40 protein-coding genes and 1 riboswitch are annotated in these 53689 nt (G+C 73.9%); of the genes, 17 read left to right on the forward strand and 23 right to left on the reverse strand.

Going from position 1 to position 53689, the window contains the following annotated elements:
• Positions 1-95: 95 nt before the first annotated feature.
• On the reverse strand, positions 96-884 hold the full coding sequence (locus I6A81_RS03880) for a mycothiol-dependent nitroreductase Rv2466c family protein (protein ID WP_203008054.1): 789 nt from the start codon (positions 882-884) through the stop codon (positions 96-98).
• A gap of 37 nt (positions 885-921) precedes the next feature.
• Positions 922-2424 (reverse strand): AI-2E family transporter, encoded by a 1503-nt coding sequence (locus I6A81_RS03885; RefSeq protein ID WP_307874453.1) that lies wholly within the window; start codon positions 2422-2424, stop codon positions 922-924.
• A gap of 348 nt (positions 2425-2772) precedes the next feature.
• Between I6A81_RS03885 and I6A81_RS03890 the strand changes: the two genes are divergently transcribed.
• Positions 2773-3087: a hypothetical protein gene (locus I6A81_RS03890; protein WP_238431126.1), complete on the forward strand. Its 315-nt coding sequence runs from the start codon at positions 2773-2775 to the stop codon at positions 3085-3087.
• A 59-nt stretch (positions 3088-3146) separates the two neighbouring features.
• On the opposite strand, the gene pepN is transcribed toward I6A81_RS03890, so the two are convergent.
• From pepN to I6A81_RS03915, 5 genes are all read right to left on the reverse strand, one after another.
• The gene (gene pepN / locus I6A81_RS03895) at positions 3147-5699 is read right to left on the reverse strand and encodes an aminopeptidase N (protein ID WP_203007175.1); all 2553 of its coding nucleotides are present in this window, start codon (positions 5697-5699) and stop codon (positions 3147-3149) included.
• 213 nt (positions 5700-5912) lie between these two features.
• A complete protein-coding gene (locus I6A81_RS03900) occupies positions 5913-8309 on the reverse strand; it encodes a 4-alpha-glucanotransferase (protein WP_407661245.1) in 2397 nt (798 codons plus the stop codon).
• Between the two features lie 34 nt (positions 8310-8343).
• Complete coding sequence (locus tag I6A81_RS03905) at positions 8344-10074, reverse strand: ATP-binding protein (RefSeq protein WP_407661246.1); 1731 nt, start codon at positions 10072-10074, stop codon at positions 8344-8346.
• The gene (locus I6A81_RS03910; protein WP_203007179.1) at positions 10071-10808 is read right to left on the reverse strand and encodes a response regulator transcription factor; all 738 of its coding nucleotides are present in this window, start codon (positions 10806-10808) and stop codon (positions 10071-10073) included. Before I6A81_RS03910 ends, I6A81_RS03905 begins: the two co-directional genes overlap by 4 nt.
• 96 nt (positions 10809-10904) lie before the next feature.
• Positions 10905-12182, reverse strand: coding sequence for a mechanosensitive ion channel family protein (locus I6A81_RS03915; protein ID WP_307874454.1), 1278 nt, complete (start codon positions 12180-12182; stop codon positions 10905-10907).
• 648 nt (positions 12183-12830) lie between these two features.
• On the opposite strand from I6A81_RS03915, the gene I6A81_RS03920 reads away from it, so the two are divergent.
• Entirely contained in the window at positions 12831-13346 is a 516-nt protein-coding gene (locus I6A81_RS03920; RefSeq protein WP_203007176.1) for an HNH endonuclease, read from the forward strand.
• A gap of 163 nt (positions 13347-13509) precedes the next feature.
• Here the strand turns inward: I6A81_RS03920 and I6A81_RS03925 are convergent, their stop codons facing one another.
• The gene (locus I6A81_RS03925) at positions 13510-15834 is read right to left on the reverse strand and encodes an ATP-binding SpoIIE family protein phosphatase (protein ID WP_203010100.1); all 2325 of its coding nucleotides are present in this window, start codon (positions 15832-15834) and stop codon (positions 13510-13512) included.
• Between the two features lie 398 nt (positions 15835-16232).
• Here I6A81_RS03925 and I6A81_RS03930 point away from each other — a divergent pair, with 398 nt between their 5' ends.
• Both I6A81_RS03930 and I6A81_RS03935 read left to right on the forward strand, forming a co-directional pair.
• On the forward strand, positions 16233-18188 hold the full coding sequence (locus tag I6A81_RS03930; protein ID WP_203002347.1) for an alpha-amylase family glycosyl hydrolase: 1956 nt from the start codon (positions 16233-16235) through the stop codon (positions 18186-18188).
• 61 nt (positions 18189-18249) lie between these two features.
• On the forward strand, positions 18250-18675 hold the full coding sequence (locus tag I6A81_RS03935) for a globin (RefSeq protein ID WP_203002346.1): 426 nt from the start codon (positions 18250-18252) through the stop codon (positions 18673-18675).
• A 106-nt stretch (positions 18676-18781) separates the two neighbouring features.
• Here the strand turns inward: I6A81_RS03935 and I6A81_RS03940 are convergent, their stop codons facing one another.
• The gene (locus I6A81_RS03940; protein WP_203002345.1) at positions 18782-20413 is read right to left on the reverse strand and encodes an MFS transporter; all 1632 of its coding nucleotides are present in this window, start codon (positions 20411-20413) and stop codon (positions 18782-18784) included.
• Between the two features lie 158 nt (positions 20414-20571).
• Between I6A81_RS03940 and I6A81_RS03945 the strand changes: the two genes are divergently transcribed.
• Positions 20572-20958, forward strand: coding sequence for an ArsR/SmtB family transcription factor (locus tag I6A81_RS03945; protein WP_307874456.1), 387 nt, complete (start codon positions 20572-20574; stop codon positions 20956-20958).
• A gap of 123 nt (positions 20959-21081) precedes the next feature.
• On the opposite strand, the gene I6A81_RS03950 is transcribed toward I6A81_RS03945, so the two are convergent.
• Complete coding sequence (locus I6A81_RS03950) at positions 21082-21765, reverse strand: TetR family transcriptional regulator (RefSeq protein WP_203002344.1); 684 nt, start codon at positions 21763-21765, stop codon at positions 21082-21084.
• Between the two features lie 163 nt (positions 21766-21928).
• Here I6A81_RS03950 and I6A81_RS03955 point away from each other — a divergent pair, with 163 nt between their 5' ends.
• Positions 21929-23245, forward strand: coding sequence for a glycosyltransferase (locus I6A81_RS03955; protein ID WP_203002343.1), 1317 nt, complete (start codon positions 21929-21931; stop codon positions 23243-23245).
• On the opposite strand, the gene I6A81_RS03960 is transcribed toward I6A81_RS03955, so the two are convergent.
• Positions 23242-23904, reverse strand: coding sequence for a DUF402 domain-containing protein (locus tag I6A81_RS03960; RefSeq protein ID WP_203002354.1), 663 nt, complete (start codon positions 23902-23904; stop codon positions 23242-23244). The genes I6A81_RS03955 and I6A81_RS03960 overlap by 4 nt on opposite strands.
• 188 nt (positions 23905-24092) lie before the next feature.
• Between I6A81_RS03960 and ettA the strand changes: the two genes are divergently transcribed.
• Positions 24093-25775, forward strand: coding sequence for an energy-dependent translational throttle protein EttA (gene ettA / locus I6A81_RS03965; RefSeq protein ID WP_203002342.1), 1683 nt, complete (start codon positions 24093-24095; stop codon positions 25773-25775).
• A 143-nt stretch (positions 25776-25918) separates the two neighbouring features.
• Here ettA and I6A81_RS03970 read toward each other — a convergent pair whose 3' ends face one another.
• Positions 25919-27181, reverse strand: coding sequence for a serine hydroxymethyltransferase (locus I6A81_RS03970; RefSeq protein WP_203002341.1), 1263 nt, complete (start codon positions 27179-27181; stop codon positions 25919-25921).
• 139 nt (positions 27182-27320) lie between these two features.
• Positions 27321-27407, reverse strand: a riboswitch (ZMP/ZTP riboswitch).
• A 3-nt stretch (positions 27408-27410) separates the two neighbouring features.
• A complete protein-coding gene (locus I6A81_RS03975; protein WP_307874458.1) occupies positions 27411-28859 on the reverse strand; it encodes an MFS transporter in 1449 nt (482 codons plus the stop codon).
• A 403-nt stretch (positions 28860-29262) separates the two neighbouring features.
• On the opposite strand from I6A81_RS03975, the gene I6A81_RS03980 reads away from it, so the two are divergent.
• Positions 29263-30252: a DUF5996 family protein gene (locus I6A81_RS03980; protein ID WP_203002340.1), complete on the forward strand. Its 990-nt coding sequence runs from the start codon at positions 29263-29265 to the stop codon at positions 30250-30252.
• Between the two features lie 34 nt (positions 30253-30286).
• Here I6A81_RS03980 and I6A81_RS03985 read toward each other — a convergent pair whose 3' ends face one another.
• Positions 30287-31903: an alpha/beta hydrolase gene (locus I6A81_RS03985; protein ID WP_307874459.1), complete on the reverse strand. Its 1617-nt coding sequence runs from the start codon at positions 31901-31903 to the stop codon at positions 30287-30289.
• A gap of 202 nt (positions 31904-32105) precedes the next feature.
• Positions 32106-33020 (reverse strand): LysR family transcriptional regulator ArgP, encoded by a 915-nt coding sequence (locus I6A81_RS03990; RefSeq protein WP_203002338.1) that lies wholly within the window; start codon positions 33018-33020, stop codon positions 32106-32108.
• Between the two features lie 71 nt (positions 33021-33091).
• On the opposite strand from I6A81_RS03990, the gene I6A81_RS03995 reads away from it, so the two are divergent.
• Positions 33092-33811, forward strand: coding sequence for a LysE/ArgO family amino acid transporter (locus tag I6A81_RS03995; RefSeq protein ID WP_307874460.1), 720 nt, complete (start codon positions 33092-33094; stop codon positions 33809-33811).
• A gap of 204 nt (positions 33812-34015) precedes the next feature.
• Positions 34016-36367, forward strand: a complete 2352-nt coding sequence (locus I6A81_RS44685; RefSeq protein WP_203002336.1) for an ABC transporter ATP-binding protein — start codon at positions 34016-34018, stop codon at positions 36365-36367.
• Between the two features lie 40 nt (positions 36368-36407).
• Here the strand turns inward: I6A81_RS44685 and I6A81_RS04005 are convergent, their stop codons facing one another.
• The 6 genes from I6A81_RS04005 to I6A81_RS04035 form a co-directional block, all read right to left on the reverse strand.
• The gene (locus I6A81_RS04005; RefSeq protein ID WP_203002335.1) at positions 36408-37913 is read right to left on the reverse strand and encodes an aldehyde dehydrogenase family protein; all 1506 of its coding nucleotides are present in this window, start codon (positions 37911-37913) and stop codon (positions 36408-36410) included.
• Complete coding sequence (locus tag I6A81_RS04010) at positions 37913-39040, reverse strand: phenylacetate--CoA ligase family protein (protein WP_203002334.1); 1128 nt, start codon at positions 39038-39040, stop codon at positions 37913-37915. Before I6A81_RS04010 ends, I6A81_RS04005 begins: the two co-directional genes overlap by 1 nt.
• 45 nt (positions 39041-39085) lie before the next feature.
• Positions 39086-40453 carry a PP2C family protein-serine/threonine phosphatase gene (locus I6A81_RS04015; protein ID WP_203010101.1) on the reverse strand — a complete coding sequence of 456 codons (1368 nt, stop codon included), beginning with the start codon at positions 40451-40453 and terminating at the stop codon, positions 39086-39088.
• 179 nt (positions 40454-40632) lie between these two features.
• Complete coding sequence (locus I6A81_RS04020) at positions 40633-41622, reverse strand: 2-oxoglutarate and iron-dependent oxygenase domain-containing protein (RefSeq protein WP_203002332.1); 990 nt, start codon at positions 41620-41622, stop codon at positions 40633-40635.
• Between the two features lie 174 nt (positions 41623-41796).
• A complete protein-coding gene (gene nudC, locus I6A81_RS42970) occupies positions 41797-43293 on the reverse strand; it encodes an NAD(+) diphosphatase (RefSeq protein ID WP_307874461.1) in 1497 nt (498 codons plus the stop codon).
• A 91-nt stretch (positions 43294-43384) separates the two neighbouring features.
• Positions 43385-44233, reverse strand: a complete 849-nt coding sequence (locus I6A81_RS04035; RefSeq protein WP_203002331.1) for an alpha/beta fold hydrolase — start codon at positions 44231-44233, stop codon at positions 43385-43387.
• A gap of 317 nt (positions 44234-44550) precedes the next feature.
• Between I6A81_RS04035 and glnT the strand changes: the two genes are divergently transcribed.
• The 5 genes from glnT (at position 44551) to I6A81_RS04060 (ending at position 49909) form a co-directional block, all read left to right on the forward strand.
• Entirely contained in the window at positions 44551-45921 is a 1371-nt protein-coding gene (glnT, locus tag I6A81_RS04040) for a type III glutamate--ammonia ligase (RefSeq protein ID WP_203002330.1), read from the forward strand.
• A 93-nt stretch (positions 45922-46014) separates the two neighbouring features.
• Entirely contained in the window at positions 46015-46953 is a 939-nt protein-coding gene (locus I6A81_RS04045; protein WP_203002329.1) for a class II glutamine amidotransferase domain-containing protein, read from the forward strand.
• Positions 46941-47792 (forward strand): glutamate synthase, encoded by an 852-nt coding sequence (locus I6A81_RS04050; protein ID WP_238428826.1) that lies wholly within the window; start codon positions 46941-46943, stop codon positions 47790-47792. Before I6A81_RS04045 ends, I6A81_RS04050 begins: the two co-directional genes overlap by 13 nt.
• 80 nt (positions 47793-47872) lie before the next feature.
• A complete protein-coding gene (locus tag I6A81_RS04055) occupies positions 47873-49219 on the forward strand; it encodes an FMN-binding glutamate synthase family protein (protein ID WP_203002350.1) in 1347 nt (448 codons plus the stop codon).
• Between the two features lie 15 nt (positions 49220-49234).
• Positions 49235-49909 carry a helix-turn-helix domain-containing protein gene (locus I6A81_RS04060; protein ID WP_238428824.1) on the forward strand — a complete coding sequence of 225 codons (675 nt, stop codon included), beginning with the start codon at positions 49235-49237 and terminating at the stop codon, positions 49907-49909.
• A 172-nt stretch (positions 49910-50081) separates the two neighbouring features.
• Here the strand turns inward: I6A81_RS04060 and I6A81_RS04065 are convergent, their stop codons facing one another.
• Complete coding sequence (locus I6A81_RS04065) at positions 50082-50693, reverse strand: Maf family protein (RefSeq protein ID WP_203002328.1); 612 nt, start codon at positions 50691-50693, stop codon at positions 50082-50084.
• 176 nt (positions 50694-50869) lie between these two features.
• Between I6A81_RS04065 and I6A81_RS04070 the strand changes: the two genes are divergently transcribed.
• On the forward strand, positions 50870-51541 hold the full coding sequence (locus I6A81_RS04070; protein WP_203002327.1) for a nitroreductase family protein: 672 nt from the start codon (positions 50870-50872) through the stop codon (positions 51539-51541).
• On the opposite strand, the gene I6A81_RS04075 is transcribed toward I6A81_RS04070, so the two are convergent.
• The gene (locus I6A81_RS04075) at positions 51492-53171 is read right to left on the reverse strand and encodes a hypothetical protein (RefSeq protein WP_238428823.1); all 1680 of its coding nucleotides are present in this window, start codon (positions 53169-53171) and stop codon (positions 51492-51494) included. The genes I6A81_RS04070 and I6A81_RS04075 overlap by 50 nt on opposite strands.
• A gap of 240 nt (positions 53172-53411) precedes the next feature.
• Here I6A81_RS04075 and I6A81_RS42975 point away from each other — a divergent pair.
• Positions 53412-53689 (forward strand): hypothetical protein (locus I6A81_RS42975; protein ID WP_238438132.1); only part of this gene is annotated, 278 nt, incomplete at its 3' end.

Genomic DNA, 53689 nt, shown 5'->3' on the forward strand with positions numbered 1-53689 from the left:
GGGGGGGGGGCCTGGGGCGCGGCACCCCGGCGCGCGCGGGGGGCGCTCGGCTCCGCCGCGCCGGGCGCGGCGGAGTCGACCAGGCACGAGCGGAGTCAGGATTCCTGCTCGGCCAGCGGCCGGTCCACCGGTTCGGCGGTGGTGCCCGGGTGCAGGCGGACCAGCCCGCCAAAGGTCGGGTCGGCCCGCGCCGCCGGGGTCTCCAAGGTCAGGTTGTCGAAGGTCGGGCCCACGTCCCGGCTGCGCTTGAGCTCGTAGAAGCCCGGGGTCTGGACCACCAGCAGGAACCCGTCCCAGAGCCGGCCGGCCGCCTCACCGAGCGGCGTGGGTGTGATCACCGGGCCGAACAGCGCGACGTCGCCGACGGCGATCACCGGTGTGCCGACATCCATCCCGACCCGGCCGATCCCCTCGGCGTGGCTCGCGCGCACCGCCTCGTCGTACTCGGTGGACTCGGCCGCGGCCGCGAGCGTGCCGGGCAGGCCGACCTCGGCCAGCGCCTCCTCGAAAACCTCCCGGCTCCACTCCGCCTTCTCGATGTGCCGGCGCCGGCCGAGCGCGGTGTAGAGCGGGCCGAGCACCTCGTCGCCGTGCGCGGCCGCCGCGGCGGCCACCACCCGAACCGGGCCCCACATCGCCGGGATCATCGCCTTGTACTGCTCCGGGATGTCCTCGCGGCCGCTGTTGAGGACCGCCAGGCTCATCACATGCCAGCGAATCTCGACCGGCCGCACCTTGACGACCTCGAGCATCCACCGGGATGTCAGGAACGCCCATGGGCAGCTCGGGTCGAACCAGAAGTCGGCTACCACGCGGTCTTCGCCGCCTGTCCGCTCGGTCACTCGCCTCTCCAATCCGCGAGTCGGGTCAAACCCGCCCGCCATCGGGCGAGTGGGCAGCGCGCGGGACCCCCCGAACCCGTCAGCCGACCCCGCCCGGATCAACCTTCTCGTCTGGTGGAGGCTTCCCGGTGGCGGCGAGATATTTTGCCACCCGGTTGATAATCGCCACGGTGGGCACGGCGGCGATGGCGCCGGGGATGCCGGCGAGCACGCCCCCCGCGGACAGCGCGATCACGATCGCCAGCGGGTGGAGGTTCACGGCGCGGCGCATCACCAACGGCTGCAGCAGGTGGCCCTCGATCTGCTGGACGGCGAGAACGACCCCCAGCACGATGACCGCGGGCACCACGCCCTTGGCCACCAGGGTTACCAGCACCGCCGCCGCGCCGGCCAGGGTCGCGCCGACGATCGGGATGAACCCGCCGAAGAACGTCAGCAGCGCCAGCGGCGCGACCAGCGGCGTGCCGACCGCGATCAGGCCGATCGAGATGCCCAGCGCGTCGACGATCGCTACGAACACCGTGCCCCGGATGTAGCCGGTGAGCGTCGCCCATGCCTCCCGCCCGGCGCCGCGCACCCGCTCCTCGGCGCCGGGCGGGAACCTGGTCACGATCCAGTTCCAGATCCCGGCGCCGTCGTAGATGAAGAAGAAGGTGGCGAACAGCGTCACCAGGATGCCGGCGATCACCTCGAACAGCACCGAGGCGGTCGTGATCACTCCCGAGAGCACCCGGCCACGGTTCTCGGTGAGGGAGTGCTGCACGCTGTCGACCAGGTCGTCGATCTGGCGGTCCGACAGATGCAGCGGGCCGGTGGCCAGGTAGTCGCGCACCTTGTCGATGCCCTGGCTCACCTGTTCGGTGACCTTCGGCAGCTCGTTGGCGGCGTTGAAGCCGACGCCTACCGCCGCGCCCCCCACGAAAATGAAGAAGGCCAGCAGCGCGATGAACGCGGACGCGAGCCGCGGCACCCCCATCCGCTGCAGGCGCTGCGCGATCGGCACGATCAAAGCGCTGATCAGCAGGCCCGCGAGGACCGGGATGACGACGGACCGGATCCGGCCGATCGCCACCACCACCACGTAGACCGCCGCCGCGGTGACGAGCAGCCGCCACGACCAGCCCGCGCTGATCCGTAACGCCAGCGGGACCGACCGTTCGGCGCGCTCGCGGGCCGACCCGCCATCGGCCTTCGCGGCCGCCCGGCGCGCGGCGGCGGCGTCACCGCCGGCCGCCGCGCCGTCACCGCCCGCGCCGTCACCGCCCGCGCCACCGGCCACCGTGCCGCCGCCGCCGTCACCGCCGCCGCCGTCACCGCCCGCGCCGCCACCCGCGCCACCGGCCGCCACGTCCTCACCGCCCGCGCCGCGAGCACTCGGGTCGCCGACCACCGTGTCGCCATCCTTCGCGCCACCGGCCGCCGCGTCGCCGTCGCCGATGTCGCCGTCGCCGAGATCGTCGCCGCGCACCTTGTCTTCGCCCGCGTCGCCGGAGCCCGTGTCTCCAGCCTCCGCGTCCGCGTCCGCGTCGCCCGTTGGCGGCGAGGCCGGGCCGGTGGGCCCCCCACGCGCGTGCCGTCTCACCAGGGGTCCTCCCTCGTGGACCTGTCCGTCACGTCGGGCACCGTCGGCGCCACCGCCGCTTTCCCCCGGCTGGCCGTCCCCGAAACTACGCCGGAATCGTCCCACACCGTCATCCCGGCGCCACGGCAACGGGGCGCCCAGGGGCGCCGGCCACGGCCCAGGTCATCGAGGTGTCCAGATCCACCGGACATGGGCCAGGCCCAACGGTCCACGTCCGGTAGAACACAGGCCGACGAGGCGACTCTCGCCGCGCGGACAAGGCCGGTAGTCTTCGGAACCGTGAATCGCCGACCTGTGTGCACCGAGGCCGAGAACGGGCCCGTGTCGATGAGGGCCAAGAACGGGCCCATGCGCCGTGGCCGACGTCGCGCCCTGACGCTGGCCGCGCTGACCACACTGACCTTGCCGCTGTTCTCAGCGGCGGCCTTCGCGGACGGGGGGAGAATCGGTACCCAGTACGACCCCGATCCGCTCTCCGCCCTCGATGCCTGGCTGATCTACGGCGGCACGATCGTCGGCGGCTTCCTGCTCGCCCTGATCCTGACCGCGGCTTCCACCCGCAAGGGCGACTCCCGCAACCGTCCGGCCCAGCCCTGGCAGCACGGCGAGGTCCGCGTCGGGAGCGAGCCCGCGGCCAGGAACGCCGAGCCCGCCTCGAAGTAGTCCGCGGTGAAGGGCCTGGCGCCGGGTGGCGCCAGGCCCTTCACCGATCCGGCCCCGAGTCAGGACGCCGCGGCGGCGGTGTCCCTGGCGCGCGCGGCCAGGGCGCGGACGAGGCCGTCGCGGCCCTCGGTCAGGGCGCGGCGCAGCGGCGGCGTCGGGTCCTGCGTCGCCAGGTAGCTGTCGACCTTGTCCAGCGTCGACTGCTCGATGACGCCGGAGGGGAAGAGCATCTGGGTGATCGTCCCGGCGGTGTCGAAGCTGCGCGTCTTCCAGATCTCGGCGATCTCGGCGAAGTAGCGGTCAACGTATGGCCGCGTCAGCTCCTGCTGGCTGGAAATCCAGAAGCCGGACATCGTGGCCGACGCGAGGTGGTTGGACAGCTTGTCGGACTCCATCACCGCCGCCCAGGCCTCCGCCTTCGCCTGCGCGGTCGGCCGGGCGCTGCGCGCCGTCGCGGCCCGCTTCTCGCCCGTGGCCGTGGCGTCCCGGGCCAGCTCCGCGTCGATCTCGGCGTCGCCAAGGACACCCCGGGCCACGAGCTGGGTGAGCAACGTCCAGCGCAGCTCGGTGTCGAGCGCGAGCCCCTCGATGACGTCCCGGCCCTCGAAGATCGCCCGGATCTTCTCGACCTGGTCAGGGTCCTCAGCCTGGGCGAAGGTGGTGGTGAACACCAGCTGCAGGTCGCTGCCCGGCGCCGCGGCCCGCATGAGCTGCTCGGCGCGCTCGCCCAGCGCGCGCAGCGCCGCCGACCGGTTCGCCGGGTCGCCGTAGCTGTCCAGCGTGAGGACCGCCCGCGCCAGCAGCGTCTGCACCACGCCGATGTCGTCCTCGGCGTCGGCCCCGGACAGCACCAGCCGGACGTAGTCGCGGGCCGCGAGCTCCGCGTCCCGCGTCATGTCCCAGGCGGCCGACCAGCACAGCGTGCGCGGCAGCGAGGCACGCACCTTCCCGATGTCGGCGACCAGCGTGGCCAGCGAGGTGTCGTCGAGGCGGATCTTGGCGAACGTCAGGTCGTCGTCGTTGAGCAGCAGCAGCTCCGGCCGGCGCGCGCCGACCAGCTTGGTCACCTCGGTGACCTCGCCGATCACGTCCAGCTCGACCCGCTCCCGGCGGACCAGGTCACCGCTCGCGTCGCGGTCGTAGAGGCCGATGGCCACCCGGTGCGGACGCAGCGTCTTCGACGCGGTGGCCGGGTGGGCCGCCGGCTCCTGGACGACGTCGAACGAGGTGAACTGGCCGGAGGAGTCGGTCTCGAACCGCGGCCGCAGCGTGTTGACTCCGGTCGTCTCCAGCCAGTCCGCCGACCAGACCGACAGGTCGCGGCCGCTCGCGTTCTCCAGCTCGTCGAGCAGGTCGCGCAGGGTGGTGTTGCCGTACTCGTAGGCGCGGAAGTAGCTGCGCAGGCCGGCGAGGAACTCCTCCTGCCCGACCCAGGAGACCAACTGCTTGAGGACCGACGCGCCCTTCGCGTAGGTGATGCCGTCGAAGTTGGTGCGCACCGCGTCCATGTCGACGGCGTCCGCGACGATCGGGTGCGTCGAGGACAGCTGGTCCTGCCGGTAGGCCCAGGCCTTCTCCGCGTTCGCGAACGTCGTCCAGCCGTTCGTGAACCTGGTCGAGGCGACCTGCGCGAGCACGGACATGTAGGTCGCGAACGACTCGTTGAGCCACAGGTCGTCCCACCAGCGCATGGTGACCAGGTCGCCGAACCACATGTGCGCCATCTCGTGCAGGATCGTCTCGGCGCGCCGCTCCCGGCGGGCCTCGGTCACCTTGGCGCGAAAGACGTAGTCCTCCAGGAAGGTGACGCACCCGGCGTTCTCCATGGCGCCCGCGTTGAACTCCGGCACGAACAGCTGGTCGTACTTGCCGAACGGGTACCGGTAGTCGAACACCCGGTGGTAGAAGTCGAAGCCCTGCTTGGTGATCTCGAACAGCTCGTCCGGGTCGAGGAACTCGGCCAGCGACGCGCGGCAGTACAGCCCGAGGTCGATGCCGTCGTGGTGGTCGCGGACCTCGTGGTACGGGCCGGCGACCAGCGCCGTGATGTAGGTCGACATCACCGGCGTCGGCAGGAATCGGGTGACCCGCACCCCGATCGCCGCCTCGGCGACCGCCGCGACGGCACCGTTCGAGATGATCTTCCAGTCGGCCGGGGCGGTCACGGAAAGCGTGAACGTCGCCTTCAGGTCGGGCTGGTCGAAGCAGGCGTACATCCGGTGCGCGTCGTACGTCTCGAACTGGGTGTACAGGTACACCCCGTCGTCGACCGGGTCGACGAACCGGTGCAGGCCCTCGCCGGTGCGCGAGTAGGCGCAGTCGGCGACGACGGTGAGCCGGTTCGACTCGGCGAGGGAGGGCAGGGTGATCCGCTCGCCGTCGAACACCTCCGCCGGGTCGAGGGCAACCCCGTTGAGCGCCACCTCGCGTACCTTCGGCCCGGCCAGCTCGATGAAGGTCGACGCGCCCGGCTCGGTGGCGGTGAACGTGACGGTGGTCGTCGAGACGAAGGTCTCGTGCCCGGTCGTCAGGTCAAGCTCGACGTCGTAGGAGGCGACGTTCAGCAGACGGGCGCGCTCGCGCGCCTCGTCGCGGGTGAGGTTGTTCGGCACTCGGATCCTCTCTTGCCTCAGTAGGCCTCCGGCAGGCCTCCAGCGACGCGCAGGAGAAGCGTGCCCGCGCCTACTCCCGCCAGTGGACTCAGCGACCTCACGGCCGCGACCGCGACGGAAGCACCACCTTCACCAGTCTTTCACGCTGCGTGGGTGGTCGGGTCGTGCCCGCGCCATCCACTCAGGTCAGCGTCGTCTCAGGTCCGCGGCGTCTCAGGTCCGCGGCGCCGCGTCGTCCGGGTGGGCGCGGACCTGGCCGAGAACCTCGACGAGGCGGGCGACCCGCTCGTCGGTCATCAGGTCCTCGACGGTGACCGGGACACCCTGTTCGTCGCGCACGGGCAGCCGCCAGTTGGGGTAGCTGTCGACGGTGCCGGGCAGGTTCGGCTGGTGGCGGTCACCGACGGCGTCGCCCGGCGCCGCGAGGACGATCCGCGCCGGGGTGGCGACCAGCAGCCGGTGCATCCCGAGGGCCGCGGCGCGCACCAGGGCCGGGTCCAGGTCCTCCCCCGCCTCCCCCACTGGCCCCGCCTCCGCCGCCGGGCCGGCGGGCTCGGCGAGCAGGCCGTGAGCCCGCAGGTGGGTCAGCAGCCGGCCCCGCGCCGCGCGCCACTCGGCCGCCTCGTCGGCGACCGGGCGGGTGAGCAGGCCGCGCTCGGCCCGGGCGCGGACGTGCTCGCCGAGCAGGAAACCGGCCGCGGTCGGCAGGTCGTGGGTGGTGACGCTGGCCATCGTGCGTGCCCGCCACGCGTCCGGGGGCAGCGGCGCTCCGTCGGCGTCGTTCTCGAACCACAGCACCGACGAGCCGAGCACGCCGACGTCGGTGAGGGTCGTCGCGACCGTCGGCTCGACGGTGCCGAGGTCCTCGCCGACGATCACCGCGCCGGCCCGGGCGGCCTCCAGCGCGATCACGCCGAGCATCGCCTCGGCGTCGTAGCGGACGTAGGTGCCGTTCGCCGCGCCGGCGCCGGCCGGGATGTACCACAGCCGGAACAGCCCGAGGATGTGATCGACCCGCAGGCCTCCGCCGCGGGCGAGCACGGCGGCCACCATCTGGCGCAGCGGGGCGTAGCCGGTCTCGGCGAGCCGGTCCGGCCGCCATGGCGGCAGCCCCCAGTCCTGGCCCTGCTGGTTGAACGTGTCCGGCGGAGCGCCGATGCTCGCGCCGGTGGTGTAGGCGTCCCTGCCGGCCCAGGTGTCGGCGCCGCCCGGGTCGACCCCGACGGCCAGGTCGTGCACGACCCCGACGCGCATCCCGGCGGCGCGCGCGGCGTCCTGCGCCGCGCCGACCTGCGCCTCGGCGCGCTCCTGCAGCCAGCGGTGGAAGGCGACCCGGCCGGCGAGCTCGGCCCGCGCCGCCGCGAGGGCGGCCGGGTCGCGGTCGCGCAGCGGCGCCGGCCAGGCCCGCCAGTCCGGCCCGTGACGCTCGGCGAGCGCGCACCAGGTCGCGAACTCGGTCAGCTCGTCGTCGGCCGCCGCGACGGACTCGGCTGAAGGCTCGCCGTCGGCCCGCCCGCCGGCCGACACCGCGAACAGCAGCTCCAGGGCGGCCTGCTTGGCCTCCCAGACGGCGTCCCGGTCGATCAGCGGGCCGAACTCGCCGTCCGCGGAGGAAGGCGCGCGGGCAACGGAGGCGACGGAGGCGGTCGTCCCGCGCGCCCGCTGGCTCCTCGGCGGCCTCGCGCCGTCGTCCCCCGGCCGTGCCTTGCGGGCGGCGGCGGCGTGGCCGTCGACGGCGGCGCGGGTCGCCGCGTCGGCGGCGGCGTACTCGGGGGTGTGCTCCGGGCGCAGGTAGAGCGGCGAGAGGAACCGCCGGCTCGTCGGGTAATAGGGCGACGGCTGCACGGGCAGCGTGGGCGCGGCGGCGTGCAGCGGGTTGACGAGCAGGACGTCGGCGTGCCCGCCGGCGGCCGACCCGGACCAGGCGGACAGCGTGGCGAGGTCCGCGAAGTCGCCGATCCCCCAGGACCCGGCGGAGCGCAGGGCGTAGAGCTGAACCATCCAGCCCCACATGCGCCCCTGGGCGCTCCCGGGGACCCGGTCGGGGACGGCGACGACCTGGGTGGTGGCCTCGCGTCCGCCCGCGCGCACCCGAAGGACGTGGTCGCCCAGCCCGAGCCCGGCGGGCAGGAGCGCCGGCACGGCGACGAGCCGCTCGCCGTCGAGCACGTGGCGCTCCCCCGCCGGTCCCAGCTCGACGGGCACCGGCGTGCCCCCGCCGGCCGGCTCCAGCAGGCAGTCGACCACGGCACCGGGCTCCCGTTCGACGAGCCGGGCCGGCAGGCGCAGGACGACGGGCCGGGGCGCCGACGCCCGCACGACGACGCTCGGCGGCGCGAGCCGCCGCCAGGGCGCGTCCTGGGCAGCGGCCAGCGCCGCCGCCGGGTCGGCGGGGTCGACCCCCAGCAGCTCCAGCACGCGGCGGACCGCCACCGCCGGCACGGCGACCGGCGTCTCGCGAGCGTCCAGGTACCCGGTCGCGACGCCGTGCGCCGCGGCCAGCTCGGCGAGCGCCGGCTCGAGGCCGTCGGTCGCCTCCGCTGACGGGGCGGGAGCCGGGTCGGGATCAGGGCCGGCGGGGTCGTGGGGATCGCGGTGGGGAGACGTCACCCCCGCGATCCTGCCCCCCGACGGGGCGCCCGGGTCACGTGGGGCTCGCCCACCGGGACGGCTCGGGCGCGCTGACCGGCGCCGGGTGGCCCGCCTCCCCGCCCGGCGCGCCGCTCGGGCCCGGGCCGAGCGGGCCGTCCTCGGGACGCGGGCCGGCGAGCTCCCCCGGCCGGACGGCGAACTCCGACGACGCGGCGGCGAACTCCGTCAGCGGGGCCGCGGCCACCGGCAGCCACAGGCGCAGCCGGGCACCGCCGCCCGGGTCCTGCCCGGCTGTCACCGTGCCGCCGTGGGTGTGCGCCGCGTCGGCGACGATCGCGAGCCCCAGGCCCGAGCCGGGCAGGCTCCGGGCGTCGGTCGAGCGGTAGAACCGTTCGAAGACGTGGGGGCGGTCAGCCGGGGCGATGCCCGGCCCCTCGTCGCTGACGACCACCTCGCCCGCCGCGGTGTGCACCCGCACCGTCGAGTCGGCCGGGGAGAACTTCACCGCGTTGTCGAGCAGGTTGGTGACCGCCCGCTCCAGCATGTTCGGCCGCCCGTCGACCCAGGACGGCTCGGCCGTCAGCTCGATCACGATGCCCTTGACGGTCGCCCGCCGCCGCGCTCGGGTGACCGCCGCCTCGACCACCCCGGCGAGGTCGAACCGCTCGATCTCCTCCACGGGCGCCTCGTCGCGGGCCAGCTCGACGAGCTCGCTGACCAGCCCGGTCAGCTCGCGCATCTGGGCGTCGACGTCGTGCAGCAGCGCGGTCCGGTCGGCCGCGGGCAGCGCGCGGGTCGGGTTCGCCTCCGAGCGGATCAGCAGCTCGACGTTGGTACGCAGGCTGGTCAGCGGGGTGCGCAGCTCGTGGCTGGCGTCGTCGATCAGCTGGCGCTGACGGGCCTTGGAGGCCTCCAGGGCGCGCAGCATGCTGTTCAGGCTCACCGCGAACCGGGCGATCTCGTCGGTGCCGGTCACCGGGATGAGCGCGGACAGGTCCTGCGTGCGGGCCACGTGCTCGGCCGCGTCCGCCGCCGCGTCGACCGGCTTGAGCGCGGCGCGGGCGACCAGCAGGCCGGCCAGCATCGACCCGAGCACGCCGATGACGCCGACGACCAGCATGATCAGCCCGAGGTCACGCAGCGTCTGGGTGACGTCGTCCATCGGCCGGGCCAGCTGCAGGGCGAGCCGCAGGGGCCTGTCGCTGTCGATGTCCTGCTCGCGCAGGTCCATCGGCGAGTAGTACGCGGCGACGGTGGCGACCCGGTACTCCTCGCCGTTGACCTTGACCGTGCGCAGCCGCTGCCCGGACTGGGACGCGGCGATCAGCGCGTCCTGGCTGTCGACCGGCAGCCGGACATAGCTGTGGGTCATCGCCGCCGGCTGGACGACGGCGCCGTCGGGCCGGATCAGCTGCACGTGCTGGCCGCCGATCCCGGTGACCCCCAGCACGATCTCGTCGTCGTAGGGGTTGTACGGGTCCTTGCGCTGGACGATGAACTGCGCGTTCTTCACCGCCGCCTGTGCCTGCACCAGGAGCTGGTCGTCGATGGCGTTGCGCAGCACCACGTCGGTCGCGGTGAGCGCTACACCCGCGACGACGGCTATGCCGGCGGTGACGGCGATCCCGACGAGCATCGCCATCCGGTTGCGCAGGGCCAGCCGGGAGAACCAGCTCCGCCTGCGCCGCCGCGGGCCCGCGGTCTGGTCGCCGGCCGGGCCGGCCGGTGCCGGGGCGGCTCCCGGCCCGCGCCGGCCGTCGATCAGGTCGTACGGGTCGGTCACGAGGAGGGCTCGCGGGCCGGGCCGGGCTGCTCGCGCAGCACGTAGCCGACGCCGCGGACGGTGTGCAGCAGCCGGGGCTCGCCGCCCGCCTCCAGCTTGCGCCGCAGGTAGCTCACGAACACCTCCAGCGAGTTCGAGGACGGCCCGAAGTCGTAGCCCCACACCCGCTCCATGATCATGGAACGGGACAGCACCTGCCGCGGGTGGGTGAGGAACAGTTCGAGCAGCTCGAACTCGGTCTTGGTCAGGGTCAGCTCGCGGCCGTCCCTGGTGACCTGCCGGCTGCTCGGGTCGAGCATGACCCCGCCGTAGCACAGCGGGGCCGGGCCGCCGGCCGGCATCGCCGCGCGCGGGCCCCCGGTGCGCGCGGCGAGCGCGGAGCGGCGGGCGAGCGCCCGCAGCCGGGCGAACAGCTCCTCCAGCGCGAACGGCTTGACCAGGTAGTCGTCGGCCCCGACGTCCAGGCCACTCACCCGGTCCGCCAGCCCGTCGCGGGCGGTGAGCATGAGCACGGGCAGGTCGTCGCCCCGGGCACGCAGCTGCCGGCAGGCCTCCAGCCCGTCCATCCGGGGCATCATCACGTCGAGCACGGCGATGTCCGGCCGATCGCGCGCGATCAGCTCCAGCGCCGCGACGCCGTCGCCGGCGGTCGCCACCTCGTACCCCTCGAACCGCAGCGACCGTTCCAGCGACTGCCGCACAGCCGGGTCGTCGTCAACAATCAGTACCCGCACGTGCCCAGTCTGCTCCGGCCGACGGCTCACCGGGGGCGTCTCCCCCAACGCTCAGCGACATCTGTCGGGCCGTTCAGGAACCCTTCAGCAGCCGCGTCAGCTGCCGGCCCTGGCGGGCGGGCCCGGCCGGGCCGGCGGACCCGGCTGGGCCGGCGGGTCGATGCGCGGCGGGTCGGGCTCGCCGGCGCCGCGGCCGGCGGAGCTGTCCGCTTCCTCCTCCTCGCCACCAGCGGCAGGCGCCTCGTCGTCGTCGTCATCGACGACCACGACGCTGCGCTGCACCGTGCCCAGGCTGATCCCCGCCTCGGCCAGCTTGCGCCGCACCCGCTCACGCAGCTCGCGGGCGACCTCCCACTGCTTGAGCGGCAGGGTCTTGATGACGACCCGCACGGAGTAGCCGTCCGCGGAGAGCGCCTCCATGCCCCAGACCTCGGGCTCCTCGAGGATCAGGGCAGCCCAGCGGTCGTCGCGCCACATGCCCTGGGCGGTCGCCAGCAGGAGCTCCTTGGCCCGGCCGACGTCGACCTCGTAGTCCAACGGCACGTCCAGCACGGTTCGAGCCCACTGCTGGCTCTTGTTGCCGACCCGGGTGATCTCGCCGTTACGGACATACCAGACGGTGCCCTCGACGTCCCGAAGCCGCGTCATCCGGAAACTGACCGCCTCCACGGTGCCCGAGATGGGGCCGACGTCGATGACGTCGCCCACCCCGTACTGGTCCTCCAACAGCATGAAGATTCCGGAGAGGAAGTCCCTGACCAGGTTCTGCGCGCCGAAACCGATCGCGATTCCGATTACTCCGGCGCTGGCGACGATCGGCGCCAGGTTGATGCCCAGCTCGCCGAGAATCAGGACAAAGGCGATCCCAAACACGACGATCGACACCACGCTGCGCAGCAGCGAGCCGACCGTCTCGGCACGTTGCCGACGCCGCTCCAGCAGGATCGCGCTGTCACCGAACGCGCCGAGCAGGCTGCCGCGCAGCAGGCCGCCGGTCGCCGACGCCATGCGCCGGGTGGTCCGCCGGATCAGCCGGTGCAGCAGCGAGCGGATGATGGCCGCCACCAGCAGGATCAGAATGATCGTTACCGGCGTGCCGAGCAGGACCTGTGCGCCCGAGGCGAGATACTCACTGTGGGTGACGTTGTAGACCGTCCGGCAGAGGAAGCCCGGAGGATTACCGCAGGAGTCCATGAGCGCGGCCTTCATCCCCTCCAGGCTCACGTCCGGCAGCTGACCGCCCTGCGAGGGCGAAGGGGTGCCGGAGACTCCTGGCAGCGTCGCCGGCACGGTGGTGGCCGCGGGCGCGGTCGGCGGCGGCGTTCGAGTCGCCAGCGTCTGGCCAAGCAGGGGCAGAGCCTGGAGCAGGGACACTACCGTGGTTCTCCTCGTCGGGCGGGTCGGACGGGGACAAGCCAGCCCCCGGACCTCCCAGCAGACGTTCCAGATCGGCTTGCGGACCTGTCCGATCGACTTCACCGATCGGACAGGAACCCCAGATCCGGTAGGGATCCCGGTCTCCGGCTGGGGATCTCGGGCTCCGCCGAGCTGCGAGGAACTCGGGCCAGCGCCGCGCCGACAGCCCAGCGCCCACGTCGGCTCGCGAGCCGGGGCGACCTGGGTGGCGACGCGTGTGGGCGCGACCGCGACGAAGCGGGGGTCGACGCCCGCGGGCGGCCCACGGGCAGAAACCTTACGGCTTCGCCCATGAGTCCGACTGGTCGGGACCTGTCCCTTTGCGGCCGCCAGAGGTAGCCTGGCCAGGCCCGACGCGGGCCGGGCACGCAGCCGGTCGACCTCGTGACCGCGACCACAGAGCGTGGCACGGTCGTCATCCGACCGACATCGGGGCGTGACAAAGGCGACCAGATATGTCCATCGCCACTTTCACCGGCCAGTTGACCTTGCAAACACGCTCGCGTTCCGCGCCGGAACACGCTTGACTATCCATTGTCACCGGAGACGCTGGTTAGAACGGGCTCCCGGGAGGGCGCCCGCCTCGACTCGGCAGGAGGTCGGCGCGTGGCTGAGGCGCTGGTGCTCAATGCCACGTACGAACCCCTGTGCGTGGTGTCCCAACGTCGGGCCCTCATCTTGGTGCTCACCGACAAGGCGGTGATGGTCGAGGCCGGCGGGCAGGTTCTGCACTCCGTGTCGGCGTCCGTCGACGTTCCCGTCGTCGTCCGGTTAGCGCGATTCGTGCGGGTTCCCTACCGTTCACAGGTACCGCTGACCCGCAAGGGCGTCCTGGCTCGCGACCATCACCGGTGCGTGTACTGCGGCGCGCCGGCGACGTCGCTGGACCACGTGATCCCTCGCTCCCGCGGGGGCCCGCACGTCTGGGAGAACGTGGTGGCGGCCTGCGGCCGCTGCAATCATCTGAAAGCGGACCGCGCCGTCGCTGACCTCGGCTGGCGGCTCCGCACGGCGCCCCGCGCGCCGAGCGGAGCCGCTTGGCGCATTCTGGGCAGCCGTCGCATGGACCCCCGCTGGTCCCAGTACCTCAACACCGACCTCGGCGAGGCGGCGAGCGCTTAGGGCGCGTCCCGCGGATCTTCGGCCGCGCGGATCGGCCCGCATCGACCAAGATCCACGGGACGCGCCCTGGCTCGCGCGGTTCCCGCCGGCCGCGGGCGCGGCTCGGCGGGACCCCGCCGCGGCCGGTGGCCCCTTACCGGTGGCCCCTTGGCCGTCGGCGCCCTCAGGCGTCGTTCCGGCGGGCGTCATCGCCGGCCGGAGCGCAACGCAGCAGGTCGAGGTCGAACCACACCCGTTTGCCGTCCGGGGTCGTCTGGATGCCCCAGGCGTCGGAGAGCGCCTCCACGAGCAGCAGTCCCCAGCCCGACTCGGCCTCCGGGTCGCCGCGCGCGGCCCGGCCGGGCTGGGGCAGCGCGCCGCCCTCCCGGTCCTCGACGCTGATCCGCAGCCTGGACGGCTCGGCCCAGACCCGCACGGTCAGCTCGCTGCGGGCGTGCTTGATCGCGTTCGTGCAGATCTCGCTGACCAGCAGCGCGGCGTCATCGGCCCGGCCGAGGGCCCGCTCGCCCACCGCCGCCCGGACCGCGGTCCTGGCCTGCCCGGCCGAGGCCCCGACCGGCGGCAGCGACAGCTCCAGAAGCGGCGGCTCGGCCGCCTGGGTCGTCAGCACGAGCAGGGCCGTGTCGTCGTCGGTGTCCATCGGCAGGTCGGCCGCGAGCAGGCTGAGCTCCAACAGAGCGCGGGCGGCGTTGTCCGGCCAGCGCCCGTCGTCGAGGTCGACGGTGTCCGGGCCCGACCAGCTGCGGACGGAGAACCCGCCGCGGGAGCGCCGCCGCCGGTCGCCGCCGCGGCGGCGCTCGATCCCGCCAGGCGGGCGTCCAGGGCCGGGCGCCCGCCGGTCCCGCTGGGCGCGCCGGTCCCCGCCGGTCCGTCGCTCCGGGCCGGCCCACTGGCCCTCGTTCGGCACCCTGCGGTCCACCAGGGCGTCGTCGGCCGGGTCGGCGGACTGCCCAGCCGGGGCTACTGCCCCGCCCCTCCCGGCCGGGCCGGTGCCCGTCGGGGCCGCCGACCCGGCCGGGTGCCGCCGCCGGGCCGCGGCGAGATCGGCGCGGCGCGAGTCGGTCCGCCGCCGCGCGAGCTGCCCGGCCACGCCGAGGCGCAGCAGGTCGAGGCCGTCGACGAGCGGGCGGCGGCGCGACTCGACCAGGCCATCCGTGAAGAACACCAGGCTGGAGCCCGGCGGCAGCTCGACGGTCGTCTCCACGTACTGGGTGCCGGCGGCGACGCCGAGCGGCAACCCCGGGTCGAGCTCGACATAGTTCGGGTCGCTGTCCGGAGGCACCCACAGCGGCGCCGGATGGCCGGCGCCGGCCAGCACGATCCGGGCGGCCCGCCCGTCGCGCGCCGCCGCGCCGGGCTGCTCGTCGCGCGAACCGGCAAGGGGCGTCCCCGGACGTGCCGGCTCGTAGATCCCGTACAGGCAGGTGGCCAGCGGCAGGCCGGGCAGCGAGCAGACCATCGTGTCCAGGCGCGCCAGCAGGTCGGCCGGCGGCCACTCCTCCAGGGCGTAGGCCCGCAGCGCGGCGCGCAGCTGGCCCATCACCGCCGCGGCGTGCAGCCCGCGCCCCATCACGTCGCCGATCGCCAGCCCGACCCGGCCGTCGGCGAGCGGGATGACGTCGTAGAAGTCGCCGCCGACCTCGGTGCCGGCGGTGCCCGGCCGGTACTCCATCGCCACCTCGGCGCCCTCGAGCGCCGGCGGGTGGGCTGGCAGCAGCGAGCGCTGCAGCGCCCGGCCGGCCTCCTGGGACTCGAGGAACATCCGGGCGTTCGCGAGCGCGAGCGCCGCCCGGCGGGCCAGGTCCTCGGCGAGGGTCTGGTCGACCTGTGTGTAGGCCTGCCCGCCGGGCACCCGGCTGACGGTCAGCGCGCCGATGACCCGGTCGCCGTAGGGCATCGGCACCGTGATCGACGGGCCCCAGCGCAGCTTGTGGAATTTCGAGTACTGGTCGTCGTCCGGGAACAGCCCGCGGCGCAGCTCGCCGGTGACGTCCTGGATCCAGTACGGCTGGCCCGTGCGCAGCACGACCCCCGGCGGGATGTCGGCGGAGAGCCGGGCGGGGTGGGTGGCGATGACGGCACGGATGAAGGCGGCGGCCTCCGGGTCGACGTGGTCGACCGCGGCGAGGTCGACCACGTCGCCCTCGGGCGCGCGCAGCCAGAGCATGACGCCGTCCCCCAGCCGTCTCCTGGCCAGCGCCACGATCAAGTTTATGATCTTGTAAGGCTCCAGCGAGCCGCCGAGCTCCAGGCTCGCGTCGGACAGGAACGACAGGCCCTCCATCGCCGCCCGGGCCTCGGCGTGCCAGCGCGGCCGCCGGCGCGCCGACTGGACCACGTCCCACAGCGCGCCCAGGCCGCCCCGCCGCGTACCCGGGGCGCCCCGGGGGCCGTCGCCACGCGGGCGGGTGGAGCGGCGCGCCGGCCGCTGGTTCCCGGGCGCCGCCTGCCAGGGCGCCGGGTAGCCGGTCCCCCGCGCCTGGCTCACCGGAGCGGGCTCGTCCGCCGCCCACCACGGACGCCTCGACAGGCCGGTCGCCCCGGACAGGGCCGCCGAGGGGGCAAACGCCTCCGATGTCCACGCCAGGGGTCGCGTCCCGCCACCAGCAGCCTCCATCTGCGGACTCTCCGGATGCGACTGATAGCGAGCAGTCACGTCATCCACTCGCGAAGTGTAGTTCAGCCACTCCAAAGCACGCTTGGCGAGTGCATCCACACCAGGTGCCCCAGCGGTACGCCAGAACCCCGGAGCCACCGGGACGGCGGGGAGTCCGGCGCGCCAGGACATCGGTCGACCTGAGCGGTCCCGGCGACGACCAGAGTGGGTCCGGCGACGACCTCCGGGTCCCGGCGACAGGCCCCGCGCCAACGGCTTGAATGACCAGAATGAGGCCTGTGTCATGGGCGCCAGGGGCGGGCCCTCCCGACGGCTGGTGGCGTGACGCCGTGTTCTACGAGGTGTACGTCCGCGCGTTCGCGGACGCGGACGGCGACGGGGTCGGCGATCTCGACGGCGTCCGCGCCCGGCTGCCGGCGCTCGCGGATCTCGGCGTCGACGGCCTGTGGCTCACGCCGTTCTACCGGTCGCCGATGGCCGACCACGGCTACGACGTCGCCGACCACCGCGACGTCGACCCGTTGTTCGGCGACCTCCCCGCGTTCGACGCGCTGCTCGCCGAGGCGCACCGGCTGGGGCTGGCGGTGCTCGTCGACCTGGTCCCGAACCACTCCAGCGACGCCCATCCGGCCTTCCAGGCGGCGCTCGCCGCGCCGCCCGGCGACCCCGCCCGACACCGGTACCTGATCCGCCCCGGACGGGGCGCGGACGGCGCCGACCCGCCCAACAACTGGATCTCGGTCTTCGGTGGCTCCGCCTGGACCCGGCTCGACGAGGCCCGCCGCTTCCCGCCGGCCAGCCAGCCGACGGCCCCGGCGGCTCCGACGGCCCCGGCGGCGGCGTCCGGCCCGGCCGAGTGGTACCTGCACCTGTTCGCGCCCGAGCAGCCGGACTGGAACTGGTCCGACCCCGCCGTGCGGGCGGACCACGAGGCGACCCTGCGGTTCTGGCTCGACCGCGGCGTCGACGGGTTCCGGATCGACGTGTCGCACGGCCTGGTCAAGGACGGCGAGCTGCGCGACAACCCGCCAGGCCCGCCGGCCACGCCGGAGACCGGCTTCCGCGAGAAGCTGGAGCCTCATGCCTGGGACCAGGAAGGGGTGCACGACGTCTACCGCTCCTGGCGGGCGCTCGTGGACGACCGCCGGCGCGCCCGGACCTCCCAGATCACGACCTCCCGGATCGACTTCGTCGATCCGGCAGGGACCCCGTCCGCAAGCTCCGCCGATCCGGCAGGAACCCCGGGCCGCGAGCGGGTGCTCATCGGCGAGACGTGGGTCGCCGAGCCCGAGCGGCTGGCCCGCTACGTGCGCCCGGACGAGCTGCACCTGACGTTCGCGTTCTCGTTGCTCACCGTCGGCTGGTCGGCGCCGGACTGGCGCCGGGCGATCGACGACGGCCTCGCCGCGACCGGCACGGTCGGCGCGCCGCCGGCCTGGGTGCTCGCCAACCACGACGTGGTCCGCCCGGTGACCCGCTACGGCGGCGGTGCCGCCGGCGTGGCCAGGGCCCGCGCCGCGCTGCTGACGCTGCTCGCGCTGCCCGGCGTCGCCTTCCTCTACCAGGGCGACGAGCTGGCCCTGCCGCAGGTGGACGTACCGCCCGAGGCCCGCCAGGACCCGGTCTGGGAGCGGTCCGGGCACACCTCCCCCGGCCGCGACGGCTGCCGCGTGCCGATTCCCTGGTCCGGCGACGAGCCGCCGTTCGGCTTCGCCGCCCCCGGCGTCCGCCCCTGGCTCCCGCAGCCCGCCGGCTGGGCCGCCCTGTCCGTCGAGGCGCAGCGGGCGGACCCGTCGTCCACCTGGCGGCTGGTCCAGTCCGCCCTGGCGACCCGCCGTGGCCTGCGGGAACGCCCCGACGGCGTCGTCCGGCTCCACTGGCCGCGGGTTCCGGACGGCGTCGTGGCCTTCAGCCGCCTCGTCATCGTCGCGCCCACCCGCCCGGGCGGGTCCGCCGCCTTCGCGGCGCTCGCCGACGCCGCCCGGGACACCCTCACGAGCGAGCTCGCGGCGGCTGGCCACGCCGGGCCGCCGCCCACCGGCCCGGGCGTCGGGCTCCTGCTGGGCTGCGTGCTCAACACCGGGGCCGAGGCGCGCTTCCACGTGAACGGCCGTCTGCTGCTGGCCAGCGGCCGGGTCGAGCACGACGGCGAGACCCTGGTCATGCCGCCCGACACCGCCGCCTGGATCATCAGGGCACCCGTCAGGCACGGCGACCCGGGGTGAGACGGAGCCGTCCGGCGGACCACTCCCCCGGCGGACGCCGGTCAGTGGGCAGAATGGAGGGGTGAGCCGACAGCCGTCGCCCGCCGAGCCGACCCCACCCTCCCCGGCGCGGCCCACCGAGTCGTTCTTCGAGGCCGTGGGCGGTGAGGAGACCTTCTCCCGGCTGGTCGCGCACTTCTACGAGGGAGTCGCGGCCGATCCGGTGCTGCGCCCGCTCTACCCGGAGGAGGACCTCGGCCCCGCCGAGGAGCGGCTGCGGCTGTTCCTGATCCAGTACTGGGGCGGTCCGTCGACCTACGGCGACCGGCGTGGTCATCCCCGGCTGCGGATGCGGCACGCGCCGTTCGCGATCGGTCCCGTCGAGCGGGACGCCTGGCTCGCCCACATGCGCGCCGCGGTCGACTCCCTGGGCCTGCCTGCGGACAAGGAGGAGACCCTGTGGGGCTACCTCGTCTACGCCGCGAACTCCATGCAGAACCGCCCCTGAGCGGTCCGTCCGCCGCCGTCCCGGGGCCGGTGACCCGGCTGGGACGGCGACGCGGCTGGGACGGCGACGCGGCTGGGACGGCGACGCGGCTGGGACGGCGACGCGGTCAGCCACGGGCGGCGGCACCGGCCGCCCCGGTGGCACCGGCCCCGGTGGCGGCCGGCCCCGTGACGACCGACCCAGTGACGACCGACCCAGTGACGACCGCCGCCGCGGCCCCGCGCGGCAGCAGGAGCGTGCCGACGCCGGCGAGGGCGATCCCGACAAGATCGAAGACGAGTGCCGCGACCAGGCCGTCCGCCGGCCCGCCCCGGGCCGCCGCCGCGAAGAACACGGTGCCCACCCCGGCGACGCCGAGCGCCGCCGACGCCTGCTGGGTGGTGGCGAGCAGCCCGCTGACCGCCCCGCTGACGTCCGCGGGCGCCCCGGCGAGGACCGCGGCGACAAGCGCCGGAACGATCAGGCCGTTGCCGACGCCGATGGCCAGCAACGACGGCACCAGCTCGGCGGTCGTGACCCCGGCACCGTCGGTCGCGACCATGGCCAGCAGCCCGGCCAGGCCCACGCCGCTGATCACGGCGCCGGCGGTGAGCGTCCGCGGGCCGAACCGGGCCACCAGGCCGCGGGCCGCCATGGACGACAGCGCGAACGCGATGCCCATCGGTCCGAACACGAGTCCCGCGTTCAGGGGCGAGCGGTGCTGCCCCTCCTGCAGGAAGATCGTCGCCGCGAGCAGGAAGCTGCCGAAGAACGTGAAGAACCCGAAGCTGACCAGCAGCCCGGCGATGGTGCGGCGCGACCGCAGCACCATCGGCGGGACGATGGGGTGGCCACCCGTCCGGGCGAGGCGGACTTCCCAGCGGCCGAAGGAGACCAGCACCAGGACGCCCGCGCCGAGCGCCAGCCAGGTCCACAGCGGCCAGCCCTCGTCCCGGCCCAGCGTCAGCGGGACGAGCACCAGCCCGAGCCCCGCCGCGAGCGCCGCGAGCCCCAACCGGTCCAGCGGCTCGGGCCTGGTGGCCTTCGACTCGGGCAGCAGCCGCCACACCACCGCCATGGCGACGATCCCGATCGGCACGTTCACGAGGAAGATGGGCCGCCAGCCGAGGCCGAGGACGTCCAGGTCGACCAGCAGGCCGCCGATGACCTGCCCGGACACCGCGCCGAGGCCGACCGTGACGCCGTAGTACGCGAACGCGCGCGCCCGCTCCGCCGGCGGGAAGATCACATTGATGATGGCCAGCGCCTGCGGCACCATCAACGCCGCCCCGACGCCCTGCGCCAGGCGCCCCGCGACCAGCGTCGCCTCGCTCGGGGCCACCCCGCACAGCGCCGAGGCCGCGGTGAACAACGCCATTCCGGCCAGGAACAGCCGGCGCCGGCCCGACCGGTCACCCAGCCGGCCACCCGTGATCAGCCCGGCCGCGTAGGTGAACGAATAGCCCGCGACGACCAGCTCGAGGCCGGCGTTCGACGCCCGCAGGTCCTGGCCGATGCTGGGGGCCGCGACGTTGACGACGAAGATGTCGAACAGCGACATGAAGGTGGCGACGAGGACCGCTGGCAGCACCCGCCACCGCCGTGGGTCCGGCTCCGCGGGCTGGGTGGCCCGGGCCGCCCGGGCGGGGCCTGGGCGCGCGGGAACGGCGACCGGGGGCACGCCGGTTGTGGCGGACGGCGGCGATGTCGGTGACGGGGCACCCGCGGGCGTCGGCTCGTCGACCCTGGTGGAGGCCATCAGGCTCCCTCGGCTCTTAGTTCGAAATCCGTCGAACTAAGCGAAGTCGCCCGGGATGCGCGGCATTCCCGGGAACCACGGCGTGGGCAGCGCGGTTGTCCGTTGTGGTTGTCTCGTAGCCGGGCGCTCGCCCGGAGGAACGCGGGGAGGTGGGCGCGGTGGACACCGCGACGGCCACGCTGCCGATGCCGGCGCCCCAGGACCTCGACCTCGTCGCCGTGCTGGGCGCGCTCGCCGACCCGGCCCGCCTCGAGATCGTCGCCGCGCTCGCCCAGGTGCCCGAGGCCGCCTGCGGCCAGCTGCTCGAGGGCCGGATGGCCAAGTCGACCCGCAGCCACCACCTGCGGGTCCTGCGCGAGGCCGGCGTCATCGCCGTGCGCGCCGAAGGCACCTACAAGTTCTCCCGGCTGCGCCGCGACGACCTCGACACCCGCTTCCCGGGCCTCCTGGACGCCATCGTGACGGGCGCGCTCCCGGTGGTGGGCGGGAACCCGCCGGCCGCGGGTCCCCTGGGGCGGGCCGCGGCGGCCCCACGCACCCAGTAGCGATCCGGAAAGGCCGGACGCCCGGCGAGCCCGCCCCCGTCCGCCCACGCCCCACGCGCGGCACCGAACGTCGCTGGCACCGGGCCGGGCACGCCACCGCGCACCCGGCGGCGAAGCCAACCCTCAGGCGGGGGCCTGGTCAGCGGACTGCCGCGCCGCGAGCACCGCGTCCGCCATCGCCCTGGCAAGCCAGTCCTCGAACTCGTCGGGCGTCCACCCCCGGTCGGCGGTGAGCCGGCGAAACAGCTCGGGAGCGGTGAGCGCCCAGAGCAGGTCGCCGGCCCGGCCCACGGTCAGCCCCGGGCGCAGCGCGCCAGCCCGGGCCAGGACGGCCGCGAGCCGGCAGGTGCCGGTCAGCCGTTCCTGCTCGGTGACCGCGACGAGGGCGCGCAGGTCCTCGTCGCCGGCCTGCGCGCCCGCGAGGATGACCGCGTACAGGTGACCCAGCCGTTCGTTGATCAACCGGCCGATCCGAGCGTAGATCACCAGCGCCCTGCGCGGGTCGGCCTCCGCGACCAACGCGCGGAACTCGGGCCGCTCGGCCAGCGGCACCGGCTCGTCGTCGCCGACGAGCGTCACGTCGTAGAGCCGCTTGGTCAGCGCCGCCTTCGTCCCGAACGTCTTGTAGATCGTCTGCGCCGACACCTCCGCCTCGGCCGCGATCGCCGCGATCGACACCCCGGCGTAGCCCCGCTCCAGCAGCAGCCGCTCGGCCGCGGCGAGGATCCGCCGTTCGGTCACGCGGGCCTGCTCCCTGCGCAGCGGGCTGTCGTAGGGCCGACTCGTCCGGACCTTGAACTCATCCATTCGGTGTACACATACTAAATCCAATTGAGCGTCGCTCACTCGAATCCATGTCGACGATGAAGCTACCCGACCCACCGGGCGCGGACCCCATGCCGCGCCCGCCGCCCTTTTCCCCGCCATCGCGCCACGCACCGCCGCCATCGCCTGCTCGAGGAGAACCGTCATGGCCCGATTCCTGTTCGCCACGGTCCCCGCCGTCGGCCACACCCTGCCCGCGCTTCCCATCGCCCGTGCCCTGCTCGAACGCGGCCACGCCGTGCGCTGGTACGGCGGCGTCGCCTTCGCCGACAAGATCACCGCCGTGGGGGCGAGCTTCCACCCGATCACCGATCCCGACTTCGACTACAGCCTGAACGGGCTGGACCAGCACTACCCGCGACGCAGGGAGCTGTCCGGGCTGAAGAAGCTGCAGTTCGACATGGTGCAGGGGTTCTCGAAACCAGTGCCCACCCAGGTACGGGACCTGCGGGCCCTGTTGCGGGACGAGCCGGCCGACGCCGTGATCGCCGACACCGGGTTCATCGGCGGCGTCCTCCTGCGGGAACTGGGCGGACCACCGCTGGCCGGGTTCGGCGTCAGCATCCTGCCCTTCACCAACAGGCATCTCGCGCCCCTCGGCATGGGCCTGGCACCGGCGAACGGCCCGCTCGGCCGGCTGCGCAACCGGGCGCTGGCCGGCTCCATCCGACGGGTGCTGCTTCGCCCGGTAACGGCCGAGCTCAACCAGACCCGGCGCGGGCTCGGCCTGCCCGAGTCGTCCGCCGCGATCTTCGACTACCCGCTGGCCACCCAGCTCTACCTGCAGTTCAGTGCGCGCGGCTTCGAATACGACGTTCCTGACGTGCCCAGCCAGGTCGCCTTCGTCGGTCCGCCGCGCCAGCTGGACGACCCCGGCTGGCAGGCGCCGGCCTGGTGGCCCGAGCTGTCCGGGCGGCGGGTCGTCCTCGTCAACCAGGGGACGGTCGCGACCGACGCCGACCAGCTGATCCGGCCCGCGCTGGCCGGGCTCGCGGGCGAGGACGTGCTCGTCGTCGCGGTCACCGGTGGCGCCGACCCGGCGGGCCTCGCGCCGCTGCCGGCGAACGCCCGGGTGGAGCGGTACATCCCGTTCGACCGGCTGCTGCCGCACGTCGACGTGTTCGTCACCAACGGCGGCTACGGCGGCGTGCAGCTCGCGCTCGCGCACGGCGTCCCGATCGTCGGCGCCGGCCGGACCGAGGACAAGATCGAGGTCAACGCCCGGGTGGCCGCGGCCGGCGTCGGAGTGAACCTGCGCACCCAGACCCCGGAGCCGGACCAGATCCGCGCGGCCGTCGCGACGGTGCTCACCGACTCCCAGTACGCCTGGGCCGCGCGCCGGATGCGGGACGAGATCGCGAAGGCGGGACGCGAGAGCCGAGCGGCCGACCTGCTCGAGCAGCTCGCCGGCGGGGCGGCGACGCCGGTTCCGGCTGGTACCGGGGCGGTCCGGTTCGGCTAGCCGAGCGGCCGCGCCGGGAAGCCGCCGGGGCCGGCCGCGCCTCCCCGGGCAGTCCTGGGCCGGTCCCAGCCGGGCGCGAGCGCGGCCGGCAGGCGGCGCCAGGCCGGCTCCGGGCGGAAGTCGTGCCAGGTGCCGTCGAACGGGAAGAGGCCGGCCTCGACGTCCCTGATCAGCCGCTCGCCCTCGGCGCGGACCGCGGCGGCGTCGCGCACCCAGTAGCGGTCGGGGAAGGCCAGGCGCTCGGCGAGCTCGTCCTCGTCCTTCCACTCCCAGGTGCGGTCCGGCCAGACCCAGATGTCGAGGTCCTGGTCACAGCCGTCGATCCCCGCCAGGGCGCCGTCGCGCCAGCGGACGACGGGCTCCTCGAGGTTGACGTACCAGGCGTCGAACCTGCCGCGCCAGTCCCAGAACCACCAGACGGTGTGCGCGCGCCCCGGCGGGATCAGCATGAAGACGTCCGGGCCCCACCAGGTGGTCGGGGTGAGCACGGTGGACTGCTGGAGCCACTCGGCGAACGGCATGTCCCGGATGCCGCGGCCGTCCACACTGTCGCGGCGCACCGCCGGCCCGCCGTGGGGGATCCACAGCCGCAGGCCGCGCTCGTCCTCCTCGACGACGACGCCGGTCCGGACGAGCACCAGCTCGTCATCGGTGAACATCCGGTGTAGAACGACCTCGCCCGGCTCGAACGGCACGTCCAGTTGATCCACAACGGGACCATAGCGCGCGCCCGGCAGCCACCGCGCCCGCGCAACCGGCCGGCAATATCGCGGTATTCCTCGCCACTGGGGCGGCGCCGGATCACCGCCTCGCCAGCCCCGGCGCGCGGACCAATAGGGTTGACGGCATGGCGCAGTACGTCTTCCAGATGCGCAAGGTGCGCAAGGCCCACGGCGACAAGGTCGTCCTCGACGACGTGACCCTCTCGTTCCTGCCTGGAGCGAAGATCGGGGTCGTCGGCCCGAACGGGGCGGGGAAGTCGTCCCTGCTCAAGCTCATGGCCGGGCTCGACCAGCCGAGCAACGGCGACGCGACCCTCTCCCCGGGCTACACCGTCGGCCTGTTGTCCCAGGAGCCGGTGCTCGACGAGACCAAGGACGTCCGCGGCAACGTCGAGGACGGCGTGGCCGAGATCCGCGCGGTCCTCGCCGCCTACGAGGCGATCAACGAGAAGATGGCCGACCCGGACGCGGACTTCGACGTGCTCCTCGCCGAGCAGGCCAAGCTGATCGACAAGATCGAGGCCGCGAACGCCTGGGAGCTCGACAGCCAGCTCGACCAGGCGATGGACGCGCTGCGGCTGCCGCCGGGCGACGCCGACGTGTCCAAGCTCTCCGGTGGTGAGCGCCGCCGGGTGGCGCTGTGCCGGCTGCTGCTGGAGGCGCCCGACCTCCTGCTGCTCGACGAGCCGACCAACCACCTGGACGCCGAGAGCGTCGCCTGGCTGGAGCAGCACCTGGCCCGCTACGCCGGCGCCGTGCTGGCCGTCACCCACGACCGGTACTTCCTCGACAACGTCGCCGGCTGGATCCTCGAGCTCGACCGCGGCCGGGCCCACCCGTACGAGGGCAACTACACGACCTACCTGGAGAACAAGGCGGCCCGGCTCAAGGTCGAGGGGCAGAAGGACGCCAAGCGGCGCAGGGTGCTCGCCCAGGAGCTGGAGTGGGTCCGCTCCAACCCGAAGGCCCGCCAGGCCAAGAGCAAGGCCCGGCTGTCCCGTTACGAGGAGCTCGCGGCGGAGGCGGACAAGTCCAGGCCGCGCGACTTCGACGAGATCCAGATCCCGCCGGGCCCGCGGCTGGGCAACCTGGTGATCGAGGCGAAGAATCTCACCAAGGGCTTCGGCGACCGGGTGCTCATCGACAACCTGTCGTTCAGCCTGCCCCGCGGCGGCATCGTCGGGATCATCGGGCCCAACGGCGTCGGCAAGACCACCCTGTTCACGATGCTCACCGGTGCGGCGACGCCCGACTCGGGCGCGCTGACCGTCGGCGAGACGGTCGACATCTCCTACGTCGACCAGGACCGTTCCGGCCTGGACGGGAAGAAGAACGTCTGGCAGGTCGTCTCCGACGGTCTCGACCACATCATCGTCGGCAAGGTCGACTTCCCGAGCCGGGCCTACGTGTCGTCGTTCGGCTTCAAGGGCCCGGACCAGCAGAAGCCGGTCGGGGTGCTCTCCGGCGGCGAGCGCAACCGGCTGAACCTGGCGCTCACCCTCAAGCACGGCGGGAACGTGCTGCTGCTCGACGAGCCGACCAACGACCTCGACGTCGAGACGCTGCGCTCGCTGGAGGACGCGCTGCTGGAGTTCGCCGGCTGCGCGGTCGTCATCTCCCACGACCGCTGGTTCCTCGACCGCGTCGCCACCCACATCCTCGCCTGGGAGGGCGACGATGAGAACCCGGCCAAGTGGTTCTGGTACGAGGGCAACTTCGCCGACTACGAGAACAACAAGATCGAGCGGCTGGGCCTGGAAGCCGCCCGCCCGCACCGCCTCACCCACCGCAAGCTCACCCGCGACTGATCCTCTGGCGCCGGCGGCCCACCCGCCACGGGCCGCCGGCCGGCCACCCCGGCCACGGGAAGGGATCTTGGGCTCGAGCACGCGTCGCGGGAACAGAAAACGCCGCCCGCCGGGAGACCCGGCGGGCGGCGCGAGCGGTCCGGTCAGGACCAGCCAGGCATCGGGTAGTTCGCCGTGAGCTCGCGGATCTCGGCGGCGACCTGGGCCAGGACGGCCTCGTCGCCGTCGGCCGCGGCCTTGACGGCCTGGTCGATCCAGGCGGCGATCTGGCGCATCTGCTCGGGGCCCATGCCGCGGGTGGTGACCGCGGCGGTGCCCAGGCGCAGGCCGGAGGGATCGAACGGCTTGCGGGGGTCGTAGGGCACCGTGTTGTAGTTCAGTTCGATGCCGGCCCGGTCGAGTGCCTGGGCGGCCGGCTTGCCGCCGATGCCCTTGCTGGTCACGTCGAGCAGGATCAGGTGGTTGTCGGTACCGCCGGAGACGAGGTCGAAGCCGCGCTCGGCGAGCGCCTCGGCCAGCGCCGCCGCGTTCGTGACGATCTGGTGGGCGTAGGCGCCGAACTCGGCGGTCGCCGCCTCGCGCAGCGCGACCGCGATCGCCGCGGTGGTGTGGTTGTGCGGGCCGCCCTGCAGGCCCGGGAAGACGGCCTTGTCCAGCGCGGTCGCGTGCGCGGCGTCGGACATCAGCATCGCGCCGCGCGGGCCGCGCAGCGTCTTGTGGGTGGTGGTCGAGATGACCGGGGCGTGCCCGACCGGCGACGGGTGCGCGCCGCCGGCGATCAGGCCGGCGATGTGCGCGATGTCGGCGACCAGCACGGCGTCGATCTCACTGGCGATCGCGGCGAACGCCGGGAAGTCGATGGTGCGCGGGATCGCGGTGCCACCGCAGAAGATGACCTTCGGGCGCTCGGCGAGCGCCAGCTCGCGGACCTCGTCCATGTCGACCCGGCCGGTGTCCTGGCGCACGCCGTACCGGACGCTGCGGAACCACTTGCCGGTGGCGGACACCGACCAGCCGTGGGTGAGGTGGCCGCCCATCGGCAGCGCCATGCCCATCACGGTGTCACCCGGCTGCAGGAAGGCGAGGTAGACGGCCAGGTTCGCCGGCGAGCCCGAGTAGGGCTGGACGTTGGCGTGCTCGACGCCGAACAGCGCCTTGGCGCGCTCGACGGCGAGGGTCTCGATCGGGTCGATGAACTGCTGGCCCTCGTAGTACCGCTTGCCGACGTAGCCCTCGGAGTACTTGTTCGTCAGGACCGTGCCGCACGCCTCGAGGACCGCGTTGGAGACATAGTTCTCGGAGGCGATGAGCCGGATCTTCTCGTACTGGCGGCGGGCCTCGGACTCGACCAGGTTCGCCAGCTCCGGATCGGCGCTGACCAGGTGCTTGATCGCTGGCTCGTGCATGGGAGAAACCTCCAGGGTGTGGCTGCCCGGCCCGCCGGAGTCCACACGTCGCCGGTTTGTCTGGTCGGCTCGCCTGGCCGGCCTGTCATCCGTGTGGGCCACCGACGGACGATCCCGCTGCGGGCAGGCGTCGTCCGGCCGGCGGCACCCAGGCGCGCGGTGCCGTACCGCTCGGTCGCTTCCCGGTGGTTGATTCCACCCAAGCACGCCAGTCGCGACGCGGTGAAGTCTAGCGGGTCGGTTCCAGGGACCGGTCCGAGCCCGAGCCGTCCCGTGGCGCGGTGACCTGGCCCGCCCGCGCCTCGGCGGCGGGCGGTTCCGGCGCCATCGGGCGTCCCTCGACCTCCGGCGCCGCGCCCCGACGCGGCGCGCAGGCGAGGCCGGCGACGCCGCCGAGGGCGGCGAGGACGGCGGCCGCGAGGTAGGCCTCGGCGAACGGGCCGGCCGTGGCCGCGTCGGCGACGATCGCCGACATCAGGCTCAGGCCGATCACGCCGCCGATCTGGCTCGCGGTCTGGTGCAGCGAGGTCGTCGACCCGAAGCTGTCCGGCGTCGCGGCGTTGGTGGCGACGACCAACAGCGGCGGGACGGAGTGACCGTAGGCGAGGCCGCTGGCCATCAGGCCGACGATGACCAGCCAGAGCTGGTCGAGCCGGGTGCCGGCGACGAGCACCGCGAGCGCGACGACGTAGAGCGCGATGCCGACGGTCGCCAGCCGGGCGGGGCCGAACCGCGCCCCGAGCCGGCTCGCCGACGGCGCGGCCAGCGAGATCGACAGGGTGCGGCTGATCGTCACGACAGAGGTCATCGCGACCGACAGCCCGAACACCCCTTGCAGCAGCAGGGGCGTGACCAGGAAGTTGCCCTGGTGCGCCGCGTTGGTCAGGAACGACGCGCCGCTCGACGTGAGGATGTCGCGCTTGCGCAGCAGCCACAGCGGGATCACCGGGCTCGCCGCGCGCCGCTCGATCCACAGCAGCAACCAGTACAGCGGCGCGACGGCGGCCAGCAGGCCGACGACCACCAGGGTCGGGCCCCAGGCCGCCGCCCGGTTGACGCCGAACGTGAGCGCGAACGTGGCCAGCGTCAGCACCAGCGCGCCGGTCTTGTCCAGGCCGGGGCGGTTGGCGCCATGCTCGGTCGGCATCGGTGGCAGCACCCGCAGCGCGAGGACCAGCGCGCACAGCGCGATCGACGCCTGGATGAGGAACATCGGCCGCCAGCCGATCGAGTCGATGACCACGCCGCCGATGGCGAGGCCGGTGACGCCGGAGCCGGACAGGACTGCCGACGCCCACGCCGCCGGCCGGACCCGTTCCTCCGCCGGGAAGACCTTGAACAGCATCGCGAACGACGACGGGATCGTCGCCGCGCTCGCCAGCGCCGCGCCCGCCCGGGCGGCGATCAGCGAGTACGGGTCGAAGGCGCAGGCGGTCGCCACGGCGAACAGGACCGCCAGCGTCGTCCCGGTCCGGAACACGCGCCGGTGCCCGTGGAGGTCGCCGAGCCGACCGGTGATCGGGAGGGCGACCGCGGAGACGAACAACGAGCCGGTCACCGACCAGGCGACCAGACCGACGCTTCCGCCGAGTTCGGCCGCGACAGGCGGGATGGCCACGGTCAACGCGGTGGCCGTGAAGCTGGTCGCGAACATCGCTACCAGGCAGGTCAGCAGCACCAGGCGTCGTTCCGACGGTCCGGAAGTCTCCGACGGTCCGGAAGTCGAGGACACCAGGCGAAACCAACTTCCCGACGTGGTCACGGCGCGGCACGGTCCGACCACTCCGACGAAACGAGATTCTGTGAATCAAGAATCGATGGCGCCGCGAGGCGGATCAACCATTCCGGTCTGATCTCACACCACGCCCGGTGATCCCACCACGCGTTCCGGCGCACGCCGGGCGGCGCCCGGCCGCCTCCCCGAGATGCGGCGATTACGGTCGGCACCCAGAATGACACTCATCTGGATTCGCCAGGACACGTCGAAGGGCACCCAGGAGGCCGGCCAGTTCTCGAGCCACCAGGTTCTCGATCTGCCAGGTTCTCGAGGCGACGGGGTCTCCAGGCGAGGAGGTTTCCCGATGGTCGAGACGCTGGCACCGCTACCGCTGTCGTCGTGGGCCGACACCAAGGAGACGTTGCACCGCTATCTGCAGGTGGTCGGCAAGATCCGGCTGGCCGCGAGCCCTCGCCGCAACCACTGGTGGAACGTCCCGTTCTACGTGACCGGCCGCGGCCTGACCACGCGGCCGATGGGGCAGGTGGACGGCAACCCGATCTTCACCATGGACTTCGACTTCGTCGGGCACGAGCTGCTGGTCCACGCCCTGGACGGCGAGTCGATCTCCTTCCCGCTGACGGAGCGGTCGGTGGCCTCGTTCTACCGCCGGACGATGGACGCGCTGGGCGCCCTCGGGGTGAAGGTGCACCTCGAGCATCCGCACCCGTTCGACCTGCGGGACTCCCGCCGGCCGTTCGAGGACGACACCGAGCACGCGGCCTACGACCCGGCGAAGGTGACGCGCTACTGGCAGACCCTCAGCCAGGTGAACCTGCTGCTGGAGGAGTTCGCCGAGGGCTTCTGCGGCAAGGTCAGCCCCGTGCACCACTTCTGGCACACCTTCGACATCGCGCACACCCGGTTCGGCGACCGGGAGGTCGACCAGAGCCGCGACGTCGACCCGGTCACCCGGGAGGCCTACTCGCGAGAGGTGATCAGCTTCGGCTTCTGGTTCGGCGACGAGGAGCTGCCCGAGCCCGCGTTCTACTCGTACACCGCGCCGGAGCCCGCGGGCCTGGCCGACGAGCCGCTGCGCCCCATCGGGGCCGCCGGGTGGCGGGCCCGGGGCGGCAGCCACCTGGCGGTCCTGCCGCTGGCGGCGCTGGCGGACAGCCCGGACCGCAAGGCCGCCGCGCTGGAGTTCTACGAGAGCGCCTACCAGGCCGGGGCGCGGCGGGCCGGCTGGGACCTCGCCGGCCTCGCCTCGCCGCACGGCGTCACCGACCCGGTCATCAGCCACCACACCGCGAGCTTCGGCGGGGTGGACACCGAGCGACTCGAGCCGCGCTGACCATCCGCTCCGAAAACCGGCACCTGGGCGGGCGTCAGTCATCGCAGACCGTGCCTGGCCTGGGGGTGATCAGGTCGATCAGGTAACGGTCGGTCGCCTCACGGACGCAGCTCGAGTCGGCATACGCGCCGTGCGTGTAGGACCGCCAGGTCAGCAGGACGGCGCGGTCACCGAGCTGGGCCGCCGTCGACAGGGCCTCCTGGTAGGGCGTCGCCGGGTCGCCGGTGGTGCCCAGCAGCAGGATCGGCGGGGCTCCCGGCGCCTGGAACGGTCCGGTGTAGCGGGAGGCCGAAGGCGTGGGCCAGAACGCGCAGGTCACGCTGCCCAGCGCGAGCACCGGGCCGAACCGCGGGGCCTCGCGGGCGAGATCAGCGGCGAAGCGGCGGTAGACGGCCAGGTCGGTCGGGTAGTTCTGGTCGGCGCAGTCGATGGCGATCTGGGCGTCGAAGGAGTTGTCGAAGGTCCCGTCGTCCCGCTCGCCGGAGGACTCCTCCTGGGTCGCGAGCAGCACCGAGCCGTCGTCGTAGTCGTCGGCGAGCTCCAGCCCGAGCGCGAGGATCGGCCACAGCTGCTCGCTGTAGAGCAGTTCCAGGACGGCGGAGATCGCTACCGACGCGTCGACCGGGGTGGTGGTGTCGACCTCCTTGCCGCGCGCGTAGATCGGCTTCTCGGCGAGCCGGGCCATCAGCCGGTCGTAGGCGCCCGCCGGGTCGCCGTGGCCGAAACCACACTCGGGGTCGCGCGCGCAGCTGGCGAAGAAGGCGTCGAGCGCCGCGTCGAACGCGATCGCCTGCAGCCGGACGTGCCCCAGCGGGTCGTTGGTCCACTGCGCCGGGTCGAGCACCGCCTCCAGCACCAGGGCGCGCAGCCGGGTCGGGAAGAGCGCGGCGTAGGTGACGCCCAGCTCGGTGCCGTACGAGGCGCCGTAGGCGGTGAGCCTGGGCTCGCCCAGCGCGGCGCGCAGCAGGTCGAGGTCACGGGCAGCGGCCTCGGTCGACAGGTAGGGCAGCAGCGGCCCGCTCAGGCGCTCGCAGCCCGCGACGATCTGGCGGTACGCCTCGACGGTCTCGTCGAACCCCGCCGGGAGGTCCTCGTCGTCCGCCGCCCCGGTGGCCGGCGCCCTGGCGGCCGCCAGGCTGCCGCTGCGCGACGGCGCCACGCTTACGGCCCGCGGATGCGCGACCGAGGCAAGATAGGCGGCCTTCTCCTCGTCGGTCAGGCAGTGGACGGGGGCGCTCTGGCCGACGCCCCGCTGGTCGAACCCGACGATGTCGAACCGGTCGCGCACCGGCTCGTCGAACAGGTCCGGGGAGGTCCGGATGGTGTCGACCCCGGAGACCCCCGGCCCGCCCTCCAGATAGACCAGGGACCCGATCCGACGCGCCGGGTCCGCCGCCGGACGACGGATCAGCGCGAGCTCGATCGTCCCGGCGGCCGGGTGCGCGTGGTCCAACGGGACGGGCAGCTTCGCGCACTCCAGCCCGTCGCCACACGCCGTCCACGCGGACAGCCCGCCCATGGCCGGCGACGTCGCGAGGGTGGGCGCGGCCGCCTCCGCCGGGCCGGCGAGCCCGGCGACGGACAGCGACGACAGCGCGAGCGCGCTGGACAGCCGCGCCCGCCAGGACCACTTCACAGGACTTCCACTCACGAAGCGTCGAATCACGGGACGTCGGCCTTCCCGTCGGTGGACGCGGACCAGGACGGCGGCCCGCCAGCTCGACGACCGTCCGGTCACTCCCCGTGACGGTCGCGGTCCGCGACCTCCCCTGGCCCGTGGCCGGGGAAACACCCCACGGCAGGGCCCACCCACCGTGGGTAGCCGCCACCGGGCCGGTCACGGCGAGGGCCCGCTACCGACGTAGCCGCGCCCGCGCGCTCGTCCGGACGGCGTCGGTCAGCCGGGCCAGCAACGGGGAGTCCAGGCGCCAGCGCTGCCAGTGCAGCGGGACGTCGAGGCAGGCGTCGGTGAGGGTGACGAGCCGGCCGGCGGCGAGGTCCCCGAGCAGCTGGGCCTCCGGCAGCATGCCCCACCCGAGGCCCAGCCGGATCGCCGCGTGGAAGTCCGCCGACGTCGGCACCCGGTGCGCCCTCGGGACCGTGGCGACGCCCCGGCGGCGAAGCAGCTCGTGCTGGAGGTCGTCCTTCTCGTTGAACACCACCAGCGGCATCCGGGCCCAGTCATAGTCGTCGGCGCCGCCTGCCTGCCTGGCGCGCTCCCGCCAGCGGTCGGCGAAGGCCGGGGTGGCGGCCGGGTGATAGCGCATCGCGCCCAGCGCCTCGGCCCGGCAGCCCTGGACCGGCACCGGGTCGCTGGTCACGGCCGCGAGCGCGTCCCCGGCGCGCAGCAGGCCGGCGGAGAAGGCCTGGTCCTCGACGTGCAGGCGCAGCGCGACGCCGTCCCACCCGGCGGCGTCGGCGAGGACGGCGCGGAACCAGGTCGCGAGCGAGTCCGCGTTCACGGCCACCGCGAGTTCCGTCCGGGCGGCCCGGCCGCCGCCGAGTGCCTCGCGCGCCTCGGCGTGCAGCAGCCGGGTCTGGCGGGCGAGGCGCAGCAGCACCTCGCCGGCCGCGGTCGGCAGGCAGGGGGTGGAGCGCGCGACCAGCACCTGGCCCGTGGCCGACTCCAACGCGCGGATCCGCTGGCTGACCGCGCTCGGGGTCACCCGCAGGTGCCGGGCCGCGGCGTCGAAGCTGCCGAGCTCCGCGATCGCGATGAGCGTGGCGAGCTGGGCCGGCGGCAGCTCGAGGTCCTGGGCCGGATCCATGCAGGGATACTAAACTTTCTGAAGAAACTTTCACTGGCCTTCAGCAGGTGTGGAACCTAGCGTGGGCTGTCGTGCTTGATTCCGCCGTTGCCGGCCTTTTGACGGCGTTCTCGCTGATCGTCGCGATCGGTGCCCAGAATGCGTACGTCCTGCGACAAGGACTCGCCCGGGAATGGGTCGGCACGGTCGTCGCGATCTGCGCGGTGTCGGACCTGATCCTGATCGTCGCCGGGGTCGGCGGGGTCGGCGGCCTGCTCACCCGGTCGCCGACCGTGCTGGCCGCGGTGCGCTGGTTCGGAGTGGCCTTCCTGCTGTGGTTCGCCGTCGGCTCGCTGCGACGCGCGCGCCGGCCGGCCGCGCTGCGCGCCGCCGAGCCGGCCGGGGATCCGACCGGCGAGGGCGAGCGGCCGGGCGGGCTGGCGGACGACCGGCTGGTAGGCGTTCCCGCCGCCGGATCCCGGGTGGCGCCGACGCGGCCGGCCGCCCCGGCCCGGCACGGCCGGGGCCGTGCCGCCGCCGCCGCGCGGGCGGTGGCGTTCACCTGGCTGAACCCGCATGTGTACCTGGACACCGTGCTGCTGCTCGGCACCGTCGCGACGCACGAGGGGCCGACGGGACGCTGGTGGTTCGCCGTCGGCGCCGGGCTGGCCAGCACCGCGTGGTTCACGTGCCTCGGCTACGGCGCCCGGCTGGCTTCCGCGATACTCGCCAGTCCGCGGACCTGGCAGGTGATCGACCTGCTCATCGCCCTGACCATGCTCCTCGTCGCTTTCCGCCTGGCAGCGGCCTGACGGTCGAACGGCCCCCTATGCGCCGACCCCCTGGGCGTCGGCCCCCTGTGTGTCGACACGCTGTGCGTCGACCCCTGTGTGTCGACCATCGCCGCCGGCGGCCCGCGCGCGTGGCTTCGGGCGCAGCCGGCCATGTCAAGAAGTCACGGACCAGGACGCCCGTAAAGGAGAGGATGAACCGCAAGCAACTACACGGGGGGTTGCATGCCGGGAAGGCGCCGTTCTCGCCCACGCGGCACTCCGGAGTTCGACGAATCCGGGCTGCCGACCGGCCTCAGCGGACCGGTCGACATCCCGGACCCGCCGCCGCAGCCGCGGCTTTCGTGGCGCGGACGGCTGCGCAAGGCGGCCTCGGGCGCCGCGGCGACCGTCGCCGGGCTGCCCCGGGTCCTGAGCCTGTGCTGGCGCGCCAGCCCCTCGGCGACGGTGTTGCTCGCCGTGCTCACCGTCGTGGTCGGCCTCTTCCCGGTGCTGACGGCGTCGACGGCCCGTCTCCTCGTCGACGCCGTGGTGCGCGCGGTCGGGATCCGTACGGCCGGTGGGCCCGACCAGTCGCCGCTGATCCTGCCGCTGCCCGGGGATCCGCAGATCGCCACCCTGACCGGCGTCCAGGTGGTGTTCTGGCTCGCCGTGACCCAGTTCGTGGTGTACGTGCTGGACGAGCTCGTCGGCGCGGCGCGCTTCGTCGTCGAGCGGGTCCTGTCCGATCGGCTGACGCTGACCGTGGAGACGATGGTCGCCGAGAAGGCGAGCCAACTGGAGCTCACCTTCTTCGAGCAGTCCGAGTCCTACGACCTGCTGCAACGAGCCGCGAGCCAGGGCTCGCGGCCGTTCAGCACGCTGACGACGTTCTTCAGGCTGCTCCAGACGGTCGTCACCTTCGTCAGCATGATCGGGCTTCTGATCAGTCTGAACCCTTGGCTCGGACTCATCGTGCTCGCGGCGCCCATCCCGGCCTTCATCGTGGACACCCGGTACGGCCAGTGGACATATGCGCGCAGCCGCTGGACCTCGCCGGTTAGCCGGCGGATCTGGTATCTGCAGCGGCTGCTGACCACCGACAGCGACGCCAAGGAAATCAAGATCTTCAACCTGGGGCCCTACCTGGTGGAGCGGTATCGGCTCCTGTCGGCAAACTACGACAAGAAGCTGAGGGAGCTAGCGATCCGGCGTCAGTTGGCCGAACTCGGCTGGTCGATGCTGGACGTATTGGCCCGATCCGGCAGCTACCTCTATGTCGCGCTCCAGGCGGCGGCGGGCCGGCTCTCCCTCGGAGACCTGACCCTCTACGGCGCCGCGGCCTCCAGCGTGCAGAGCAGTGTCTCGGCGATCCTGTCCGCGCTGACGTCGATGTACGAGAACAACCTCTACGTCGACGACCTGTACCGCCTGATGGCGACGCCGACCGAGAAAGAACAGCAGGCTCTGCGGCAGGCGGCGCGCGCGTCGTCCTCCGCGGCGGCGGTGGCCACGGCGGCGGTGGCTCCGCCGCCGACGGCCGCCGTCCACGGCGCGGTCTCCCTAGAGAAGCCAGGTTCTCAGCCGGCCACGACGGCGGACCCGTCGTCGCTGGCCGCCGTCATCCCGGCACCGCGCGACCGCGGCCGCGCCGGCGGGACGACCGGCGGGCCGGAACAGGTCGACGAGCGACACAGCGGGCTGGCGCCGACCGGCGTGCCGCCGTTCCAGCCGGTCCCGCTGCCCACGCCCCTGCGCGGCCACGTCGTCTTCGAGGGCGTCTCGTTTCGTTACCCGGGCACCGGGGAGCCGGCGCTGACCGATGTCAGCTTCGAGGTCGCCCCCGGGGAGACCATCGCGATCGTCGGCCGTAACGGCGCCGGCAAGTCCACCCTGATCAAGCTGCTCTGCCGGCTCTACTCCCCGGACAGCGGTCGGATCCTGGTCGACGGCGTCGACATCGCCGACGTGGACGCCGACGAGCTACGTTCCCAGATCAGCGCGGTGTTCCAGGACCACGTCTCCTTCCAGGCGACCGCGGCGGAGAACATCGGCCTGGGCGACCTCGCCCGCCTGGCCGACCGGCCTCGCGTGGAGCGAGCCGGGCAGGCCGGCGGCGCGGACGAGTTCGTGCGGGCGCTGGCGTACGGCTACGACACGGCGCTTGGCCGCTGGTTCGGCAAAGGTGTGGACCTGTCCGGCGGCCAGTGGCAGAAGCTCGCCCTCGCGCGCGGATTCATGCGCGACGCCCAGATCCTCGTCCTCGACGAGCCGAGCGCCGCGCTCGACGCCCGTGCCGAGCACGACCTGTTCGCCCGGCTGCGCGCCCTGGCGACGGGCCGCACCGCGTTCTACATCTCGCACCGCTTCTCCACGGTGCGCCAGGCCAACCGGATCATCTTCCTCGACGACGGCCGTCTGACCGAGTCCGGCACCCACCGCGAACTGATGGCCCTGGCCGGCCAGTACGCCGAGCTGTTCACCCTCCAGGCCGCCGCCTACCTCGACGACGCCCCGGAACCGCCCGCCCCGGAACCGCCCGCGGTCTCACCTCCGCCTGGCCGGTCGCGCCCCCTGGGTCCGCCTCCGGGGCGGTGACGCCCCGCGCGTGTGCCTGCCGGCGGGCCGCCGGACGTCGTCAGTCGCGGATGACGGCCTTGGTGCGCATGAGGAACTCGCCGAGGTACCCGTCGTGCGGGATGTCGGGGCGCATCCAGTAGGTCGGGTGGTCACCCAGGTAGACGTTGCTGATCGACGGGTCCTCGACCAGCCGGTTCACGAGCAGGTCGTCCTGGGTGATCGCGGTGAGCACCAGCGTGTCCCGCAGCGGCCCGACGCCGTCGGCCGCCGACCACGGCGCCACCCAGACGCAGGGGAAGCCCAGCTCGATGCCGGTCTGCGGGGCGTCGGCGCGGCCCACCTGGAAGACCGCGGGGCGCAGCACGGCGCCGCCTCCGGGCAGCGGGTCGACGACCCCGTCGCCGCCCAGCCAGGCGGTGGCGTCGCCGGCGTGGTCGAGCAGGTACCTCTCCACGGCCCGCGCCGCGTCGACCGGCTGGGTGGGCAGCACGGCCCCGGGGTCCTGCGGCGGCAGGCTCGGGATCGCGGCCAGCCGCTCGGCGAGCGCCTCGGCCAGCGGCGTCGGGTCGCCCTCCACGTAGACCGCGGTCGCGTTCACGCACGCGGTGCCGCCCTCGTCGGCCACCGAGTCGACGATCATGTCCAGGTGCGCCCGCCAGTCCTCGCCGGAGATGAGGATCTTCGACCGGCCCGGCCCCTGCGGCAGCACGGTGCCCACCTGGCCGTACTTGCGGACGACCTCGTCACCGCCGTAGACCATCGACAGGTCCGCCTCCCGCAGGATGTCGTCGGCGACGGCGTGGTCGGTCGGCAGCAGCACCACCTGGTCGGCGCCGAAGCCGGCGTCGCGCAGCGCGGTGACCAGCCGGTACGGGGTCAGCGGCTCGCGGCGCGACGGCCGCACGGCGACCCGGTAGCCGTAGGCCAGCGCCTCCGGCCACAGCGAGTGCACCCCCGGGTGGTTGCCGGCCGCGTGGACCGCGAACACGTCGGCGCGCCGGGTCCAGACCGCGCTCCCCTGCCGGGTCGCCGGGTCGCTCCAGCTCTCGACGGCGGCCGCCGGGCGGGCGCACCGGGCGTCCGGCCCGGCGCCCGCGAGGCTGCGCGCGATGCCCCGGACGGCCGAACGCACCACGGAGATCGGCATGCCGGACATCCGGCTGACCAGGTGGGTGTACTCCTCGGTCGTGATCCCGGCCGGCGCGCCGTGCTCGAACGCCTCGCCGGCGCGGGCCAGCGCCGCGAGCCGCTCGTCGGCCGGCATCGTCTCGGCCCGGCGCAGGGCGGCCATGGCGCGATGTACGAACAGCCTGGGGACCAGGCTCAGCTCGGCGATCGGCGTGCCCGCCACGTCGTTGATCGTCAACCGCTCCCGCGACCGGAAGGGCCCGCCCGGACCGAGCGCGTCCAGGTGGAGCGGACCGCCGGGCGGCGTCGCCGCGCCGGGGGCCGCGCCGGCGCCCTTACGGGCGCCGGTCGTGGGACCACCGGTGGGGGGAACGTCGCCGGCGACGGTGGCGGCCCGGCTCGCCGACCCCACGCCGCCGCTGCCCGGCCTGGTCATCAGTACACCCCCTCGACGACGGTCTCGCCGCCGAACTCCCTGACCGGGGCCACGTCGGCGACCGAGTCGCCCACCCGGGCCGATCCGGGCGGCGGCTCGACCCGGGTGGCGACGTCGCGTTCCAGGTTGTTCGGCAGCAGCGCGGACCGGCTCACGTGGTTCATGACCACCTGGCCCCGCGCCCCGTACTCGACCGGCCGACGAGTGTCCGGGTCGACGACCCAGAACGTGATGTAGGGCGCCGGCGGGTCGAAGACGCACGGATCGTCCGCCGCGAGCCCGGGGCGCTCGACCGCCCCGCCGAGGATCATGGTGCTGCCGTACCGGCCGTAGAGGTCGATACCGGGAAAGACCTCGGTCAGGAACAGGTAGCGGGTGTCGGCGTCCAGGTGCGCGCCGCCCCATTCGATCGCCTTGACCTTGGCGTTGACGAGCTCCACCAGGTCGTCGTGCCGCGCGAGGCGCTCCAGGAGCGGCGGCGTGATGACCATGACCCGGATGTCCTGCGTCGCCAGCACGTGGCGGGCCTGGTCGATGAGGTGGTCGGCGTACCGGTCGGCCTCGTCCGCGCGGCCCTCGGCGATGCTGCGCTTCACCCACCGCGGGTCGAGGTCGATCGTGAAGCGCAGCCGCCCGAGGCGGCGCGCGAGACGCTGGATGAAGGCACCGAACATGTGCGGCCCGCTCGGCACGACGGCCAGCCAGTCGGCCCCGATGGGGCAGCGCCGGGCGGCGAGCTCGCCGAGGCTGTACTCGACCGCCCAGTCGAACCAGTCGTCGAGGAAGACCACCCGCTTGGGCGGCCCGGTCGTCCCGCCGCTGTCGTACACCCCGGCGATCCCCGGGTCCCGGCCGTAGCCGCGCGGGACGAGGTCGTAGGCCGGCACGTCCCGCAGCTGGTCGACCAGGTTGGGGAACCTCGCCAGGTCCGCGACGCCGTGCACGTCCCGGCGGGGGTCGAAGTCCAGGTGTTCGGCCGCCCGCAGCCAGAACGGCGAACCGGTGTCCGGGTCGAAATGCCAGCGCATCGCGGCCTCGATGAACTCGGTCTCCGGCACGTCCTCACCCGGCCGGTGGTCGAGCACCGGCTCGGGCAGGCGCACGCCCAGATCGGTGGAAGGTGTCATCACCCTCGTCCCCGCTTTCTGGCGTCGTCTGCTTCCTGACGTCGTCTACCTTTCGGCGTCGTCCGCATTTCTGGTGTCATCGGCATTTCTGGCGTAGGCATTTCCGGCGTTCTCGGCGCTCCCTGCCTGGTCGGCCGCGGGCGGGGCCCGCCCGCCGGCCGGCACCTGGACGGCCAGCAGGGCGACGTCGTCGCGCAGCGCCGAGCCAGTCCAGTCCTCGACCGCGCGGACCAGGTCGGCGAGCACCGCCTGCAGCGTGTTCGCGGCGCCGAACGCGTGCTCGGCCGCGGGCAGCAGGGGGAAGAAGGCGCCGGTCCGCCGTTCGCGCGCCTCGGCGATCCCGTCGGTGTAGAACAGCACCTGGTCGCCCGGCTCCAGCGTCACCTCGACGAGGGCCGCGCCGCCCCCGGCGCCCGCGCCGAGGCCCAGGGGCGGCTGGCGGTCGGGCGGGGCGAGCGGCCAGACCCGGCCGCGCCGCCACAGCAGCGGGTCCGGATGGCCGGCGTTGACCAGCGCGAGCCGGCGCGCGCCGAGCTCCGCGACGACCCCGGTCACGAAGTCGTCGGACCCGCCGACGGCGGCCACCTCGGCGTCCAGATCGGGCAGGACCTCACGCAGCCCCGCCCGGCCGCGGGCGACCACCCGGAAGCAGCCGAGCACCCTGCTGGCGAGCCGCACCGCGTCGAGTCCCTTGCCGCGGGCGTCCCCGACCAGCAGCCGCGTGCCCCAGCGGCTGTCGACCACCTCGTAGAGGTCGCCGCCGACCATCGCCCCCGCGGTGGCGCTCTCGTAGCGGACCGCGAGCCGCAGGCCCTCCCGGGACACGGCGGGAACGTCCGCGAGGATCGCCCGCTGGGCGACCTCCGCGACCTGGCTGACGTTGGCGAGCGTCGTCTCCCGCCCGGTGTTGTACCGGCTGGCCAGGATCGCCATCACACCGCCGATCGCCACCCCGCCGAGCCGGACGATCTGCGCCGTCCAGCCACCCGTCGCGGGCGTGTCGAGCTGGCCGTACCAGCCGAGCCCGAGCGCCGTGGCGACCGCCGCGACGGCGTAGACCGTGGTCAGGCGGGGGCCGGCGAGCGTCGCGGCGACCATGGGGCTGAGCACCGCGAGCTCGCGGATGGTCCACTGCTGGTTGCTGACCTCCAGCGCGATCACCACGAACAGGGTGAGCGCCGGCAGCACCACCGCCGCCCACCCGACGGGCCGTGCCGGGGCCGCCCGGGGTCTGGCCGGGGCCGCGCGCCGCCGGCGGTCCTCCCGGCCCCGTGCCGGCCCGGCGGACCGCGCCCTGCGCACGACGGCCGCGGCCAGCGGGTCTGGCGGGTAGGCCGGCCGCCAGACGTCGCCGGCCCGCGCGCCCGGCGGCCTGTCCGGTCCGGACGGCGCCTCGCGGGTCCTTGCAGGCATACGCCGGCCCGTACCCGGCAGGCCGCCCGACAACCGGCGCCGACGGGCCCCGCGCCGGACGGTCACCGGCGGGGCACGCGGACGGATCCGCCCAGGTGGACGGGGTCCGGCGCGATGGCGACGGACGCCCGGAGGCGCCAGGACCCGGGCGGCCCGGCCGGGTCGGGGCGCGCGGACGGCTACCCGGCGAAGTTGGCCTGGATGCGTTGGTGGAGGTAGTCGCCCGCGGTGATGTCCGGGTAGCGGCCGGACGGGCTGGAGATGACGACGTCGGTGTTGGCCTGGGCGAAGAAACCGATGCTGTAGCGGGGGCCGGCGTCCTCCCCGGCGCCGGGGAGGCGGACGCGGTGGAAGGTGGAGGCCAGCGCGTCGTCGCTCCAGCGCATCAGCATGTCGCCGACGTTGCAGGTGACCGCGTCGGCCGTCGCCGGGACCGACGTCCAGCGCTCGTCGTCGGCCTCCTTGCCCGGCATGACCTGCAGGCCGGCCTGGCCCGCCCGCTGGAACAGCAGGGTCAGGCAGTCGAAGTCGGTGTGCGCGCCGGCCCTCCAGATCCCGGGCTGGCCGGCCAGCCCGGGCGGGAGCGGCAGGTAGTGCAGCAGCCGCAGCGTGCTCTGGTAGGTCGCGCGTGCCGGGTCGTGGGCGGCGGTGAAGAAGGCGCGGGGAAGGCCGAGCCGGTCGGCGAAGCAGGACAGCACCCGCGTCGCCAGCTCCCAGCAGCGACGCTCGAAGCCGAGCATCGTCGCCTGGAACCCGGCGAGTTCGGCCTCGTCCGGCCAGAGCCCGGCCATCCGCGGCCTGGTGACCTGGAAGGACTCCTTCTGGTCCGCGGTACCCGTCGACGGGCGGACCTGGGACAGCTTCTCCCAGCCCGCGTTCTGGCCCTTCTTCAGTGCATGCTGGGCTTTCACCGCGTCCGGCAGCGCGAAGAACGCCGCGGCGGCGGCGAAGGCCGCGTCGATCTCGGCGGCGTCGATGCCGTGGTCGGCGAGCTGAAAGAACCCGATGTCGGCCGCGGCCGACCACAGCTCGTCGGTGATCTCGGAACGCCGGCCCTCGAAGTCACGCAGCGAGATCCGGGGGATCTCCCGGTCCGTCGTCTCGGACCCCGCGCCGCCCATGCGGCTCTCGCGGGAAAGTTCCGTCAAGGTGTACTCGGGCGCGTTCACCGCGACCCCTTCCAACCCGGCCGCCGACCGGCCACGGGACCTCTCGAGCGTAGCGACCAGGGGCGGCGCCCCCCGCGCCGTCCGCCGTCGGTGTGACCACGCCAACGGTGCGCGCCCGCGCCAGCTGATCGCAAATGCCCGGCCAGGAGCGCCTCCGGCCAGCGGGTCCCCGCCTTAGATGGTCCTCGTCAGGTAGACGCTGTTCGGGTCCTCCTGATAGTCCCCGAACGGGCCGCGGGCCTCGAAGCCGTGCCGCGCGTAGAGGGCGCGCGCCGGCGCGAAGAACGCGAACGACCCTGTCTCCAGGCTCAGGCGTCGAAAGCCCATCCTTCTGGCCTCGGCGAGGAGGTGCTCGAGCATCAGCGTGGCGATCCCCTGCCGCTTGCGCGCCGGATGCGTACGCATGGACTTGACCTCGGCGTGTTCCGCGTCGAGCGCCTTGAGCGCGCCGGTGGCGACGATCGTGTCGCCCTCCAGCATCGTCCAGAAGGTCACCTCGGGCACGCGCAGACCGGGCAGGTCGAGCGCGTGCTTGCTGTGCGGCGGGGTGACGGCCCGCATCTCGTCGATGTGCTCCCGCAGGAACGCGGCGACCTCGGGCCCGGTGAGGTCGTCGACGATGATCCTGCGGGGCAGGAGCCCGGCCGGCGGGACCGCCGCCCACGACTCGATCATGGTGCGGGCGATCGAGGAGCCGCCCGGCAGCAGCAGCGGCGGTGGCTCGTCGTCCGTCGTACGCCGCCAGTCGCCCCGGCCCAGGGCCTCCCGGACCTCACGGCGGTGCACCCAACGCGCCTCGGCGATCTCGCCCTCGGCGGGCCACAGCGGCACCTCCGGGTCCGCCACGGCGTGGAAGGCCAGCATGAGCGAGCGGGGGAACGGCCATGCCTGACTGCCCAGGTAGCGGACGTCGGAGACGTCGACGCCGACCTCCTCGGCGATCTCGCGGGCGACGCAGGCCTCCAACGACTCCCCCGCCTCGACGAAGCCCGCGAGCACCGACAGGCGGCCCGCCGGCCAGGTCGCCTGCCGGGCGAGCAGCACCTGGTCGGCGCCGTCGTGCACCAGGCAGATGATCGCCGGGTCGGTGCGCGGGAACTCCTCATGCCGCGCCGCGGCGCAGACGCGCGACCAGCCCGCCTTCGCCATCCGGGTCGGCGAGCCGTCGCGGGCGCAGAACCGGGCGCGGTCGTGCCAGGTGAGCAGGGCGATGGCCGTGGTCAGCAGCGCCGCGTCCAGCGGCCCGAGGTCGCCGCCGATCATGGCCAGACTGAGCCAGCGGGCGGCCTCGTCGCCCGCCTCCCCCGCGGGGCCCGCCTCCCGGGGGTGGTCGACCCTGGCGGCCCAGTAGACGGTCCCGTCGGTCTCGCCGAGCAGCACCGCGTCGTCCGGCGGGGCGCCGGCCAGATCCGCGCCAGCCCGGGTCACCAGCCGGGCCGCGGTGGCTTCCGCCTCCGGCGCCGCGGCGCCGGGCCGACCGACCTCGCCGGCGCGGCGGGCGCGCGGCGGCCCCGGCGGCACGATCGGCGCGCGCCCCTCGGTGTCGAGGACGACGACTCGCGCCGTCGCCCAGGTCTCCTTCTGGCGCTCGGGGTCCAGCCGGAAGGCCTCGTCGCGCCCGAGGGTGGCGCTCGCGAGCGCCGGAGGTCTGACCAGCCCGAAACCACTCACCACCGCATCTTCTCCCGAGGACCGTGGCTTCAGAACAGGGCGCCTCGGGAGGCCGGCCGGGGCGCTCGGGTGACGGACGGGGGCGACGGCGTCAGCCGGTGGCGATCTGGCCCAGGACGGCGGCGGCGATGGTGGCCGGTGCCTGGAACGGGCCGAAGTGGCCCAGGTGGTCGTGCACCACCCGCGTGGCCGCCGGCAGCGCCGCGGCGAGCCCCGGACTGAACGAGGCGGGCGGCAGCTCGAGCCCGGCGCCGCCGGCGGCGATCACGACCGGAATCTTGGCGCCGGCCACGGTCCCGTAGGTGATCCCGCCGCTTCCCTCGAAGGTGCGCGCCTCGTGCTCCGGCCGGCAGCGCAGCCGCGCCGAGCCGTCCGGCAGATCCTCGAAGCCATGCTCGACGTAGGCGGCGAGCGTCTCGGCGGTCAGCTCGCCGAGCGGCGGGCGCGACGCGAAACGCCACAGCGCCTCCGCCCGCGAGGCGAACACCTCCCGACGGCGGCGGGCGCCGGCGGCGAGCGGGTTCGACCCGGCCGCGGGGAAGGCGCCCGGGGTGACCACCGGCTCGTAGAGGTAGGCCGAGGCGAACAGGCCCGGCCGGTCGGCCTCGGCCTGCAGCGCGATCGCCCCGCCCATCGAATGGCCCACCGCGTGCACGGGCGCGAAGCCGGCGGCACCCACCGCCGCGACGGCGGCCGCCACCTCTGCCGTCCATTCCCGCCAGGCGACGTTCCCGTCCATCGGGGCCGGCGTCTCCCCGTGCCCGGGGAAGTCGAGGGCCCACACATGGGCGTGCCCGCCGAGCGGGCGGGCCAGCGGCGCGTACATCCGCCCGCAGAACCCGGTCGCGTGGCAGACCAGCACCGCCGGCCCGGCTCCCGGGGCGACGCCGCCAAGATCGTGCAGGACGACCGTCGTGCCCCGCTCGGTGGCAATCCGCATACCGGCTTGCTACCAGCCCACACCGGGGCGGACCACGAAAAGTGTCCCGCGTCGCCGCCACCGGACGCCTCGGTCGGCGCCGAACTCCCTTCTTAGGACACCACGACCGCCAAGGCCGGTCGTCGCGCCGGGCGTGACGGAACGGGCGTGACGGGCGAGATGGTCACACGGATGTCACGAACCGTCATATGCGCGTAACCCGCGAAGTTTCCTGTACCGATACTTTGTTTCTCGCTACGATGCGGATCGGCGGCAGGCAGCGGGCGTCGACGCGCCGTCCATCCGGAGCCACTCGATCTGGAGCACTGGAGCCTGACGTGACGATCGACGAAACCGCCCCCCTCACCGCCTCCGCCGCGACGGCCACCCCCGAGGTGGACCTCGCCACCCGCGCCCGCGCGGACGGGGTCAGGTTCATCCTCGCTATGTTCGTCGACCTCACCGGCAAGCCGTGCGCCAAGCTGGTGCCGATCGAGGCCGTCGACGAGCTGGTCACCGACGGCGTCGGGTTCGCCGGCTACGCCGTGGGCGCGATCGGCCAGCAGCCGTCGGACCCGGACCTGATCGCGATGCCGGACGCGGCGAGCTACACCCCGCTGCCGTGGGTGAAGGAAGGCCTCGCGCTGGTGCACTGCGACCCGCACGTCGAGGGGGTGCCCTGGCACTACGCCCCGCGGGTGATCCTCAAGTCGCTGCTCGAGCGGGCCGTCAGCCGCCGCCTCGAGCTGTTCGCCGGCGCGGAGATCGAGTACTTCCTGGTCAACCGGGGCCCGGACGGCGCGCTGGCGCTCGCCGACCCGCGCGACGTCGCGCCGCGGCCGTGCTACGACGCCCGCGGCCTGACCCGGATGTACGACCACCTCACCGAGGTGTCGACGGCGATGAACGCGCTCGGCTGGTCGAACTACGCCAACGACCACGAGGACGCCAACGGCCAGTTCGAGCAGAACTTCGCCTACGCCGACGCGCTGACGACCGCGGACCGGGTCATCACCGCCCGCTACCTGATCTCGGTGCTGGCCGAGCGGCGCGGCATGACCGCGACGTACATGCCCAAGCCGTTCGCCGACCGCACCGGCTCCGGGCTGCACCTGCACCTGTCGCTGTGGCACGACGGCACGCCGCTGTTCCCCGCCGCCGACGCGGCGGCGCCCTTCGGGCTGTCCGACGTCGCGCGCCGCTTCCTGGCCGGCGTGCTCGAGCACGCGCCCGCCCTGCAGGCGGTGCTCGCGCCGACCGTCAACTCCTACAAGCGGACCGGCGCGACGTCGACCCGCTCGGGAGCGTCCTGGGCGCCGCGCAAGGCCACCTACGGGGGCAACGACCGCACCCACTACGTGCGGATCCCGGACCACCACCGCGTCGAGCTGCGCGGCGGCGACGGCTCGGCGAATCCCTACCTCGCGATGACGGTCGCGCTCGCCGCCGGGCTGGACGGCATCGAGCGCGCCCTCGACCCGGGCACCCCCGGCGCGGCGGCCGCGGGCGAGCCGGCGCGGCCCGACCTGCCCCCGACCCTGCTGCACGCGGTCGAGGCGCTGGGCGCCGACCCCGTCGTGGCCGCCGGGCTGGACGCGGCCGGGCCAGGGGTGTCGGAGTACTTCGCCGCGCTCAAGCGCGAGGAGTTCTTCGAGTGGCACGCCACCGTCAGCCCCTGGGAACACGACCACTACCTCACGACCTTCTGAACGACCTTCTGGCTCCTCCCCCGGTTGGCGCCGACACCGGCCGACCGGACCCACAGCCGACCGGACAAGGACGATCGAAAGGAGAACGGGCCCGTGTGCGGGATCGTCGGGCTCCACCTGCGCGACCCCGAGCTGTACCCCCGGCTCGGCCGCCTGCTGGAGACCATGTTGCGCCAGGTCGTCGAGCGTGGTCCCGACTCGGCCGGCGTCGCCGTGTACGGCGACCGCCGCCGCTGCCCGCGGGGGCACGCCGCCGTGTCGGTGCTGCTGGGGTCGGCCGGTGGCGCGCCGGTCGACGGCGAAGGCACCGACCCGGCACGGGCGGGCCTCGAGGCCGCGGTGCGGGCGGCGCTGCCGGGCTCGCCCGAGCTGCTGGTGACCGCCGCCGGGGCCACCACCGTCGTGGCGGCCCCGGTTGACGTCGACACGCTCGTCGACGCGGTCCGCCGGGCCGTCCCGTCCGCCCTCGTCGTCGGCTCGGGCCGGGACCTGACCGTCTACAAGGGCATCGGCGACCCCGTCGCCCTCGCGGCCACCTATGACCTGGCGAACGCCCAGGGCTGGCAGGGGCTGGCGCACACCCGGATGGCGACGGAGTCGGCCGTCAACCCCGAGGGCTGCCACCCGTACGCGGTCGGCCCGGACCAGTGCCTCGTGCACAACGGCTCGTTCGCCAACCACGCCACGATCCGCCGGGAGCTGGCCGCCGAGGGCGTCCGGTTCGACTCCGAGAACGACTCGGAAGTCGGCGCCCGGTTCGTCGCCGCCCAGCTCGCCCAGGGCGCGGACCTCGACAAGGCGCTGCGGCTGCTGTGCGAGCGCTTTGACGGCTTCTACACGCTGCTCGTCACCAGCGACGACGGGTTCGCGGTCGTGCGCGACGCGATCGCCTGCAAGCCCGCGATCATCGCCGAAACGCCCGCATGGGTCGCGATGGCCTCGGAGTTCCGGGCGCTGGCGGACCTGCCCGGGATCGACACCGCCCGCATCTACGAACCCGAGCCGGAGAGGGTCTACGCATGGCGCCGCTGAGCGAAGAAGCACGCGCGCGGAGGTCTCATGCGACGTACGGGTATGAGGCCGGAGCGCGCGGGCGACGCGGCGAAGCAGAGACGCCGAGCGGAGGCGAAGCAGAGGTCCTGAGCGAGCCGGCCACCGTCCTGGCGCCGGCGGGCACCGCGGAGCGGACGGTCACCTTCGACCTCGGGGTCACCACGGTGCGCGCGCTCAACAGCGAGCTGCACGCCCCGACGGCGACGTCCTACGAGGTCCTGCGGCCGCAGGGCGCGCACGCGATCGCCGCGGGGGTGCACGCCCCGCTGACGATCGACGTCCGCGGCCACGCCGGCTACTACTGCGCCGGGATGAACGACGGCGGCTTGATCACCGTGCAGGGCAACGTCGGCACCGGCGTCGCGGAGAACATGATGTCGGGCGTCGTGCGGGTGCGCGGCGACGCCTCACAGTCGGCCGGAGCGACCGCCCACGGCGGCCTGCTCGTGATCGAGGGCTCGGCGTCGATGCGCTGCGGCATCTCCATGAAGGGCGTCGACATCGTCGTCGGCGGCGACATCGGCCCGATGAGCGCGTTCATGGCCCAGGCTGGCCGGCTCGTCGTCTGCGGCGACGCCGGCGACGGCCTCGGCGACTCGATCTACGAGGCGCGGATCTACGTCCGCGGCACGGTGGCCGGCCTGGGCGCCGACTGCGTCGAGAAGGACCTGCGCGCCGAGCACCGGGCCGAGCTCGCCGAACTGCTCACCGCGGCCGGGATCGACCCGGTGGGCGAGTACGCGCCCGAGCGCTTCCGCCGCTACGGCTCGGCACGGCGGCTCTACCACTTCGCCGCGGGCAACTCGGCCGCCTACTAGCAAGGAGGGGTTCGATGACGGAGTTCCCGCCGACAGCGTCTCCAGCGACAGCGTCCCCGGCGACGGCGTCCCCGGCGGTCATGAGCGGGCAGGAGGCCTCCCTCGGCCTCCGGGAGTCGCACACCTTCGACCGGGCGACGATCGCCGGCATCCAGCGCGCGGCGGAGACGGGCGTCTACGACATCCGCGGCTGGGGCGCCAAGCGCCGGCTGCCGCACTTCGACGACCTGCTCTTCCTCGGGGCGTCGATGTCGCGCTACCCGCTGGAGGGGTACCGGGAGCGCTGCGACACCGACGTGGTGCTCGGCGACCGCAACGCCAAATACCCGCTGCGCCTGGCCATCCCGGTCACGATCGCCGGGATGAGCTTCGGGGCGCTGTCCGCGCAGGCCAAGGAGGCCCTGGGGCGGGGTGCGAGCGAGGTCGGCACCTCCACCACCACGGGCGACGGCGGCATGACCCCTGAGGAGCGCGGCCAGTCCAAGCACCTCGTCTACCAGTACCTGCCGAGCCGCTACGGCATGAACCCGACCGACCTGCGCAAGGCCGACGCGATCGAGGTCGTGCTCGGCCAGGGCGCCAAGCCCGGCGGCGGCGGCATGCTGCTGGGCCAGAAGATCTCCGACCGGGTCGCGGCGATGCGCACCCTTCCGGCCGGGATCGACCAGCGCTCCGCCTGCCGGCACCCCGACTGGACCGGCCCCGACGACCTCGCCATCAAGATCCTGGAGCTGCGCGAGATCACCGACTGGGAGAAGCCGATCTACGTCAAGGTCGGCGCCTCGCGGACCTACTACGACGTGAAGCTCGCGGTCGCCGCCGGCGCGGACGTCGTCGTCGTCGACGGCATGCAGGGTGGCACCGCCGCCACCCAGGACGTGTTCATCGAACACGTCGGCATCCCGACCCTTGCCGCGATCCCGCAGGCTGTCCAGGCGCTCGCGGAGCTGGGCCTGCACCGCAAGGTGCAGCTCGTCGTCTCCGGCGGCATCCGCACCGGCGCCGACGTCGCCAAGGCGATGGCGCTCGGCGCGGACGCGGTGGCGATCGGCACCGCCGCGCTGATCGCGCTCGGGGACAACCACCCGCGCCACGCCGCCGAGTACGCGAAGCTCGGCTCGGCGGCCGGCTTCTACGACGACTTCCAGGACGGCCGCGACCCGGCGGGCATCTCCACCCAGGACCCGGAGCTGGCCGCCCGGCTCGACCCGGTCGAAGGTGGCCGCCGCCTCGCGAACTACCTGCGGGTGCTGACGATGGAGGCGCAGACCATCGCCAGGGCCTGCGGCAAGTCGCACGTGCGCAACCTCGAGCCCGAGGACCTCGTCGCCCTCACCATCGAGGCCGCCGCCATGGCCCGCGTCCCGCTCGCCGGCACCAGCTGGATCCCCGGCCAGGGCACCGGCGATCACGGACGGTTCGGATGAGTACGGGCGGTTCGGATGAGTGATGCCGGGCGGGAGCCGGTCCCGCCTGGGCCCGGGCCGGACGAGGAACGCCCGCCGCGGGAGGTCGACGCCGACGCGCCCGTCCAGGAGGGCCGGCTGGAGCGGCTGATCGCCGCGCAGGTGCGCCACCTGCGGCTGGCGGCCGGGCTGACGCTCGCCGAGATGGCCGCGCGCAGCGGCATCTCCAAGCCGATGCTCTCCAAGATCGAGAATGCCGTCACCAGCTGCAGCCTGACCACGCTGGCGCGGCTCGCCGACGCTCTCGACGTGCCGGTCACCGCGCTGTTCCGGGGCGCCGACGACCAGCGGGAGGCGGTCTTCACCCCCGCCGGCGCGGGCGGGCGCATCGTCGCGCGCGGCACCCGCGTCGGCCACGACTACACCCTGCTCGGCGGCCTGCGTGGCCCGCACAAGCGGATGGAGGCACACCTGGTCACCCTTACCGAGCGCAGCGAGACCTTCCCGCTCTTCCAGCACCCCGGCACCGAACTGCTCTACATGCTGGAAGGCGAGATGGTCTACAGCCACAGCGGCGCCAGCTACACCATGGGCCCCGGCGACGCCCTCCAGCTCGACGGCGAGGGCGTCCACGGCCCCCAGGAGCTGATCTCGCTGCCGATCCGCTTCCTGTCCGTCGTCGCCTACAGCGCCACCGACGACGGGCCGTAGCCCGACACAGCCGCCCGCCCACCGGGGCGGCCAGGGCCCGGGCGACGAGGAAGGCCAGGGCGCGCCGGCCGTCGCGTCATCGCGTCATCGCGTCGAACGGCCCGGGGATGCCGCCAACGGCCCGCGGACGCCGTCGAACGGGAAGCCGTGCGCGCGGGCCCGGCCGCGGCTGTCAACCACGGGCCTCCTCCTGCCCGGCCGGGGCCGGTAGCGAGACGCCGAAGTGGGCCAGCAGGCGGCGCAGCGTGGCGGTCGGCAGGCCGATGACGTTGTCCAGGTCGCCGGCGACGGATGTCACCAACCGGCGCCCCAGGCCCTGGATCGCGTAGGCGCCGGCCTTGTCGAACGGTTCGCCGGAGGCGACGTACTCCCGGATCTCGTCCGCGCCGAGCGGGCGCATCCGCACGACGGAGGTCGTCGCGGCCTCGCGAAGCTCGCCGCTCGCCGCGTCGACGACGGCGAGCCCGGTCACCACCTGGTGCGCGCGGCCCGCCAGCTCGCCGAGCATCGCGGCGGCCTCGAGGGCGTCTCCCGGCTTGCCGTAGATGCGTCCGGCCAGCTCCACCACCGTGTCGCCCCCGATGACGAGCCCGTCCGGGACCCGCCCGGCCACAGCGCGCGCCTTACGCCGCGCCAGCCGCAGCGCGACATCGTGCGGGCCGTTGTGCTCGTCGACCGCCTCGTCGACCTCGCTGACCAGGACGTCGAACGGCACGCCCATGGCCGCGAGCAGCTCGCGCCGGCGCGGCGAGCCCGACGCCAGCACGATCCTTCTGGCAGGCATCGGATCCCCTCCGCGCGCGACAAGACGACACGACAACGCGACAAGACGATGAGACCGCTGCCACGGCGGACTCGGCGCGGTCGCGCCGGCGGCGTGCCGCCGGCAACGGTTTGACTGCGACGTCGAAGTTACAGTTTCGTGTGGCCAGGCGGCGGAGCGGCGCGAGGAGGTTGGCCATGGGCGAGACAGGGCAGGCACCCGGCGCGCCGAGCATGGATCTCTACGAGGCGATGCGGACCGCGCGGTCGCTGCGCCGGTTCAGGCCGGACCCGGTGCCCGACGAGGTGCTGGCCCGCTGCCTGGAGGCGGCCACCTGGGCGCCGAGCGGCTCCAACCGGCAGGGCTGGCGGTTCGTCGTGCTGCGCTCCCCCGAGGTCCGCGCCGTGCTGGGACCGGCGTTCCGGGCCGGGTGGGACTGGGTCTGCAACGAGATCTACGGCTACGAGCCGCGGCCGGCGGACGACGACACGTCGAAGGCGGCCCGGATCACCCGGACGATGCTGCATCTCGTCGAGAACTTCGAGAACGTGCCGGTCTACGTGCTGTTCTGCCATGAGCCGACGGGCTTCGTCGGTGACTTCCTGGAGGCCGGCTCGATCTTCCCCGCCGTGCAGAACTTCCTGCTCGCGGCACGCGTCGAGGGCCTCGGCACCGTCCCCAGCACGTGGTTCACCTTCGGCGAGGAGAAACTGCGCGCGGTCGTCGGCATCCCCGACACCTGGAAGATCGCCTCACTGGTCGCGGTCGGCTGGCCCCAGGGCCACCACGGCCCGGTCCGTCGCAAGCCAGTCGGCAAGGTCACCGCCCTCGACACCTGGGACAACCCCTTCCTCCCGTCGGAGAGCTGACCCGCGCCACCCGCCGGCGGCCATCCGGCGAGGATGCCCGCGACGAGCGCGGTCCGGGCACGGACGGGACGGCGGGGCGCGCGCCGCGGGGCACCGCCGGTGACCGGTGCCGGCCACGCTGCCCGCGGGCCACCACGGGCGACCGGTGCCGGCCCGGCCGCCCACGCCCGGGACGGCGCCCGTTCGCGAGCAGTGCCCGAACCCCCCGCGTCACCCGCCGGCCCAGCAGGACGAGCACGAAGACCATCCCGAGCGCCGGGAGCGCGACCAGCACCCCGCCGACGGCCCCGGCCAGCGCCGTGACCAGCGCTCCCTCCGTCAGGGCCTGACCCGCTCCCCCAAACTCGTCGCGCACCGCCATGGCCGTCCGGGGCAGCACGAAGGGCGCGTAGACCAGCAGCATGACGATGTTCAGGGCGAGCACCGGAGCGGTGCACAGCGCCCAGGCAGTCACCATGAACCGGGCCCGCCTGGTCAGGCCGGCCAGCCGCGGATCCGGCGCCGATCCCGCGCGGGCGCGGCGCCGGGACGGGATCGCGTGCACCACCACGCGCCCGGCCGCCCGCACCGCCGGACCCATGCGGTTGAACAGGTCCGGCACTCCGACGAGATCGCTGACGATGTAATAGCCGTCCAGCCGGACGAACGGCGCGAGCTGCCGCAACGCGTCCAGGTGGATGAGCAGCACGGCCGTCACCAGCACCTCGGCCCCGGTGAGGGCGTAGATCCCGACCACGAGCATCGCGAAGAGCCCGTTGAAGTAGATCCCTCCGAGATCGGTCCGTAGCCGCCCCCAGCGGCTCAGCCGGTACGAGTCGGTGACGTCGGTGAAGAAGGCCGGCCAGACGAGGTACATGCCGAAACCGATCACGCCTGGCCGCGCGCCGCCGTAGCGGCAGGCCGCGGCGTGGCCGCACTCATGAAACAAGGCGCACGCGATCGTGAGGCCGACCAGCACCAGGATCATCGACGGGGTGGCCAGCACCATCGCGGCGCTGTCCCGCACGCTGTGCCCGCCGAACAGCCAGACGTCGGCGGCCACCAGCAGGCCCAGCAGCATGGTCACGGCCGCCGGCCGGAAGAACACGGCGAACACACCGCTGATCCGGTACACGGCCGACGCGGGGAGCAGAGTACGCCGGCCGGCGATCGTGAACAGCCCCGCGGCCCGCGGCGCCGGGGTGACACCGCCCGGAGCGGCGATCAGGCCGAGCGGCAGGAGGCGGTGGGTCAGCAGGTAGGTGACGTCAGCGCCGCTCACCGCGCGGGCGCAACGCCGCCCGGCATCGTCGGCGATCGCCGCGACGTCACGGGTACCGTCCGCCGCCTCCACGATCCGCGCGAGCAGTTCGGTGAGCGCCACGACCTGGCCGTCGGCGCGGCGCGCCAGGAAGACGGGACGCGCGAGGCCCGACCCGGCGAACTCGCCGAGCAGCGCCAGGCCCTCGGCCCGGCTCGGCCGGGCGGGCAGTTCGGCGACACTCGGTTCGACGGCGTCCAGCCCGACAGCACGGGGCTCGACGGGGCCTGGCTCCCGGCCGAGCGCGCCGGTGTCGTCCGGCTGCCGGATGAGCCGACGGGCGGGGGTCTGGGGGGGTGGCGTCTGCGCCGGCCACGCGGGTTCGGTCATCGAACGTGCTCCCTCGGCTCCCGTTCGGCACCTCCTCTCGGCGCCTCATCGATCTACCTGGCCGGCCGCCCCGCAGCGGGCGGGCATCCCGTGTCCGCCTCCTCGCCGGCAGGCCCCATCGACGCCAGGCCGCCAAAACCCTGTGTCATCCCACCAATCCGCGCGAGACTGATGAATCCGCTTGGTAAATCCACACCGCGACGGGCGCGAAACCGTCCCGCGGTTCCCCTAGCGCCTGCCGTGCCCGTCAGCGGTATCCCAGTCGCCCGTCTCACTAATGGCGTAACGGCCATCCGCACGCCAACCATCCACATACCGGGTGTCCGCATACTGGTCACCTACATACCGGTCACCGGCATACCCGTCGTTCACTGCCGCACCACCGGGATCCCGATCATCCACATACCTGTCGTCCGCATACCGGTCACTTACATCCCGGTCACCGGCATACCTGTCGTCCGCCGCCTCACCACCGGCATACCTATCACCCGCATACCGATCGCCCACATACCCACCAT

The sequence above is a fragment of the Frankia nepalensis genome, assembly GCF_016786325.1.
GTDB lineage: Bacteria > Actinomycetota > Actinomycetes > Frankiales > Frankiaceae > Pseudofrankia > Pseudofrankia nepalensis.

Coding starts and splice junctions, on each gene's coding strand:
- I6A81_RS03880 (WP_203008054.1), bottom strand. CDS start 884: ATGGCGGGCGGGTTTGACCCGACTCGCGGATTGGAGAGGCGAGTGACC.
- I6A81_RS03890 (WP_238431126.1), top strand. CDS start 2,773: ATGCGCCGTGGCCGACGTCGCGCCCTGACGCTGGCCGCGCTGACCACA.
- I6A81_RS03930 (WP_203002347.1), top strand. CDS start 16,233: ATGAGGCCTGTGTCATGGGCGCCAGGGGCGGGCCCTCCCGACGGCTGG.
- I6A81_RS03940 (WP_203002345.1), bottom strand. CDS start 20,413: ATGGCCTCCACCAGGGTCGACGAGCCGACGCCCGCGGGTGCCCCGTCA.
- I6A81_RS03950 (WP_203002344.1), bottom strand. CDS start 21,765: ATGGATGAGTTCAAGGTCCGGACGAGTCGGCCCTACGACAGCCCGCTG.
- I6A81_RS03955 (WP_203002343.1), top strand. CDS start 21,929: ATGGCCCGATTCCTGTTCGCCACGGTCCCCGCCGTCGGCCACACCCTG.
- I6A81_RS03960 (WP_203002354.1), bottom strand. CDS start 23,904: ATGTTCACCGATGACGAGCTGGTGCTCGTCCGGACCGGCGTCGTCGTC.
- ettA (WP_203002342.1), top strand. CDS start 24,093: ATGGCGCAGTACGTCTTCCAGATGCGCAAGGTGCGCAAGGCCCACGGC.
- I6A81_RS03970 (WP_203002341.1), bottom strand. CDS start 27,181: ATGCACGAGCCAGCGATCAAGCACCTGGTCAGCGCCGATCCGGAGCTG.
- I6A81_RS03980 (WP_203002340.1), top strand. CDS start 29,263: ATGGTCGAGACGCTGGCACCGCTACCGCTGTCGTCGTGGGCCGACACC.
- I6A81_RS03990 (WP_203002338.1), bottom strand. CDS start 33,020: ATGGATCCGGCCCAGGACCTCGAGCTGCCGCCGGCCCAGCTCGCCACG.
- I6A81_RS44685 (WP_203002336.1), top strand. CDS start 34,016: ATGCCGGGAAGGCGCCGTTCTCGCCCACGCGGCACTCCGGAGTTCGAC.
- I6A81_RS04005 (WP_203002335.1), bottom strand. CDS start 37,913: ATGACCAGGCCGGGCAGCGGCGGCGTGGGGTCGGCGAGCCGGGCCGCC.
- I6A81_RS04010 (WP_203002334.1), bottom strand. CDS start 39,040: ATGACACCTTCCACCGATCTGGGCGTGCGCCTGCCCGAGCCGGTGCTC.
- I6A81_RS04015 (WP_203010101.1), bottom strand. CDS start 40,453: ATGCCTGCAAGGACCCGCGAGGCGCCGTCCGGACCGGACAGGCCGCCG.
- I6A81_RS04035 (WP_203002331.1), bottom strand. CDS start 44,233: ATGCGGATTGCCACCGAGCGGGGCACGACGGTCGTCCTGCACGATCTT.
- I6A81_RS04050 (WP_238428826.1), top strand. CDS start 46,941: ATGGCGCCGCTGAGCGAAGAAGCACGCGCGCGGAGGTCTCATGCGACG.
- I6A81_RS04055 (WP_203002350.1), top strand. CDS start 47,873: ATGAGCGGGCAGGAGGCCTCCCTCGGCCTCCGGGAGTCGCACACCTTC.
- I6A81_RS04060 (WP_238428824.1), top strand. CDS start 49,235: ATGAGTGATGCCGGGCGGGAGCCGGTCCCGCCTGGGCCCGGGCCGGAC.
- I6A81_RS04065 (WP_203002328.1), bottom strand. CDS start 50,693: ATGCCTGCCAGAAGGATCGTGCTGGCGTCGGGCTCGCCGCGCCGGCGC.
- I6A81_RS04070 (WP_203002327.1), top strand. CDS start 50,870: ATGGGCGAGACAGGGCAGGCACCCGGCGCGCCGAGCATGGATCTCTAC.
- I6A81_RS04075 (WP_238428823.1), bottom strand. CDS start 53,171: ATGACCGAACCCGCGTGGCCGGCGCAGACGCCACCCCCCCAGACCCCC.